General features: G+C 42.2%; 55 protein-coding genes, 1 other RNA gene and 2 pseudogenes (1 of these 58 running past the window's edge). 34 read left to right on the forward strand and 24 right to left on the reverse strand.

What is annotated here, in order from left to right; translation table 11 throughout:
* The 3 genes and pseudogenes from ACINWC323_RS20135 to ACINWC323_RS16015 all read left to right on the forward strand — a co-directional run.
* Positions 1 to 319, forward strand: a pseudogene (locus tag ACINWC323_RS20135) (hypothetical protein); the annotation flags it as partial.
* Between the two features lie 49 nt (positions 320 to 368).
* Positions 369 to 1,220, forward strand: a complete 852-nt coding sequence (locus tag ACINWC323_RS16020) for a hypothetical protein (RefSeq protein WP_009508577.1) — start codon at positions 369 to 371, stop codon at positions 1,218 to 1,220.
* Positions 1,221 to 1,239: 19 nt separating this feature from the next.
* The gene (locus ACINWC323_RS16015) at positions 1,240 to 2,052 is read left to right on the forward strand and encodes a DUF7738 domain-containing protein (protein WP_009508573.1); all 813 of its coding nucleotides are present in this window, start codon (positions 1,240 to 1,242) and stop codon (positions 2,050 to 2,052) included.
* Positions 2,053 to 2,281: 229 nt separating this feature from the next.
* On the opposite strand, the gene thiM is transcribed toward ACINWC323_RS16015, so the two are convergent.
* Together thiM and ACINWC323_RS16005 are read right to left on the reverse strand one after the other, a co-directional pair.
* Complete coding sequence (gene thiM / locus ACINWC323_RS16010) at positions 2,282 to 3,097, reverse strand: hydroxyethylthiazole kinase (RefSeq protein ID WP_009508620.1); 816 nt, start codon at positions 3,095 to 3,097, stop codon at positions 2,282 to 2,284.
* 33 nt (positions 3,098 to 3,130) lie between these two features.
* The gene (locus ACINWC323_RS16005) at positions 3,131 to 4,291 is read right to left on the reverse strand and encodes a hypothetical protein (protein ID WP_009508597.1); all 1,161 of its coding nucleotides are present in this window, start codon (positions 4,289 to 4,291) and stop codon (positions 3,131 to 3,133) included.
* Positions 4,292 to 4,662: 371 nt separating this feature from the next.
* Between ACINWC323_RS16005 and ACINWC323_RS16000 the strand changes: the two genes are divergently transcribed.
* The gene (locus tag ACINWC323_RS16000) at positions 4,663 to 5,136 is read left to right on the forward strand and encodes a DUF2147 domain-containing protein (protein WP_009508579.1); all 474 of its coding nucleotides are present in this window, start codon (positions 4,663 to 4,665) and stop codon (positions 5,134 to 5,136) included.
* 211 nt (positions 5,137 to 5,347) lie between these two features.
* Positions 5,348 to 5,821, forward strand: a complete 474-nt coding sequence (locus ACINWC323_RS15995; protein WP_005284914.1) for a DUF2147 domain-containing protein — start codon at positions 5,348 to 5,350, stop codon at positions 5,819 to 5,821.
* Positions 5,822 to 5,878: 57 nt separating this feature from the next.
* Here ACINWC323_RS15995 and ACINWC323_RS15990 read toward each other — a convergent pair whose 3' ends face one another.
* Positions 5,879 to 6,136 carry a hypothetical protein gene (locus tag ACINWC323_RS15990; protein ID WP_005229728.1) on the reverse strand — a complete coding sequence of 86 codons (258 nt, stop codon included), beginning with the start codon at positions 6,134 to 6,136 and terminating at the stop codon, positions 5,879 to 5,881.
* A 342-nt stretch (positions 6,137 to 6,478) separates the two neighbouring features.
* On the opposite strand from ACINWC323_RS15990, the gene pepN reads away from it, so the two are divergent.
* The 6 genes from pepN (at position 6,479) to ACINWC323_RS15960 (ending at position 14,117) form a co-directional block, all read left to right on the forward strand.
* Positions 6,479 to 9,085 (forward strand): aminopeptidase N, encoded by a 2,607-nt coding sequence (pepN, locus tag ACINWC323_RS15985; protein ID WP_009508561.1) that lies wholly within the window; start codon positions 6,479 to 6,481, stop codon positions 9,083 to 9,085.
* A 112-nt stretch (positions 9,086 to 9,197) separates the two neighbouring features.
* Positions 9,198 to 9,884 carry a dienelactone hydrolase family protein gene (locus tag ACINWC323_RS15980; RefSeq protein ID WP_032881062.1) on the forward strand — a complete coding sequence of 229 codons (687 nt, stop codon included), beginning with the start codon at positions 9,198 to 9,200 and terminating at the stop codon, positions 9,882 to 9,884.
* Between the two features lie 64 nt (positions 9,885 to 9,948).
* Positions 9,949 to 10,386, forward strand: coding sequence for an RDD family protein (locus ACINWC323_RS15975; protein WP_005284927.1), 438 nt, complete (start codon positions 9,949 to 9,951; stop codon positions 10,384 to 10,386).
* A gap of 310 nt (positions 10,387 to 10,696) precedes the next feature.
* The gene (locus ACINWC323_RS15970; RefSeq protein WP_009508611.1) at positions 10,697 to 11,392 is read left to right on the forward strand and encodes a PA4824 family protein; all 696 of its coding nucleotides are present in this window, start codon (positions 10,697 to 10,699) and stop codon (positions 11,390 to 11,392) included.
* A gap of 56 nt (positions 11,393 to 11,448) precedes the next feature.
* A complete protein-coding gene (locus ACINWC323_RS15965) occupies positions 11,449 to 12,168 on the forward strand; it encodes an MgtC/SapB family protein (RefSeq protein WP_009508613.1) in 720 nt (239 codons plus the stop codon).
* 116 nt (positions 12,169 to 12,284) lie between these two features.
* Positions 12,285 to 14,117, forward strand: a complete 1,833-nt coding sequence (locus ACINWC323_RS15960) for a monovalent cation:proton antiporter-2 (CPA2) family protein (RefSeq protein WP_009508603.1) — start codon at positions 12,285 to 12,287, stop codon at positions 14,115 to 14,117.
* A gap of 155 nt (positions 14,118 to 14,272) precedes the next feature.
* Here ACINWC323_RS15960 and leuE read toward each other — a convergent pair whose 3' ends face one another.
* From leuE to aceR, 3 genes are all read right to left on the reverse strand, one after another.
* A complete protein-coding gene (gene leuE, locus ACINWC323_RS15955) occupies positions 14,273 to 14,923 on the reverse strand; it encodes a leucine efflux protein LeuE (RefSeq protein ID WP_032881052.1) in 651 nt (216 codons plus the stop codon).
* A gap of 74 nt (positions 14,924 to 14,997) precedes the next feature.
* Positions 14,998 to 15,987: a transaldolase gene (gene tal / locus ACINWC323_RS15950; protein WP_009508581.1), complete on the reverse strand. Its 990-nt coding sequence runs from the start codon at positions 15,985 to 15,987 to the stop codon at positions 14,998 to 15,000.
* Between the two features lie 103 nt (positions 15,988 to 16,090).
* Complete coding sequence (gene aceR, locus ACINWC323_RS15945) at positions 16,091 to 16,990, reverse strand: HTH-type transcriptional regulator AceR (RefSeq protein WP_032881054.1); 900 nt, start codon at positions 16,988 to 16,990, stop codon at positions 16,091 to 16,093.
* Positions 16,991 to 17,078: 88 nt separating this feature from the next.
* Here aceR and aceI point away from each other — a divergent pair, with 88 nt between their 5' ends.
* The 5 genes and pseudogenes from aceI (at position 17,079) to ACINWC323_RS15925 (ending at position 23,940) form a co-directional block, all read left to right on the forward strand.
* A complete protein-coding gene (gene aceI, locus ACINWC323_RS15940) occupies positions 17,079 to 17,507 on the forward strand; it encodes a chlorhexidine efflux PACE transporter AceI (protein WP_005229744.1) in 429 nt (142 codons plus the stop codon).
* Positions 17,508 to 17,720: 213 nt separating this feature from the next.
* Positions 17,721 to 18,223, forward strand: a pseudogene (locus ACINWC323_RS0118775) (hypothetical protein).
* Between the two features lie 138 nt (positions 18,224 to 18,361).
* Entirely contained in the window at positions 18,362 to 21,820 is a 3,459-nt protein-coding gene (mfd, locus tag ACINWC323_RS15935) for a transcription-repair coupling factor (protein WP_009508585.1), read from the forward strand.
* A gap of 198 nt (positions 21,821 to 22,018) precedes the next feature.
* Positions 22,019 to 22,453: an HIT domain-containing protein gene (locus ACINWC323_RS15930; protein WP_004771663.1), complete on the forward strand. Its 435-nt coding sequence runs from the start codon at positions 22,019 to 22,021 to the stop codon at positions 22,451 to 22,453.
* A gap of 50 nt (positions 22,454 to 22,503) precedes the next feature.
* Entirely contained in the window at positions 22,504 to 23,940 is a 1,437-nt protein-coding gene (locus tag ACINWC323_RS15925) for an adenylate/guanylate cyclase domain-containing protein (protein WP_005229749.1), read from the forward strand.
* Positions 23,941 to 23,951: 11 nt separating this feature from the next.
* Here ACINWC323_RS15925 and ACINWC323_RS15920 read toward each other — a convergent pair whose 3' ends face one another.
* On the reverse strand, positions 23,952 to 24,407 hold the full coding sequence (locus ACINWC323_RS15920) for an Rrf2 family transcriptional regulator (protein WP_009508552.1): 456 nt from the start codon (positions 24,405 to 24,407) through the stop codon (positions 23,952 to 23,954).
* 113 nt (positions 24,408 to 24,520) lie between these two features.
* On the opposite strand from ACINWC323_RS15920, the gene ACINWC323_RS15915 reads away from it, so the two are divergent.
* Positions 24,521 to 25,402: an NAD(P)/FAD-dependent oxidoreductase gene (locus tag ACINWC323_RS15915; RefSeq protein ID WP_009508558.1), complete on the forward strand. Its 882-nt coding sequence runs from the start codon at positions 24,521 to 24,523 to the stop codon at positions 25,400 to 25,402.
* A 59-nt stretch (positions 25,403 to 25,461) separates the two neighbouring features.
* On the opposite strand, the gene fdx is transcribed toward ACINWC323_RS15915, so the two are convergent.
* The 8 genes from fdx to ACINWC323_RS15875 form a co-directional block, all read right to left on the reverse strand.
* On the reverse strand, positions 25,462 to 25,800 hold the full coding sequence (gene fdx, locus ACINWC323_RS15910) for an ISC system 2Fe-2S type ferredoxin (RefSeq protein WP_005229757.1): 339 nt from the start codon (positions 25,798 to 25,800) through the stop codon (positions 25,462 to 25,464).
* Positions 25,801 to 25,817: 17 nt separating this feature from the next.
* Complete coding sequence (gene hscA, locus ACINWC323_RS15905) at positions 25,818 to 27,677, reverse strand: Fe-S protein assembly chaperone HscA (RefSeq protein WP_005229759.1); 1,860 nt, start codon at positions 27,675 to 27,677, stop codon at positions 25,818 to 25,820.
* Between the two features lie 38 nt (positions 27,678 to 27,715).
* On the reverse strand, positions 27,716 to 28,234 hold the full coding sequence (gene hscB / locus ACINWC323_RS15900; RefSeq protein ID WP_009508543.1) for a Fe-S protein assembly co-chaperone HscB: 519 nt from the start codon (positions 28,232 to 28,234) through the stop codon (positions 27,716 to 27,718).
* A gap of 86 nt (positions 28,235 to 28,320) precedes the next feature.
* Positions 28,321 to 28,641, reverse strand: coding sequence for an iron-sulfur cluster assembly protein IscA (gene iscA, locus ACINWC323_RS15895; RefSeq protein WP_004661460.1), 321 nt, complete (start codon positions 28,639 to 28,641; stop codon positions 28,321 to 28,323).
* A 29-nt stretch (positions 28,642 to 28,670) separates the two neighbouring features.
* The gene (gene iscU / locus ACINWC323_RS15890; protein WP_004639432.1) at positions 28,671 to 29,057 is read right to left on the reverse strand and encodes a Fe-S cluster assembly scaffold IscU; all 387 of its coding nucleotides are present in this window, start codon (positions 29,055 to 29,057) and stop codon (positions 28,671 to 28,673) included.
* A 91-nt stretch (positions 29,058 to 29,148) separates the two neighbouring features.
* On the reverse strand, positions 29,149 to 30,366 hold the full coding sequence (locus tag ACINWC323_RS15885) for an IscS subfamily cysteine desulfurase (RefSeq protein WP_004771672.1): 1,218 nt from the start codon (positions 30,364 to 30,366) through the stop codon (positions 29,149 to 29,151).
* Between the two features lies 1 nt (position 30,367).
* Positions 30,368 to 30,841, reverse strand: a complete 474-nt coding sequence (locus ACINWC323_RS15880; RefSeq protein WP_004771673.1) for an Rrf2 family transcriptional regulator — start codon at positions 30,839 to 30,841, stop codon at positions 30,368 to 30,370.
* A 107-nt stretch (positions 30,842 to 30,948) separates the two neighbouring features.
* A complete protein-coding gene (locus tag ACINWC323_RS15875) occupies positions 30,949 to 31,587 on the reverse strand; it encodes a hypothetical protein (protein WP_009508596.1) in 639 nt (212 codons plus the stop codon).
* A 209-nt stretch (positions 31,588 to 31,796) separates the two neighbouring features.
* Here ACINWC323_RS15875 and ACINWC323_RS15870 point away from each other — a divergent pair, with 209 nt between their 5' ends.
* The 3 genes from ACINWC323_RS15870 to ACINWC323_RS15860 all read left to right on the forward strand — a co-directional run bounded on the left by ACINWC323_RS15870 (position 31,797) and on the right by ACINWC323_RS15860 (position 34,704).
* The gene (locus ACINWC323_RS15870; protein ID WP_009508591.1) at positions 31,797 to 32,252 is read left to right on the forward strand and encodes a phasin family protein; all 456 of its coding nucleotides are present in this window, start codon (positions 31,797 to 31,799) and stop codon (positions 32,250 to 32,252) included.
* A gap of 168 nt (positions 32,253 to 32,420) precedes the next feature.
* Entirely contained in the window at positions 32,421 to 32,693 is a 273-nt protein-coding gene (hbs, locus tag ACINWC323_RS15865) for a non-specific DNA-binding protein Hbs (protein WP_004639426.1), read from the forward strand.
* A gap of 139 nt (positions 32,694 to 32,832) precedes the next feature.
* On the forward strand, positions 32,833 to 34,704 hold the full coding sequence (locus ACINWC323_RS15860; protein ID WP_009508609.1) for a SurA N-terminal domain-containing protein: 1,872 nt from the start codon (positions 32,833 to 32,835) through the stop codon (positions 34,702 to 34,704).
* 65 nt (positions 34,705 to 34,769) lie between these two features.
* Here ACINWC323_RS15860 and ACINWC323_RS15855 read toward each other — a convergent pair whose 3' ends face one another.
* The gene (locus tag ACINWC323_RS15855) at positions 34,770 to 35,624 is read right to left on the reverse strand and encodes a YbgF trimerization domain-containing protein (RefSeq protein WP_009508557.1); all 855 of its coding nucleotides are present in this window, start codon (positions 35,622 to 35,624) and stop codon (positions 34,770 to 34,772) included.
* A 324-nt stretch (positions 35,625 to 35,948) separates the two neighbouring features.
* On the opposite strand from ACINWC323_RS15855, the gene ffs reads away from it, so the two are divergent.
* Positions 35,949 to 36,045: signal recognition particle sRNA small type (gene ffs, locus ACINWC323_RS19610), an RNA gene on the forward strand.
* Positions 36,046 to 36,055: 10 nt separating this feature from the next.
* On the opposite strand, the gene ACINWC323_RS15850 is transcribed toward ffs, so the two are convergent.
* The 4 genes from ACINWC323_RS15850 to ACINWC323_RS15835 all read right to left on the reverse strand — a co-directional run bounded on the left by ACINWC323_RS15850 (position 36,056) and on the right by ACINWC323_RS15835 (position 38,907).
* On the reverse strand, positions 36,056 to 36,538 hold the full coding sequence (locus tag ACINWC323_RS15850) for a regulatory protein RecX (RefSeq protein WP_009508610.1): 483 nt from the start codon (positions 36,536 to 36,538) through the stop codon (positions 36,056 to 36,058).
* Between the two features lie 46 nt (positions 36,539 to 36,584).
* Positions 36,585 to 37,631 carry a recombinase RecA gene (recA, locus tag ACINWC323_RS15845; RefSeq protein ID WP_005229770.1) on the reverse strand — a complete coding sequence of 349 codons (1,047 nt, stop codon included), beginning with the start codon at positions 37,629 to 37,631 and terminating at the stop codon, positions 36,585 to 36,587.
* Between the two features lie 159 nt (positions 37,632 to 37,790).
* Entirely contained in the window at positions 37,791 to 38,219 is a 429-nt protein-coding gene (locus tag ACINWC323_RS15840) for an RNA-binding S4 domain-containing protein (RefSeq protein WP_032881056.1), read from the reverse strand.
* Entirely contained in the window at positions 38,203 to 38,907 is a 705-nt protein-coding gene (locus ACINWC323_RS15835; RefSeq protein WP_009508570.1) for an HAD-IA family hydrolase, read from the reverse strand. The genes ACINWC323_RS15840 and ACINWC323_RS15835 overlap by 17 nt, the downstream gene beginning before the upstream one ends.
* Positions 38,908 to 38,918: 11 nt before the next feature.
* Here ACINWC323_RS15835 and ACINWC323_RS15830 point away from each other — a divergent pair, with 11 nt between their 5' ends.
* Positions 38,919 to 39,776 carry a 3'(2'),5'-bisphosphate nucleotidase CysQ family protein gene (locus ACINWC323_RS15830; RefSeq protein ID WP_009508621.1) on the forward strand — a complete coding sequence of 286 codons (858 nt, stop codon included), beginning with the start codon at positions 38,919 to 38,921 and terminating at the stop codon, positions 39,774 to 39,776.
* A gap of 51 nt (positions 39,777 to 39,827) precedes the next feature.
* On the forward strand, positions 39,828 to 40,559 hold the full coding sequence (locus tag ACINWC323_RS15825) for a histidine phosphatase family protein (RefSeq protein ID WP_009508606.1): 732 nt from the start codon (positions 39,828 to 39,830) through the stop codon (positions 40,557 to 40,559).
* 138 nt (positions 40,560 to 40,697) lie between these two features.
* On the opposite strand, the gene ACINWC323_RS15820 is transcribed toward ACINWC323_RS15825, so the two are convergent.
* Positions 40,698 to 41,114 carry a hypothetical protein gene (locus ACINWC323_RS15820; protein ID WP_009508554.1) on the reverse strand — a complete coding sequence of 139 codons (417 nt, stop codon included), beginning with the start codon at positions 41,112 to 41,114 and terminating at the stop codon, positions 40,698 to 40,700.
* A 307-nt stretch (positions 41,115 to 41,421) separates the two neighbouring features.
* Between ACINWC323_RS15820 and ACINWC323_RS15815 the strand changes: the two genes are divergently transcribed.
* Both ACINWC323_RS15815 and ACINWC323_RS15810 read left to right on the forward strand, forming a co-directional pair.
* Positions 41,422 to 44,223, forward strand: coding sequence for a M66 family metalloprotease (locus tag ACINWC323_RS15815; protein ID WP_009508550.1), 2,802 nt, complete (start codon positions 41,422 to 41,424; stop codon positions 44,221 to 44,223).
* 184 nt (positions 44,224 to 44,407) lie between these two features.
* Complete coding sequence (locus ACINWC323_RS15810; protein WP_009508630.1) at positions 44,408 to 45,676, forward strand: hypothetical protein; 1,269 nt, start codon at positions 44,408 to 44,410, stop codon at positions 45,674 to 45,676.
* 47 nt (positions 45,677 to 45,723) lie between these two features.
* On the opposite strand, the gene rpsT is transcribed toward ACINWC323_RS15810, so the two are convergent.
* On the reverse strand, positions 45,724 to 45,990 hold the full coding sequence (gene rpsT, locus ACINWC323_RS15805) for a 30S ribosomal protein S20 (RefSeq protein WP_004771687.1): 267 nt from the start codon (positions 45,988 to 45,990) through the stop codon (positions 45,724 to 45,726).
* A 213-nt stretch (positions 45,991 to 46,203) separates the two neighbouring features.
* Between rpsT and ACINWC323_RS15800 the strand changes: the two genes are divergently transcribed.
* The 5 genes from ACINWC323_RS15800 (at position 46,204) to ACINWC323_RS15780 (ending at position 51,296) form a co-directional block, all read left to right on the forward strand.
* Positions 46,204 to 46,869, forward strand: coding sequence for an NAD-dependent epimerase/dehydratase family protein (locus ACINWC323_RS15800; RefSeq protein WP_009508594.1), 666 nt, complete (start codon positions 46,204 to 46,206; stop codon positions 46,867 to 46,869).
* A 12-nt stretch (positions 46,870 to 46,881) separates the two neighbouring features.
* Positions 46,882 to 47,394 (forward strand): ribonuclease E activity regulator RraA, encoded by a 513-nt coding sequence (gene rraA, locus ACINWC323_RS15795; protein ID WP_009508575.1) that lies wholly within the window; start codon positions 46,882 to 46,884, stop codon positions 47,392 to 47,394.
* A 12-nt stretch (positions 47,395 to 47,406) separates the two neighbouring features.
* Positions 47,407 to 48,195 carry a glutathione S-transferase N-terminal domain-containing protein gene (locus ACINWC323_RS15790; RefSeq protein ID WP_009508590.1) on the forward strand — a complete coding sequence of 263 codons (789 nt, stop codon included), beginning with the start codon at positions 47,407 to 47,409 and terminating at the stop codon, positions 48,193 to 48,195.
* Between the two features lie 116 nt (positions 48,196 to 48,311).
* Positions 48,312 to 48,665 (forward strand): hypothetical protein, encoded by a 354-nt coding sequence (locus ACINWC323_RS15785; RefSeq protein ID WP_009508639.1) that lies wholly within the window; start codon positions 48,312 to 48,314, stop codon positions 48,663 to 48,665.
* 123 nt (positions 48,666 to 48,788) lie between these two features.
* Positions 48,789 to 51,296: a tetratricopeptide repeat protein gene (locus tag ACINWC323_RS15780; protein ID WP_009508601.1), complete on the forward strand. Its 2,508-nt coding sequence runs from the start codon at positions 48,789 to 48,791 to the stop codon at positions 51,294 to 51,296.
* An 84-nt stretch (positions 51,297 to 51,380) separates the two neighbouring features.
* On the opposite strand, the gene ACINWC323_RS15775 is transcribed toward ACINWC323_RS15780, so the two are convergent.
* Positions 51,381 to 52,916, reverse strand: coding sequence for an acetyl-CoA C-acetyltransferase (locus tag ACINWC323_RS15775; RefSeq protein ID WP_009508589.1), 1,536 nt, complete (start codon positions 52,914 to 52,916; stop codon positions 51,381 to 51,383).
* Between the two features lie 223 nt (positions 52,917 to 53,139).
* Between ACINWC323_RS15775 and ACINWC323_RS15770 the strand changes: the two genes are divergently transcribed.
* The 4 genes from ACINWC323_RS15770 (at position 53,140) to ACINWC323_RS15755 (ending at position 57,326) form a co-directional block, all read left to right on the forward strand.
* Positions 53,140 to 54,531, forward strand: a complete 1,392-nt coding sequence (locus ACINWC323_RS15770) for a 3-oxoacyl-ACP reductase (protein WP_005229792.1) — start codon at positions 53,140 to 53,142, stop codon at positions 54,529 to 54,531.
* 158 nt (positions 54,532 to 54,689) lie between these two features.
* Positions 54,690 to 55,544, forward strand: coding sequence for a MaoC family dehydratase (locus tag ACINWC323_RS15765; protein WP_009508607.1), 855 nt, complete (start codon positions 54,690 to 54,692; stop codon positions 55,542 to 55,544).
* A 79-nt stretch (positions 55,545 to 55,623) separates the two neighbouring features.
* On the forward strand, positions 55,624 to 56,877 hold the full coding sequence (locus tag ACINWC323_RS15760) for an EstA family serine hydrolase (protein WP_009508623.1): 1,254 nt from the start codon (positions 55,624 to 55,626) through the stop codon (positions 56,875 to 56,877).
* A 32-nt stretch (positions 56,878 to 56,909) separates the two neighbouring features.
* Entirely contained in the window at positions 56,910 to 57,326 is a 417-nt protein-coding gene (locus ACINWC323_RS15755; protein ID WP_009508626.1) for a hypothetical protein, read from the forward strand.
* A gap of 1 nt (position 57,327) precedes the next feature.
* On the opposite strand, the gene ACINWC323_RS15750 is transcribed toward ACINWC323_RS15755, so the two are convergent.
* Positions 57,328 to 57,671: the 3' portion of a TetR family transcriptional regulator gene (locus ACINWC323_RS15750; protein ID WP_009508627.1), read on the reverse strand. 238 nt of this gene lie beyond the right edge of the window; only the last 344 of its 582 coding nucleotides appear in the window; the start codon falls outside the window, past its right edge — the gene reads right to left on this strand; it ends in the stop codon at positions 57,328 to 57,330.

Consider the following 57,671-nt stretch of genomic DNA (forward strand, 5'->3'; position numbering starts at 1 on the left):
CTGGAAATTAGCTCCAGCGGTTCAGTGTTTTAAAACGAATCCTGACCTTTTTACGACACCAGATACAATTGAAAATTCAGAAGAAGTAGAAACGACATGGATACTGGTGGAAAAAGTAGTTGAGGAGGGTGACAGCAGTTTGGTATTTAATGAAGAAAGAATATCTCAAAAAGGTGGAGAAAAAGTAAAGAAAGCAGGTTACTGGTCTACTCCCGCACAACCGGATACAAGGCTCTATTTTACTCAAGGTGCAATATTGCCAGTGCTTCCTGAAGCAGATTGGGGTGAGGTGTATTGGTATTGGGATGGTGACGAATAACTAATATGCCCTTCGGGGCATTTAAAATTTTGAGATTTATATAATTAAAATGATTGATTTAAAGAAGCTAGAGTTATTCCCTCAAGAGATCTATGCAATTGAACAATTTATTTCATATAACTATTACTATAAAACGGTAAAGTTATGGGAGGAGTTGATTCAATATGTTGAAGAACTATTAGATAAATATAGTGCTCATTTAGCATCAGACCATCGTGCCCAATATCCATCTCATCAAGCCGATTATGTCTGGGGAACCATCGTACTACCAAATTTTAAAGGCGTCCTCCATCATTTAGTTGATGGCTTCGATGACTTAAAAGAGGGCTTTTTGCCTATATTAAGAAGAATGAGTGGCATTCGTAATGCTCTTATTGCTCAATGGAGAGATTATCCCTATGACTGGATGGATCATGTTGAAAAAGGCTCGGCTGCTATTTATAAAGCTAAACAGGATATTGTATCAATAAGAGCAAATAATACTTTTATTGCAAGTGATTACTATGACTCGCAATGGGACTATAAAGATCTATTAAAAAATGATTTATATAAAAGAGATGTGGGTATAGAGTATCCTCCAATATTACCTAAATATTATTTAAATCCTAATATAAGTGTAAAAACTGATGAACCAATTATGGTGACAGGTTTTTATCGATCTACTGAACCATATTCAGCATGTAAGTTTCTGATACATGAAACAAAAATATCTGCCAAGCATCCTGAAGACTGGAAATTAGCTCCAGCGGTTCAGTGTTTTAAAACGAATCCTGACCTTTTTATGACAACAGATACAATTGAAAATTCAGAAGAAGTAGAAACGACATGGGTACTGGTGGAAAAAGTAGTTGAGGATGGTGGCAGCAATTTGGCATTTAGTACAGAGAAACTTTCTCAATAAACTTCATTACTGGTATAAAATGACAGATTACGCTAAAAAAATTCTATTAGGCTTTTTACCTATTATTTTATGTATCAGTTGTAGCAATGGTCAGCCAACTGCCCAGACAGATTCTGATACTGAAGGATTTGTAAAAAAATTAAATCCACAATATCGGTTTAAGGTGCATGGTTGTGCAATTAATTATAATGGTACAGATCTCTATATGAACTCTGGTGTTGAGTCTTGGATCAAGGCATTAGGAAAAAATTATAGAAAGGTGGACAGCACGGATGGAGCTAACTTAACCAATTTATATATCTATGATGATATAGGTGTTCGCTTGGTTGAGAGAAAGAATGACAAGCAAATCGATAGTTTGCGTTTCCGTTTAGAACGACCAGAGCACGATATAAAGAAAGAAACAGATACAGAAATAGAAGAAGAGCTAAAGAAACCTGATACGGAGCAAGTGAGAAGTACCTTTAAAGATGCGATTGATGTAGACGGTATACTTGTTGGTGCTTATCCAATGCATGATGAAATTAGAAGTAAATTCCATTCAAAAACACTGGTGAGCTACAATCTTACGGCAGTGTGTAATGAAAATCAAAAAGGTGAAGAATTTGGAATTGAGCTAAGTATCAGCTTTAATGATCCAGAAGTAATTGATCATATGTTTTTTTATAATTACTTAGATTCGATGACTGAGGAACAAAAAAAGGAATTAGGACGTAGAACTGATGAAAATGGCAGGGAAATTTGTGGCGAATATTTTGATGTAAAAACTATGAAAATCGTTCCAAGTTACTGTACGCCAGAAGAATTGGAAGAGGAAAAGAATAAGAAATAGTTTTAAGAAAATGACATGTTCTTGGCAAAAATTTTTTGTGATTCAAATAGATTGTTTTTTATCTCTGGATAACCTGATATCTGAACTTATTTCACCCAAAGTGAAATATTGCCAGTGCTTCCTAAAGCAGAATGGGGTGAGGTGTATTGGCAGTTTAATGGAGAAGAATAATCTATGCCTATAAAAAGAACGCACTCTTCAGTGCGTTTTATCTCGTCCATATGTTGCGTCAAATAACCTCAATATCAACATATTGCTGAATTAAATTATCATCAAGCATATGAACATAGTCCAAAAATGCGATATTAAAACTACCGACAGTCTGCGCATGCTCAAAGGCCAGTTTCCCAGCGATAGCAAAATGAATATGTGCAGCCAGTGCTGCAATCGTAGCTGGAGCAACGGCATGATAGGCCGCGGTTAAAGCCCCTAAGGCACAGCCGGTGGCGGTAATTTTAGGCTGTAAATGACAACCACCATTGACCTGAATAACCGCATTGAGCTGCTTGGATATGATGAAATCAGACTCGCCAGAGATCGCCACACACTCGGTATGTTGCAATAAGCTTTTTGCCTGTACATATACATCCTGACTGTTTAAGGTACTGTCTACACCTTTAGACTGAATCTGGTTGCCTGCTAATGTACTGATTTCAGAAGCATTGCCACGAATAATATTGGGATGGAATTGCAGAAGCTGATCAACGGTTTCACTACGCCATTTCAAAACTGCGCCATAACCTACCGGATCAAGTACCCAAGGCACCGGATGTTGCTGTGCTGTTTTCGCCGAAATTAACATGGCTTGGGTTTGCTCAGTGGTGGGTGTACCGACGTTTAGACTGAGTGCTGCACTGATTCTGGTGAAATCTTCAGCTTCAAAAGGATTATCAATCATGGCAGGCGAAGCACCTGCAGCCAGCAAAATGTTGGCAACATAATTATTGGCAACGCTGTTGGTCATACATTGCACTAAAGGAGCCTGTTGTTGTAAGGCACGCCAGGCTTCAATGACTTGATCAATCAGTTGTTGTTTTAGTGACATGACATATCCTTTATAGCAGCTTTAAACAGGGCGTTAATGGGTGAAATAGTGATCTTGATGCTTACATTTACGGCAGATCAATGAGACATAATCCTGCGCATCATAATCTACGATCAGATCATTGGAACCACAATACATGCAACGCTTAACCGAATAAAAATTTAAACGGGGCTCGATTTTTCGCCAGGATTTCCAGACTGGCTGGATAAAAACACTTTCGTCATAACCCAGAAATTTAAACAATAATATTTCACTCATTTTACTGAATGGAATGGTGTAAGGGCGTGGCAAGGTGGTGGTTTCCCAACGTTCAGACAAAGCACGTTCACGATATTGTTCCAGCGTCTTTTTCAGCAAATTGGTATTGATAAACTTGTCATTTCTCGGCTGTAAGGCTTTTTGTTTGTGCAGATATTCCAGCGCTGTCTGGATCAGATAGAAAATCTGCCCGACTGCAAGTCCTTCCATCAAGCGATAACAGAATGCCTGAAAAGGGCGGTTCCCCGCAATTTGAATACCCCAGGTACGGCAAGAGAACTGCATGAATTGTACAATCTCTTGGTAGAGCACCAAGTACAGCACATCTTTGACTTCATCTGTGCTTTTAAAGGGAATACCCAAGCTCAGGTTTTCATAAAACCATTGCCGTAATTGTTGAGCAATGCTGAACAGACTTGGGTCCGCGTAGCCATCCAGCCGGATATTCAGATAAAAATGTTCGGTTTCGATATGGCTATCTTGCGATTTCAATATCCCGGATTTCAGCAGTTCCTGGACAAGCTGGTGCTGAAACAGATAATTGGGAGTAAGGTCATGATATTTAATGTTTTGCCAATGAATTAGTTCATCATGCTGTACGTCTTCACGTGCGTAACCATCGAGCACACTCAGCAAAAATAGTTTATGCAAGAAACTGAGCTGATTAAGACCATAGACCACTACATCTTTGACTTTATGTTTACGTTGTTCTTGTAAAATGGTTTGTTGGGTCTGTTTCTTACGGCTAGCAGTACATTGGGCACAATGACAATTGAGTTTACTATCGCTTTTAAACACCCGATGCTGGCAATGACTACATTCATGAAACTGAAATTCTTGTGCGTATTGTTCAGCTTCGATCCAGTTCATCGAGGCTTGGCACAAAGGGCAATGGCTACTTTCATCTAACTGTTTTTGTAGAATCTGTAAATCCATCGATTTTAAACCTATGACCATTTAAAAGGGAATTATACATACTCTGTAGACAGAGTGATGCAAAGTTTATAGACAGTTAAGCTCTGTTATTCACATCAGCATGACGTTGCTGGATAGTGTGGTAATGACTGAATTCAACCAGACGTATAAAGCCAAAGTTAAATGCTTTATACCTTTATGGCGTTCTAAACGATGGGGTGAAATTTTACACGCTGTGCCAATCTGGCATCACTAATTCAAGAATGTGTGAATTGATTAAAATTTTCTTTTATTTTAATGGATTAAATAATCATGCGTTGTGTTGACTGTGTATAAACGATGGCATAAAAATGAAGTTATAGACGGATCTATTTTGCATTACGGAGATTATTATGCAAAAAAATGCACTCATGAAAGGAATCATGGGGAGTTGCTTGGCAGTATTCGCCAGCATGAGCTTTGCCGCAACACCAGAAGGCTTCTGGAAAAGTATTGATGACCGCACGGGTGAGCAACTTTCAATCGTTGAAATCAAGAAAAAAGCAGATAATACCTATACCGGCACAATCGTATACCGTTATCCGGTGCCTGGCGGTACGGTCTTGACCCATTGTGTAAAATGTCCTGAACCATTCAAAAACAAACCTATTTTAGGGCTGCAAATTGCATGGGGATTAAAAGAAGATCCGAAAAATCCCAATCAATATATCGATGGACGGGTATTAGAACCGAAAAGCGGCAATGTTTATAAAGGCAAAGCCCAACTCAGTGCTGATGGTAAGCGTTTACGTATGCGTGGGTATATGGGGGTTTCTGCATTGGGACGGACACAAGTCTGGTTGCGTACCGAGAGTGCAAATCCATAACCGAGCCTGATTTTTAAGAAAGCCTAAACGACTGCTTTGGGCTTTTTTATTTGCCTAAAGAGTACTCATTCTCTTATGAAATTAATGCATAAAATCCGTTATTTCTTATACAAATGAACTCTGGCGTACAGTGTAACTTTATGAAAATTGTGATAATTTTCGTGCTTTAAACCTATCTCTTTGGATAGGTTGTTTTTTAGACGGGGTGAATATGCTAAATCGTATGCTCATGAAAGGAATCATGGGACTCACATTTGCTTGCGCGAGCGCAGCATCATTTTCAGCTTCAATTGAAGGTTATTGGAAAAGTATCGAAGAACGAACCGGTGAGCAACTTTCTATTGTCGAAATCCGTAAAGGCAATGACGGTCGTTATCATGGAAAGATTATTTATCGTTATCCAAATTCGCATGGAATTGCATTAACAAACTGTACCAAATGTGCGGCACCGAATACCAATAAACCGATTCTAGGATTGGAAATTTTGTCGGGTTTTAGAGAAGATCCAAATAAACCAGATTCTTATATAGATGGGCGTGTATTAGAGCCAACATCGGGTCGTGTCTATAAAGGTAAAGGTGTGGTCACGGGTGAAGGAAAGCGTTTACGTATGCGGGGTTATATGGGCGTTTCCGCACTGGGACGTACTGTGGTCTGGCTGCGTACCGATAGCGCCACGCCTTAAATGTAATAAAAAAACCTCGAATCGATTTCGAGGTTTTTTTATGGTTAAAGTGAATGGCTAAACAGGGCATGGTAAGTTTTCGTCCTCCTGTCCAATTTTTTTAGCGGCAATCAATGCCTGTACTTTTTTACTTGGCAGCTTTTCTTTGCCAAGCGCGTCATAGGTATTCACAATATTGGTGACTTCTAGTGTGCTCAGCTCGATTCCTTCTGCAGTTAAAAAAACGGAAATGACATGATGATCCACACCTGCTTTTGCGAGATCATGGATTGCCTTGATATTTTCTAAACGATAAAGATGTGCTTTTAATTCCATCATCATCACCCTCTGTTATTTTATTGACCTAGATTGGCATAATTGATTAAGCAATAACCATGCACAAAATGTAAAACCCAATCAAAAAATGTAAGTTAGGCAATATAACGCAACCGGTTCTGTAGTTTTTATTTAAGAATGGAAAACTGTGTTGTAATTCTGTCTAAACGTCTAGGTTCTATCCGTATTCAGTTTGAAAAGTGCGAGATCAAGCCCAATAAAACTGTTAAAACCAATGTATGCGTCTAAAGACAGGTTGTTCAAGTTGGCGTATGATCGATTGATCAAGAAGTCTTGCCAACAAGACCATCTAAACGACATGATGAAAGATAAGGAATACTGATGAATATTGCGGCACAGCCTCCTGTACAAACAGACCAAACCATTTATTTAAAAGATTATCAAAAGCCAGCTTTTTTAGTTGAATCGATCAACCTGGATATTCAGGTTTATGATGAGCATACCCTTGTAGACTCGACATTGGTGATGAAGCGCCAGACTGCAGGTGATTTAGTCCTGCTGGGGCGTGATCTGGAATTAAAATCGATCCAGTTAAATGGTCAGGTGCTCAATGCGGATCAGTATCGTCTGGACAGTGAACAATTGGTGATCACCGATGCACCAGATGAGGTCATTATTCAAACTCAGGTAGTGATTCACCCTGAGTCAAATACCCAGCTTGAAGGTTTATACAAGGCGGGTGACTTGTTCGTGACCCAGAATGAACCTGAAGGTTTCCGCAAAATTACCTTCTATCCCGATCGTCCAGATGTGTTAGCTGAATTCACCACCCGGGTAGAAGCCGATAAGAAATATCCAGTATTGCTCGCAAACGGGAATTTATTGGAAACAGGTGATGCCGGTAATGGCCGTCACTTTGCCATCTGGCAAGATCCAACCAAAAAACCCAGCTATTTATTTGCCTGTGTGATTGGTGATCTGGCAGTGCTGAAAGATCGTTACACCACGTCTGAAGGCCGTGATGTGGCATTGGAAATCTATGCGATTGAAAAAGATATTCCTAAATGTCACATTGCCATGGAAGCTTTAAAACATTCAATGCGTTGGGATGAAGAACATTATGGCCGCCCTTACGATCTTGATAACTACATGATTGTTGCGGTGAGTCAGTTCAACATGGGCGCAATGGAAAATAAAGGTTTAAATATCTTTAATACCTCATGCGTGCTGGCCGATGAAGAATACACCACCGATGCTGCGATTATGCGGGTACAGTCGGTAATTGCCCATGAATATTTCCATAACTGGACCGGTAACCGGATTACCTGTCGTGACTGGTTCCAATTGTGTTTAAAAGAAGGCTTAACTGTTTTCCGTGATCAGTCTTTCTCCGAAGATTTACAATCTGCTGCGGTACAACGGATTGATGATGTGGCGGTATTAAAATCGCATCAGTTCCCTGAAGATGCAGGTCCATTGTCACATCCGCCACGTCCGGATCATTTTGTCGAGATTAATAATTTTTACACCGCAACGGTGTATGAGAAAGGTGCGGAAATCAACCGCATGATGGCGACCTTACTGGGTAAGGAAAAATATCGTCAGGGTACCGATGAATACTTCCGCCGTCATGACGGACAAGCAGTTACGGTTGAAGACTGGGTTGCTGCATTGAGCGCAGGTTCAGGTGTCGATCTCTCTAATTTCCTGACCTGGTATAACCAGCCAGGTACGCCAAAGCTAGAGGCCAAAGGTGAGTATGATGCAGCTGCACAAACTTATCGCCTCAGCTTTAAACAAAGTCTAAAAGCGCATCCTAAATATCCGGACTTGAAGGCAGTGCCAATTCCTGTGGCTCTGGCATTATTTAACGCCCATAGCGGTGAGCAATATACCTTGCACAGCGCTGATCTGTTTGTAAATGATGTCAAAGATGGCGTGTATTTATTTGACCGGAATGAAGCTACTATTGAATTTACAGGCGTGACTGAACAACCTGTCGTATCGTTATTGCGTAATTTCTCTGCACCTGTGAATCTGGTCTTTGATTATTCCGATAATGATCTGGCTTTCCTGATCCAGCATGAAACCAATGGCTTTAACCAGTGGCAAGCCACCCAAACCCTGCTGGAACGGATTTTATTAGAAGATCATAAAGCCGATATATATATACAGGCCATTCAAAACACCTTGCCTGAGCTGGTCAATAAAGATCCTCTATTGGCATCACGTTTATTTGATGTGCCAAGCGAAAATTATTTAGGTAGCCGTATCGATCAGGACTATGAACCTGAGCTGGTGCTGGAAAAGCGCGAAGCCGTGTTGAATCGTTTAGCACGTGAGTTAGGCTCATTCTGGAAAGACACGTATCTGGCTCTAGATCCTGAATTGCAAAAAGAGTTTTCTCTGGCAATGGGGGTGCGTGCACTGAAAAATATCATGTTAAATATGCTGGCGCGTCAGGGTGATGATGCGGTATTTGAGCTGGCTTATGCGCAATACCAGAACACGGGCAACATGTCTGAGCGTTTAGGCGCATTACGTGTTTTGGTCTGGAACGATGCACCGCAGGCGCAAGCTGCATTAGCGGATTTCTATAACCGTTTTAAAGATGAAGCCTTGTCTCTGGATCAATGGTTTACCATTCAGGCCTCTAATCCAAATGCGACAGCTGAAACCATTGAATATCTCACCAAGCATGTGGACTATGATCTCGGTACACCCAACCGTATCCGTTCGGTCAGCGGCGGTCTGGCAGCCAATCCAGTGAATACCTGGAGCTTTGGTGTTGATCATTTCATCAGCTTGGCAGCTTATCTGGATGAGAAAAATCCAATCTTGGGTTCACGTTTACTACAGGTGCTTTCTCGCTGGTACACCTTGGCCGAACCACAACGCACTCAAGTCCAGCAAGCGCTTCAGGCCTTGCAACCGAAAGTAAAATCTAAAAATGTAGCTGAGACATTAAATAGCTTGTTAAGTATTTAATTCAAGTTTCAATTCCATTGCAAAAAGGATGTCGTCAGGCATCCTTTTTTATTTGACAATAATAATTGTCATAAATAGTATGAAAACGATTCGCATGCAATGGATGACTGCAATGGAAATAAAAAAAATTACATTACCGACACGTCAAATTGAAGTAGAAGTGTATGCACCTGCACAGACTGCTGAAAAAGCACCTGCAATTTTATTGCTACACGAGTTATTTGGCATACTCGATGTCTATCGGGAAGATGCCCAAGACTTAGCCGATCGCGGTTATCTGGTCTATGTGCCAAATCTGTTTAGTGGCGGCGCAGTGAAATACTGTATTCGCGCCATGGTAAGCAATGCAGGTCGCAGTAATGCAGCTGATAGCGAGGTCAATCAGGAAATCCATGTTTTGCTGGATGCGCTTAAGGCAGACCCAAGATCTAATGGTCGTTTAGGAATGTTGGGACAGTGCCTGACCGGGGGATACGTGATTCAGATGGCAAAACGTGACGATATGCTGGCGCCTGTGGTTTATCACCATTCTTTAGGGATTGAAGGGGCTGGCATTCCGAAAAAAGAATCTCTGGATGAGGTGCGTATTATACAGGGACATTGGTCAAGCATCGATCCTTTTTGTCCGGCCAGCAAACGCAATAAACTGATCCAGCAACTGGGAGATCGGGTAGAAGCCTATACTTATAACATGCCACATGGTTTCCGGAGTGTCAGTCGTGGTCTACCTGAAGCCAAACTGGTATGGCAGCGAACCGTTGACTTTTTTGATCGGGAATTAAAACAAAACATAATATAAATCATTGGAACAACAGGTTATTATTGCTCAATATTAACTTTTACAAATAAAAAGTGAGGGGAAAATGTCTGAGAAATACGAGTATGCCGGCTTCTGGATTCGTGTTGGTGCAGCAATTATCGATTCAATTATCGTACTGGTGGCTTTGATTCCATTAACCATGATTTTTGGTGGTGGTGAAACCACGGTCGCTTCTGATGGATTTTCATCGTTCCAGTTTATGTCTACTTCAGACTGGATCTGGCAAATCATCAGCGCCATATTTTATATTTTCTGCTGGATCAAGTTTGCTGGTACACCGGGTAAGCGTTTACTACGTTTGAAAGTGCTGGATGAAAAAACTGGAGAAAATATTAGCGTTGGGCAAGGGGTAATTCGTTATATTGGTTATATTCCTGCAACGCTGGTGTTTTTTATTGGCTTGATCTGGGTAGCTTTTGATGCCAAGAAACAAGGCTGGCACGACAAAATGGCAAAAACTGTGGTGGTAAGAGAGCTTTAATTTAGCCTGAAATTTTATCATGTAATAAAAAATTCATGGGATAGGGCTTGTGAATCAGTTCGCATGTCCTATAATGCCTTTGAATTTATTCACGGAGATCCTAAATGGGTAGTTGTTCGAGGTTCGGGTTGATCAAACGATTAAACCAAAGCGAATACTGAGCAAGAGCGCCTGTTAGGTCGGCTGTCTTGCAATGAGATAGCTTTGAAATAAATTTTTTAACCCTTCTGTATAATTTTGCTGTATTCACAAAATTTATTCTATTGACTGCAACCTGTTTAGTTTCTCACCTAAAATGGGGGAGAAGCCTATGTTCTTTCATGCGTCCATTCAATGGCTTGCTGTTATTCATGTATTTGTTTTATCTGGTTTATTGCTGACACAAAAAACGAAGGCGGGCCCGCTGATCAATACCGATGATGTCTCAATTACAACGGCACAGCATTGTCAATTGGAAAGTACCTATACGCGTAATAAAGATGGCAGTTGGGGTTATCAAGTTGTGCCTGCCTGTAATCTTAATGAAAATTTAGAAATATCCTTAGGTTATCATTCCAGCAAGGATATTGATCAGGTTCATGGTTTTTCAGCTCAGGCCAAAACCATATTAAAACCGATGGAAAATGATTGGGCTGTTGGCTCTAGTTTGTTGCTGTCACGAGATGATGTTTCACATCATGGTGGCCAGCTGGACTGGTTTTTCAATGTACCTGTAAGTTTTGAATTTTTAGATCAACGTTTAGCTCTAGATACCAATATTGGTTATCAACATGCCGATGAGCATCTGGTTCGTTGGGGTGTGGCTTCAACCTATAATGTGACGGATCGGCTGGGGTTAATCCTTGAAACCTATAATCAGGACCGTCAGGCACCATTCTTTCAGACCGCAGTGCAGTACAGTATTATTCCCAATGTATTAAGTCTGGAAGCATCCTTTGGTGATCGCTTGCGTGCAGAGAAACAGCACTGGTTCGGTTTGGGGCTGAGTTTTACGCCGTCATCATAATTGCAGCTTTTCATAATATCCTTCATTCAAAATCATGAATAATAAAGAGGTGGAATATGCAATTAAAATTTCTGCAACATACCGATTTTTCTAATATTCTGGATACTTTAATCAGTCTTACTGTCGCATTTATTTTAGGTGCGCTGATTGGTTTTGAACGTCAATACCGGCAGCGTACTGCAGGTTTACGGACCAATGTACTGGTAGCAGTCGGTGCTGCCATTTTTGTGGATATTGCGATTAATCTGACGGGCGCCGATGGGGCGGTTCGGGTGATTGCCTATGTGGTTTCAGGGATTGGCTTCTTGGGTGCAGGTGTGATTATGCGTCAGGAAGGCAATATTCATGGTCTCAATACTGCGGCAACATTATGGTGTTCAGCAGCAGTCGGGGCGTCTGCGGGTGCAGATTTGGTGATTGAAGCGATATTGGCGACCTTATTTATTCTAGCGGCAAATACCTTGCTAAGACCGATTGTGCATGCGATTGACCGCCGTCCGCTGGATGATGATACTGAGGTCATGCATGTGATATATATTATTTGTGATCGTAGTCACAGCAAAGCGGTCATGGATGAGCTGAATCTGACCTTGATGCATCATCATTATCCTGCCAAAGATATTGAGGTCACACCCTTTGGTGAAAAAGAGGTCGAGATTGAAGTGACACTGATTGCCACCTCGATTGAAGCAGGAGAAGCGCAACATATCATTAACCACCTGAATGCCATGCCGCAGGTTCGGCAGGCCTTTTGGGACAAAAATACCATCAATTAAGTTCAGGAAAATCTTCCCCTAAAGCATCGAATTGGGATGCATTGTCCTATAAATGATATATATGGCCTGTATTGTTTCCTTTAAAATGAAACGCACATGATAACAATGAGAACAGTATGAGTTCAGAAGCACATTCTATCAGTTTAATTGCACCAGTGGTTTTGCTGGCTGCCGCTGTTGTTGCCGTCCCGATATTTAAGCGGATCGGGTTAGGTTCGGTACTGGGATATTTGATTGCCGGATTAATTATTGGGCCATTCGGGTTCGCATTTTTCCATGATTCCGCCTCGATTCTGCATATTGCGGAACTGGGGATTGTGATGTACCTGTTTGTGATCGGGCTGGAAATGCAGCCCTCTCATCTGTGGAGCTTAAGGCGGGAAATTTTTGGTCTGGGCACTTTACAGATCGTGGCGTGTGGGCTGGCTTTAACCGGAGTAGGACTGCTGTTTGGCTTTAGCTGGCAGGTGGCTTTCATCGGGGCAGCGGGTTTTGTGCTGACTTCAACTGCCATTGTGATGCAACTGTTGGGAGATCGGGGTGATATTACCCAGCCCCATGGGCAAAAGATTGTCGCTATTTTATTATTTGAAGACTTGCTGATTGTTCCTTTACTGGCCATTGTCGCCTTTATGGCACCAAATCATGTGGTGGAAAGTACCTCTACACGTCTTGAAAGTATCGGTATCGGTTTAATTGCAATTGCTGGACTGATAGCTGCGGGTTACTGGTTATTAAATCCTTTATTCAGGTTGCTTGCTGCTGCAAAAGCCCGTGAAGTGATGACAGCCGCTGCGCTTCTGGTGGTTTTAGGCGCAGCCTTATTGATGCAGGTCAGCGGACTGTCTATGGCGATGGGTGCTTTCCTTGCAGGGGTATTATTATCGGAATCTACTTTTAGACATCAGATTGAAGCCGATATTGAGCCTTTCCGTGGATTATTGCTGGGCCTGTTTTTCCTCGGCGTCGGTATGTCGCTTGATTTATCTGTGGTTGCACAAAACTGGCAACTGATTCTGAGTGGCGTCATCGCCATGATGTTTGCCAAAGCGCTGATGATTTATATCGTGGCGCGTGTAAGCAAAAGCCCGCATACCGAAGCTTTAGACCGCGCGTTGCTGATGGCACAAGGCGGTGAGTTTGCTTTTGTACTGTTTGCCGCTGCAGTTAGTGCTCAAGTGATTGATAACACGGTCAAGTCCAATCTGACTGCGATTGTGGTGCTTTCTATGGTGTTGACCCCGATTGTGGGGATTCTGTTTAAACGTTTCACTGAAAGCAAAGACCCGATTAATCTGGATAATGTCACGGTTGCCGAAGGCTTGAGTGGCAGTATTTTAATGATTGGCTTTGGTCGTTTTGGTCAGGTCACCAGTCAATTATTGCTGGCACGTGGTGTTGATGTGACCATTATTGATAATGATATAGACATGATACAAAACGCAGAGAAATTCGGTTTTAAAATTTATTATGGTGATGGTTGCCGTCTAGATATCTTGCATGCCTCTGGTGCTGCGACAGCACAAGCCATTGTTGTCTGCGTGGATAGTAAGGAAACCACCAACCGTATTGTCGAACTGGTCACACATGAATTTCCATTGGCAAAGTTACTGGTTCGTTCTTATGACCGTGAACATTCACTTTATCTGGTCAAACAAAAAGTGGATTATATGATTCGCGAAACCTTCGAGTCTGCAATCAAGTTTGGTGGCGTGATCTTGCAAGAGTTAGGGGTAGAGCAAGATGAAGTACAACGGATTACCGATGAAATTCGTGACCGTGACGAAGAGCGTTTTGAAACAGAAATTGCCGCTGATGATGTATATGCAGGTGTTGGATTGCAATATACCCATACGCATCCACGGCCGACGGCTCCGTTGATTCGTCCTAAACAGGCGGCCCGAATTTTAAATGACCAAGAAGCACAAAAGGATTTAGACGAAAAGTAGTCCTCAATATGAGCTAGGTTGAGCCCTCATCCTGATGAGGGCTTTTTATATTAGAGATAAATTAAATGAAATATCTCGAATAATGATCAGTGCTATGGGACTTCGATTTGAATATGTTTTGTCTTGGAAGCCGAATAGAGATCAGACTGAACCGATTAAGACAGAGTTGATGTTGCCAGTCTTAAACCAAAACCAAAGAACAGAATCCCGACCAGAAAAATACCTGCGGCTGCAATTTTATAATTATGTTTAAAGAAATTTGCCAGTTTAATACCTGAAAAAATTAATGCGGTCAGATAACTGAAACTGACCAGTTGCAGAATGATCGCCAGAATTAAAAAGCTTAAAGCTGGATAGGCATAACTTGGCTCAACAAACTGAACAAAGAAGGACAGGAAAAACAAGATTGCTTTCGGGTTAAGCAGGCTAATGCTTAACGCAGTACGGTAGGGATGAATCTGGTCTAAATTGGGTAAAGCCGCCAGCTCAGCATGATGCGGCGACTTGTTCCATGTCTGGTAAGCACCTTGTAGCAATTTAAAACCCAAATAGGCCAGATAAGCGGCTCCAGTGATTTTTAAAATCACAAACAGGATCGGGAAGGCTTTTAATAAGGAAGCTGCGCCCAGAACGGTACAGAGAATTAAAATAAAGTCGCCTGTAAAGACACCACAGGCTGCTGCATAGCCAGTACGGATGCCATAACGCGAGGCGACCGACATCACGTATAATGAGTTGGGACCCGGTAATAACACAATTAAGATTGTCCCAATTATATAAGTGGTTAAATCTGTTATACCGAACACGATGAAAACTCATTAAAAAACCGATTTTCGCTAATATAGCAAAAATCGGTTTTTATGGGTGAAAATTCGACTAATTATGGCTTGATTTCAGCATCAATTCCAAAAGATTGACGCAGCAATAAACTTAGTTGATCACGGGCCTTGATAAAGCCATCGATACCGCCTTGCAGTAACTGGAAGGCCATCAAATCCTGCTCAAGTTCAGCCTTAAAGCTTTCTTTGGTTTGCGCTGGACGCTCAATTTTTTTAGCTTGCTGGGCTGACTCAAGGCTCAATTGGGCTTCAACCTTTTGCTGATCCTGTTCAAGTTGAGCCAACAGGTTTGGTGCAATCGTCAGTAAATCGCAACCTGCCAGACCCAATACCTGAGCGGTACTGCGGAAGCTTGCACCCATGACTTGGGTCTGAATGCCTTGCTGTTTGTAATAATTATAGATTTTCTTGACTGAAAGTACGCCAGGATCTTTGGTAATTGGATATTGCTCAACACCTTCCGCTTTTTTATACCAGTCAAGAATACGGCCCACGAAAGGTGAGATCAGGGTAACTTTTGCATCTGCACAGGCTTGTGCCTGATGTAAACCAAACAGTAGGGTGAGGTTACACGGAATACCTTCTGCTTCGAGTACTTTAGCCGCCTGAATACCTTCCCAGGTTGACGCAATCTTGATCAGAATACGCGATTGCTCGATACCATAACCTTGATACAGCTTAGACAATTCGCGTGCTTTGGCAATGGTGGCGTCGGTATCATAAGACAAAGAAGCATCTACTTCAGTTGAAACCCGGCCTTCAATCAGTTTTAAAATTTCCACACCGAATTTTACGGTCAAGATATCAATGGTACGCTCGATTAACTCGTCGCTTTGATAACCTTCCTGTTTTGCTTGGGTATAGGCATCTTCAATCAGTGCACGGCTCTCGGGTAACTCCGCGGCAGCCGTGATCAGTGAAGGGTTGGTTGTTGCGTCGAGTGGACGAAATTTCTCAATTGCTTCCAAGTCACTACTATCGGCAACAACAGTGGTTAAATCTTTTAATTGGTATAAGGCATTCTGAGTCATTGATATAGCGTTCTTACTTAAACATATTATTGGTAATTTCTTTTATAACATAATCCAGAGCAAAGCAAAGCATCGCTTTTGTTGGCAGAGTTATTCCTTAAGGTTATGTTTTATTACCGGTGTGTTGACGTTGTTTCCGGATATGGTCAATCAGGAATCTTGCTGCTGCACCGAGTTCACTTTCCCGACTCCAGACCAGATCGACATAGTATTCAAATTTAGGCGTGAAATCATACAGATCCAGAATTTTTAATTTTTTACGCAATTCAGGATTTTCATTAAACATCTCTAAAGGCAAAACCCCCCAACCCAGATTACGCACAATCATCATACATGCCGAATGATGATTGTCGGTACGCCAATAATCTTTGGAATAAAGTAATTCAGGTCGAATGGTGTTATCACGACTGGCGACGACAATTTGCCGGGTCTGCACCATTTGCTCAAAGGAAACCTTGTCCAGTGCTGCCAAGGGATTAATTTTTGCAATGACGGGAACAAGTGCTTCTCTTTTTAGCTCAACAAACTGTTCGCGACTGTCCAGTTGCTCCCGTTCAAACATCAGGGCGAGCTGAGCGCTTTGATCAAGCAACATTTGCAGAGCATCCTCTTGCGGCGCTGAAACTACATTCAATGACAGGCTCGGAAAGTGTTGTTCAAGCAGGGTGATGTAGTCTGTCCAGTTGGTATGTAGCAGTTCCGACACCACCACTATATTTAAGGTCGATTCCAGCCCTATACTTAGCGCATGGGCATGTTGTTTCCATTGATTCATTTCGATCAGCAATTGCTGGGTTTTTTCATACAGTACCCATGCTTCTGCGGTCGGTGTCGGTTCACGGCCAATCCGTTCAAATAGTTTCAGATCGAGATCGATTTCCAGGTTGGCAATCGACATACTGACTGCTGAAGGCACTTTACCTAATTTACGGGCAGCGGCAGAAAAGGAACCTGTCTCGATGACGGTCTGAAACATGAGAAGTTGTTCTTGATTAATATTCATTTGTCAAAAAAACTGAAAGAATCTGATTGGATTAATCAATATTATAAAAATAAAATAGCCACTATCCAAACAAGAGAGTGTTACAAAAATGTTGATTTCCAAAAGAAGACTCGTTCATGCGATCAGCTATGAAGTGATTTTATTGGTCATCATCGCGATTGCGTTAAGTTTTATTTTCAGTATGCCACTCGAAGTAACAGGTATTCTAGGTACGATCATGGCGGTAATTTCAGTATTCTGGAATATGATTTTTAACCATTACTTCGAAAAAGTAGAGCAGAAATATCAATGGGAAAGAACAATCCCTGTCCGTATTCTGCATGCGATCGGATTTGAAGGCGGCTTGATGCTTGCAACCATTCCAATCATTGCCTATTTGATGAAAATGACCATCATTGAAGCCATCATTTTGGACTTTGGTTTAACCATGTGTATTCTGGTATATACCTTCATCTTCCAGTGGTGCTATGACATGATTGAAGGACGTTTCTTTCCAAATGCCAAACTGGCATCATAATTTATAATAAAGTTTAAAAATAAAGCACTTTTCATTATTTGATGAAAGGTGCTTTTTTTATTGTCTGTAATTTATCTAATGAGATGATAAAAAATAGCCTAAGCAGGTTAAATGTTTTTAAAAGCGATCAAAATTACGGTTTCACATGAATATAAAAATCTCTAAACCGAAGAGATGATCTGATCTTGTTTTACATGGAAAAGTAGGGACTTTATGACTTTTAAAGCGCTTTTTGTTGAAATTTATTATGGTGATCATTCAAAAGAAATCATCTTAAAAAAATCAATGAATACATAGAAAACAATGAAATTATGGAGATCGAATTTTTTGAACTACTTGATAGCGCAATTAATCAGGCGTCTTTACTACTTCAATTGATACAAACAACAGATACCAGTTTTTCAGCTGACTCCGTTGAAGCTGAGATTCTAACGGCTCGTTATTTCCTAAAGGTTTTAGAGCATTACCAAAATGGTCAGATAAGGCCTTTTGATTTATGTCGAATTTTTAATAATATCGAAATCGGTTTTATGGGAGCAGCAAGAAATCTTCCTGTAAACATCGCATATTATCCAACATGGATGGGTAACTTATATAATGCATGCGACTGGTGTGATGAAACATAGACACTTGAAGATAATCCTCATCTTCTTATTGAAGTAGAAATGCAAATTCAGAATATTAAAGATTGGTTATCAAATCCGACTTTTAGGTAACACCGCTACTTTCTTGAAAATCGATATGATCTTTTATAAAGATAATTTTGCATTCAGGATCAGCCAAAAAATTCCTATTCACAAAAAACATCATGCTAAAATAAAGGACTTATCTTTTTAGATTGCATGATTTTCTCTATGTTCCAACAAGAAATCTCTCAATTAAACCTACAACAATTTAAAGCGGGCGAGAAACGCTGGATCGGTTCCTTGCTGGGATCATCGGCTGCATTATTATTCAAAGAAATCGCAACCCAAAGCTCCAATCTCTATGTGATTGTGGCTCGAAATAATCAGCATCTGGCCCAGTTGGAAAGTGAACTCGAGTTTTATGGGATCAAGCCGACCATATTCCCTGATTGGGAAATTTTGCCGTATGACCGTTTATCTCCGCATCAGGATATTGTATCTGAGCGTCTGGCGATTTTATCGCATATGCCGCAAAAGGGCATTCTACTGATTTCTGCCAGTACTTTGGCACAGCGTGTAGCGCCATATTCATGGGTGGTCGGTGAACATTTTGATATTAAGGTTGGGCAAAAGCTCGATTTAGAAGTACAAAAAAAGCAGTTGGTGCAAGCGGGTTATCGTCTGGTGGACACGGTATATGATCACGGCGAGTTTGCTGTTCGCGGTAGTATCATGGATATTTTTGCTTCTGGACAAGATCAGCCGATTCGGATTGACTTGTTTGATGATGAAATTGAAAGCTTAAAATTCTTTGATCCAGAAACACAACGTACTATAGAATCATTAAAAAACTTCACGGTGTTACCTGCGAAAGAATTTCCTTTAAAAGAAGGGCGTCCTATTTTCAGAGACCGTTATGCGGAAAGTTTCCCAACGGCAAATCCAAAGAAAAATCCAATTTATCAGGATGTACTTGAAGGTATTTCGACCCCTGGATTAGAGTTTTACCTACCATTATTCTTTGATAAAAAGGTGATGGAAGCGCAAAGTATGTTCACGGCATACTTACCAAAGCATTGCGTTGTCATTACAAATAATGAAATTGAAGACGAATTAATCAATTTCTGGAAAGAAGTGATGCGTCGCTATGAAGACCGTCGCCATAACATTGACCAACCGATTTTGCCGCCTGAAGAACTGTTCTTGATGCCGAATCATGTATTGCAGGCACTCAATCAGTTCCCAAGAATTATAGCCTCAACAGATGCATTTGAAGCAAAAGCAGGTGTATTAAATCTGGCTGCTGAGCAACCGCCAAAATTGCCGGTTGATCCGAAAAAGCCACAACCTTTCGACGCAGTTAAACAGTATATCGATCAGGCTAAACATCCTGTGCTATTGGTGGCAGAAAGTGCGGGTCGACGTGAAACCTTAAAAGATGCGCTACGTTCTGTGTTGGGCGAAATTCAGAATGTAGAGAGTTTTGCCCAGTTTCAGAAAGATAAATTAACCGTCGCCATTACCAGTGCCCCTTTAGATCGTGGTTTGTTGCTTACAGATCAGCTATCGGTCATTTCAGAAAATCAACTGTATGAACATCGGGTGGTGCAGCGCCGTCGTAAGCGTCAGCAGGAAGTTTCAGAAGAATTTTTAATTCGTAGTTTAACCGAGCTAAGCATTGGTGCGCCTGTCGTGCATATTGATCATGGGGTCGGGCGTTATGCGGGCTTGGTGACGCTGGAAATTGATGAGCAGGACCATGAATTTTTACAGCTGGATTATGCCGATGGCGCAAAAGTCTACGTTCCTGTCACCAATTTACATCTGATCAGCCGTTATAGTGGCGGGGACCCAGATCTGGCCCCGTTGCATAAGCTGGGTACAGATACCTGGAGCAAAGCGAAACGTAAGGCTTTGGAACAGATTCATGATGTGGCGGCTGAACTACTGCACATTCAGGCGCGTCGTCAGTCCAAACCCGGTTTTGCCTTTGAGCTGGACCATACTGGCTATATGCAATTTGCCAGCGGCTTTGCCTATGAAGAAACGCTCGATCAGGCCAATGCCATTGAAGCGACTATTCATGATATGCAGCTGGCCAAACCGATGGATCGTCTGGTCTGTGGTGATGTTGGTTTTGGTAAGACCGAAGTGGCGATGCGTGCAGCATTTGTGGCGGTACAGAACAATAAACAGGTGGCGGTACTGGTGCCAACCACCTTGCTGGCACAACAGCATTATGAATCCTTTAAAGACCGTTTTGCCGATACGGCAGTGCGTATCGAAGTGCTTTCTCGATTTGGAAGTAACAAAGCCCATTTAAAAATCATTGAAGATTTGGCCGACGGTAAGGTTGATATCGTGGTCGGCACACATAAAATCCTGCAAGAAAACGTACAGTTTAAAAATCTTGGCCTGATGATTGTGGACGAAGAGCATCGTTTTGGTGTACGTGACAAAGAACGGATCAAAGCACTACGTGCCGATGTGGATATGCTAACGCTGACAGCGACACCGATTCCACGTACCTTGAATATGGCTTTCTCTGGCATGCGTGATCTCTCGATTATTGCCACGCCGCCCGCACGTCGTTTAGCGGTGAAAACCTTTGTTCAGGAACATACCGATGATTCGGTGAAAGAGGCAATTCTGCGTGAATTGTTACGCGGTGGGCAGGTGTACTTCCTGCACAATGAAGTGGATACCATCGAACGGACTGCGGAAAATATTCGTCATCTGGTGCCTGAAGCACGTGTTGCGGTGGCGCATGGGCAAATGCGTGAACGTGAACTTGAGCAGGTAATGCAGCAGTTCTACCACAAGGAATATAACGTATTGGTGTGCTCGACCATTATCGAGACCGGTATTGATGTGCCGAATGCCAATACCATTATTATCGAACGTGCGGATAAACTCGGCCTCGCACAATTACACCAGTTACGTGGTCGTGTCGGGCGTTCACATCATCAGGCCTATGCCTATTTGCTGGTGCCATCCATCAAGCATCTGAAAGGGGATGCAGAGAAACGACTGGATGCCATTCAACGTGCTTCAACGCTGGGTGCGGGCTTTATGCTGGCAACCGAAGATCTGGAAATTCGTGGCGCGGGTGAGTTGCTCGGTGAGCAGCAAAGCGGTTCGATGCAAGCCATCGGGTATAGCCTGTATATGGAAATGCTTGAGAAAGCGACCAAAGCCATTCAGAAGGGTAAAACACCAAACTTTGATGCACCCTTGTCGTTAACGGCTGAAATTAATTTACATATGCCGGCGTTAATTCCGGATGACTATCTTGGGGACGTACATCAGCGCCTGTTATTCTATAAGCGCATTAGTAATACCGATAGTCAGGAGAAGCTCGACAATATTCGTATGGAGCTGATTGATCGTTTTGGGATTCCACCACAACCGGTGAAACAGCTATTTAGCGTTCATCAGTTGCGTTTAAAGGCAGAGCAACTGGGCATTACCAAAATTGATATCAACAGCAATGGCGGGTATATCGAATTTTCTCCAGATACGCCTGTACAGGCGATCAGTATCATTCAACTCATGCAAAAGCAGCCGACGTATTACCGGATGGAAGGCGGGCAACGCTTGAAAGTCATGGTGCAACTAGCGGAATATGACAAGCGAATCCAGTTCATTATTGACCTGCTCAACAAGCTGGTGAGCGAGTTGAATTAGTATCTTGAAAAATGATCGTTGAGTGTTAAATGAGCAAGTTTAGTTGTTCGCAAGATCGCGACATGTTTTTGGTCAGATGTTGCTGCAATAAATGAGGAAAATCATTGTTATTTGTAATCAAACGGGTGACTAAGAATATTCACATCAAAACTGATGTGATAGTATTGATCATCATTATTCTGCATCATTTATAAAGATATGTTTAGTTTGCATCCACAACTTGCTCAAGATACATTTTTTGTAGGCGACTTTCCGCTTTCAACATGTCGTTTAATGAATGATATGCAATTTCCTTGGCTGATCCTTGTACCGCGTGTACCAGGTGTTACAGAATTATATGAACTCAGCCAGGCAGACCAAGAACAATTTCTACGTGAATCAAGTTGGTTATCAAGCCAGCTTTCACGTGTGTTCCGTGCAGACAAGATGAATGTTGCGGCATTAGGGAACGTTGTTCCTCAGCTTCATTTTCATCATGTGGTGCGTTATCAAAACGATGTGGCATGGCCGAAACCTGTCTGGGGCACACCAGCAGTACCTTATAGTAACGATGTACTCGCGCACATGCGTCAAACACTGATGCTTGCGTTACGTGGTCAGGGTGATATGCCGTTTGACTGGCGTATGGACTGATCCAGAAAATAGAATAAAAACAGTATTCTATAATAAGAAAGGAGGACAGAGTGCCACTAGATAGGTTAATTGATAAAGAACCTAGACAGTTCGCTTATTTCCATCGTTTGATGGGATACTCGATTCTGTCACTGATTCTGGTAATTTATACATTTACCTCTACCAGTGCTAGCTACCAACTCTATCTCCTTCCATTATTATTGGCCTATTTTCTGTTTTGCCCGCGTTTGGAAAAATGGCTGCAATATAAATTTGATAAAAAAATAGAAAAAAACGTTCTATTTGCCAATGAAGCCATCCTTATTGCGCTGGTTCTTGCTGCATTACATCTAAGTCTGGTTCCCACATTTACCATCTTGTTTGCATTGCTCTATGTAGGGCTGAACAATAAGATTTCCTTGCCCGTCTCATGTCTGATCGGTTTGATTGGGGTAATGACTTTTTATTTTAGTACCTATGTCATTTTTGGGACTGAAGAGTATTTTGAACCGACCAATCCTGAATTGACCGTTGTGAGCCTGCTCGGCTTGATGATGTTTATCGTGATTGGTAACTATTACCAGCACCGTCGCCTGAATATTCTCGGGCAGCAACGCCAGCATTACCATAATCAGATGACTCGTTATATTGCTTTTGCCAATCAGCTCAGTCGCTATGCACCCTTGCAATTGTGGCAGTCGATCATGCGTGGCGAGGCAGAAGCGAAAATTGAATATAAACGTAAAAAGCTCACGATCTTTTTCTCTGATATTCAAGGTTTTACTGAACTTTCAGAAACCCTGATCCCGGACGATTTAGCCTTCTTGCTGAACGATTATCTGAGTCATATGACCGAGATTGCCAAGCAGTATGAAGCGACAGTCGATAAGTTTATGGGCGATGCGATTCTTATTTTCTTTGGTGATCCAAACTCGCAAGGCGTTGAGCAAGATGCAAAATCTTGTGTGGAAATGGCGATTGCGATGCGTCAACAAATGAAATTGTTGCGTGAGCGTTGGAAGAAAATGGGCTATCCAGCCTTGCACATCCGTATGGGGATCAGTACCGGTTATTGCCACGTTGGTAACTATGGTGCTTCACATCGTATGGCCTATACCATTGTCGGGCGTGATGTGAATTTGGCTGCACGTTTGCAGTCTGCTGCTGAGGTCGATGAAATTCTCATTGCCGATGACACCCATCAACTGATTAAAAACGAGTTTTTATGTGTGCCAAAAGTGCCGATCTATTTGAAAGGCATTCAAGGTCCAGTGAAAACCTGGCAGGTGATGGAAAAATTCACGGGCAAGAAATCTGATACGCAACAATGGTTTGATTTCGATTATAAAGGCTTCCATTTGGTGCTCAATCTGGAAGAAGTGCAAAACTATGAATATCCGGAACTGGTCGAGATTCTGGAAAACATGGTGCAGCGTATCAAAACCCAGCAAAAAATTACCAATGCGCAGGGCATTCCTAAACTCACTTTAGATGATGAAGTAAGATAAAAAATCAATACTCAATGTTGAGTATGACTATTTTGATGTTCATGCATCGCATATAAATGATCAAATTCTAAAGCCAGCGCTGCCAGCGTAGTGGATTTTAGCTGTCGGGTTAAAATATGCTGTGCATCCTGAATGGCCTGATCTAAAGCGGCATTTACCACACGCTCAACCAAGCATTCTGGATGTTCTCTTTCATTACCGATTGCAAAAATAGTGGGTTCACCCACAGCTTGATAAATATCCCACAAGGTAATTTTTTCTAAATCTCCGGTTAGCTGCCAACCACCACCAGCGCCTTTTTCTGAGTGGACAAATCCTGCTTTTTTTAAACCTGACATCGTCCGTCTGACCACCACAGGGTTGGTTGATAGCATTTGCGCAATTTCATCAGAGGTAAAAGTCTTCTGTTGTCTGGCCATGTGTAAAAGCACATGCAGCATTCGGGAAAGTTTACTGTCAGTACGCATCTAATCAATCCAAACAAAATAAGAGAATAGTTTTAAATGTAACATTAAAAGTTGCAAATTAAAATAAAAAGTATTAATGTAACTTTAAAAGTTACATATAGGCGATGAATCCTATGCAATATGATGTTGCGATTATTGGTGGAAGTTATGCGGGTTTGGCTGCGGCAATGCCATTGGCGAGAGCACGCAAAAAAGTGGTTATTATTGATGCTGGACAACGTAGAAATCGCTTTGCCAAGTATTCACATGGTTTTCTGACTCAGGATGGGACGCAGGCAAGTGAAATTGCGCAAATTGCGAAGCAGCAAGTTTTGGCTTATAAGACTGTGGATTGGCAGAATAGCAATGTAAAGCGCGTAGAAAAAATTGAAGAGGGTTTTGCGGTATGTATTAATGCAATACATTCAATTACGGCTCAGCGTCTAATTATTGCTGCTGGTATTACAGATCAATTGCCTGATATTGCAGGTTTGGCGGAACGCTGGGGCAAGTCAGTCTTCCATTGTCCTTATTGTCATGGTTATGAATTGAATCAAGGCAAAATTGGTATTATTGCCAGCTCAGAACATGCTGCTCATTTAGCGATGATGCTCCCGGACTGGGGCGAAACCACACTGTTCATAAATGGCTATCCGCTGGCGAGTGAATTACTTGAGCAATTAAAGGCGCGCGGAGTTGTCATCGAGCAGCGACTGATTCAGAAAATTATAGGGCAGAGCGATGTCTTGCTTGTAGATGACGCTGTTATTCAGCTAGAGGGTATTTTTGCAACGACCAAGTGTAGTATTGCTCAGGACTGGATTTTTAAGCTGGGCTGTGAAATTGAACAGAGTGCCATAGGTGAGGCGATTAAAACCAGTGCCATGAAGGAAACTTCGGTTGCAGGAATTTTTGCTTGTGGTGACGTGGCGCGCTTGGGTGGTTCGGTATCACTTGCTGTTGGTGATGGTACTCTGGCAGGTGTCGCTGCGCATCGTTCTTTAATTTTTGTTTAATCATAAAAAAAGCTAGAGATTTACTCTAGCTTTTCTTTTGCTTGAATCATGACTTGATCTTAATGATTTTCTGAAGCATGGTTGATGGTGTATTTAGGAATCTCGATTTCTAAATCTTCATCCACAATTTCAACCTGACACGACAGACGTGAGTCAGGCTCTAAGCCCCAGGCACGATCCAGCAAATCTGCTTCAACATCATTCATTTCTTCAAGACTGTCAAAGCCTTTACGCACCACCACGTGACAGGTGGTGCATGCTGCAGACATATCACAAGCATGTTCAATTTTAATGCCATTTTTTAATAAACTCTGGCATAAATTGGCGTTTTGTTCGACTTCAAATTCTGCACCTTCAGGGCAAATTTGTGCATGAGGAAGAACTTTAATACGTGGCATATTGATCACCTATACCTTTAGTTTGAGTTTGACCAATCTTCAAGTTTCGTACCTTTTAAGGCATGGTCAATATGTCGGTTCATGCGAAGCGCAGCAAAGGCATCGCTGTGAATTTTAAGTTGCTGAACAGCATGTTCAATCGCTGCAAGCTCATCGGTTTTAAGACGAGCTTTTAACGCTTCAGCGGCAAGAATCAAGTCGCGCGCCTGTTGTTGGGAAAGTAGATCGGTATCTGCTTTCAAGGCTTGCTCTAAGGCTTCTAGCTCACGTTGTGCTTCAACTTTGGTTTCTTGCAAGTGGCGAAGCTGTTTATCTTCTTCCGCATGCTGGAAACCTTCTACCAGTAAACGTTCGGTATCTGAAGCGGATAAGCCATACGACGGTTTGATATCGATTTTCGCTTGAACGCCAGATGTAGTTTCTTTCGCAGAGACAGTGAGTAAGCCATCGGCATCGACCTGGAATGTCACTTCAATACGTGCTTGACCCGCAGTCATTGGTGGAATGCCATGTAAGACAAAACGACCTAAGGAACGGCAATGCTCAACCAGATCACGTTCACCTTGAACCACATGGATCAACATGGCAGTTTGGCCATCTTGATAAGTGGTAAATTCTTGACGGCGTGCAACCGGAATGGCGGTATTACGTGAAACCAGGCGTTCAACTAAGCCCCCCATGGTCTCTAAACCAAGAGAGAGTGGCGTCACATCAAGCAATAATGAACCATCTTGGCTATTGCCGATGAGCTGGTTGGCGGTAATTGATGCGCCAATTGCAACCACTTCATCCGGGTTAATGGTACATAGCGGTTCACGTTCAAATAGCTCACGTACCGCTTTTTGTACAGCATAAGAACGTGTTGAACCGCCCACAAGAACCACATGCTCAATGTCATCGAGTTCAAGTTTGGCATCACGTAATACGCGTTTGCAGACACTCATGGTTTTGTCGAGTGCGACTTGAATAATCGATTCAAAAGTAGGGCGGTCGAGTGTTAAGCGATCATCCAGTAATTTTAATTCGGCAGATTCATGATCTGTTAAATGTTCTTTGGCTTGACGTGCAGCAATAACGAATACCGCATATTCTTCATCGCTTAATGTTTCGATATTGAGCTGTTTTTTAGCCCATTTTACGATTAAACGATCAAGGTCATCTCCACCCAGTGCAGTATGTCCACCTGTAGCAAGGACTTCAAATACACCTTGGGAGAAACGCAAGATTGAAACGTCAAACGTACCACCGCCAAGATCGTAAATCACATAGTTACGGTCTGTACTGAGATTGGTCTCTTGATCAAGACCATATGCCACCGCAGCGGCTGTTGGCTCATTCAATAAGCGTAAAACATTGAGTCCGGCAAGCTGGGCTGCATCACGTGTTGCCTGACGTTGTGCTTCATCGAAATAAGCAGGAACGGTAATCACTGCACCATTGACAGGATTATTCAGGCTGGCTTCAGCGCGATCTTTTAATTGTTTTAATATCTCGGCAGAAATTTCGACCGGGGTTTTACGTCCGGCAGCCGTTTCAAATGCTGGCATTTCATTTTCTGCGCCAACAAGGGTATAGGGATGCTGGAATTTAATATCAGCTTGTGAACGACCCATAAAGCGTTTCACTGAAACAACTGTATTTTTGGGGTCGGTCATCATAAACGGTTTGGCTTCATAACCAAACGTTGTCAAATCTTTCGCGTAATGAACAATAGAGGGAAGTAGAACCCGATCTTTGTCATCATGTAGAACTTTCGGTTTTCCCGATAGCACTGTCGCCACTAAAGAGTGGGTTGTCCCTAAGTCGATCCCGATCGCAATACGATGTTCGTGTGGTGCGGTAGATTGACCTGGTTCAGCAATTTGCAAAAGCGCCATGCGTACGGTATCCCTTGAAAATAATCGGTAACAGCGGATTAAAAATCATCGTCTAAATCGAAGCTATCTTCTTCGTCCAGCATACGATCTTCAGCTTTATCAATATCATTCATGACACGTTGGAAAAAGCGTAGCTTACGAACAGTATCACGTGCCTCAGCCCAGTCTTCATCCGCATAATCGATTTTGAATTCGCGGACTAAACTATCAATCCATTGCTGAATTTCAACTTTTAGCGTACGAAGCTGCTCGGTTGAGGTCGCTTCATCCAGTTGCTCGCGCATTTCGAGTGCAGATTGCAAAAACTCAAAATCGTTGATGGATTGATCAAGATGATGATCCTGTTTTTTCAGGGCGAGCAGATAGGCAGCACGACTATCAACCAGTGACAATATTTTATAAGCCTGATTGATTTCGCTTGACTTGATCAGCGCCTGATCTTTGTCGCTGGCTTTATCCGGGTGATATTGCTGTTGCAAACTTAAAAACTGTTTTTTTAAAGCTGCTAAATCTATATCGAGTGCTTCTGGTAATTGGAACAACTCAAAATGATTCATGGGAGATGAATTCCGCTATTGATAAATACGTTAAAACAGTGCGGAACACACTGTTTTGACGAAAAGAAAGAGAGTAGTGGTTGGGGTTAAACAGTGAATGATTCACCGCAACCACATTCACCTTTTTGGTTTGGGTTGTTAAACTCAAAGCCTTCATTAAGACCATTTTTAACATAGTCCATCTCTAAACCATTGAGATAAACTAGGCTTTTTGGGTCTACAAAGACTTTAACGCCGAGTTGTTCAAATACTTGGTCGTGTGTGTCGATGTCATCGACAAACTCAAGTACATAAGCCAATCCAGAACAACCCGAAGTTTTCACACCAATACGAATGCCTTCACCCTTACCTCGGTTTTGCAGGTAATTGCTGATGTGAGTCGCAGCATTTTCAGTTAAATGGATCATGAAAACTCCAATGTTATTTCGGTCATCAATTAAGCTTTCGCTTTCTTACCGCGATAGTCTTCAATCGCAGCTTTGATTGCATCTTCAGCCAAGACAGAGCAGTGTACTTTTACTGGTGGAAGTGCAAGCTCAGTTGCGATATCAATGTTTTTGATCGCTTGAGCTTCATCAAGGGTTTTACCTTTTAACCATTCGGTTACCAGTGAACTTGATGCGATTGCAGAACCACAGCCATAAGTCTTGAAGCGAGCTTCTTCAATTACGCCATTGTCATCGACTTGAATTTGTAAACGCATTACGTCGCCACACGCAGGTGCACCGACCATGCCTGTACCTACATTTTCAGCATTCTTGTCTAAAACACCAACATTACGAGGGTTTTCGTAATGATCAATTACCTTTTCGCTATAAGCCATGTCGCTTCTCCAAACCTCGGGGTCAGCCTAATATTAATATGAGGGTTAAAACATACTTTTCAATGAGATGCTCTATTGAGCACCTGATGAATTAGTGTTCAGCCCATTCAACTGTTGAAAGGTCGATACCTTCTTTGTACATATCCCAAAGCGGAGAAAGTTCACGTAATTTCTCAACAGCAGCTTTGGTAATGGTTAACACGTAGTCAATATCTGCTTCAGTGGTGTATTTACCGAAACTGAAACGGATTGAGCTATGTGCCAACTCGTCAGATAAACCTAAAGCACGTAATACATATGACGGCTCTAAAGTTGCAGAGGTACATGCAGAACCACTTGAAACAGCTGCATCTTTTAGTGCCATCATCAGTGACTCACCTTCAACGAAGTTGAAGCTGACATTTAGATAGTTAGCAACGTTTTGTGTTGGGTGACCATTCAAGAACACTTGTTCAAGGTCTTGTAAGCCATTCCAAAGCTTGTCGCGTAACTTGCGAATACGCTCTTGTTCTGCTTGCATGGTTTTGCCAGCAATTTCAAAAGCTTCGCCCATACCAACAATCTGATGCGTCGCTAAAGTACCAGAACGCATACCACGTTCATGACCACCACCGTGCATTTGTGCTTTTAAGCGAACACGTGGGCTACGGCGAACGTAAAGGGCACCGATACCTTTCGGGCCATAGACTTTATGACCAGAGAAGCTCATCAAATCAATTTTCATGGTTGAAAGATCAATTTCAACTTTACCAGCGGCTTGAGCTGCATCGACGTGGAAGAATGTTTTGTTGGCACGTGTTAATTCACCAATTGCAGCCACATCGGTCACAGTACCGATTTCGTTGTTTACCATCATCAGTGAAACAAGAATCGTATCTGGACGTAAAGCCGCCTGAACCATTTCTGGGGTAATTAACCCTGTACGCGGTTCTGGTTCTAAATAAGTAATTTCGAAACCTTGCTCTTCAAGCTCACGGCAAGGATCCAACACTGCTTTATGTTCGATTTTACTTGTAATGATGTGTTTGCCTTTTGAACCGTAGAACTGAGCAATCCCTTTTAATGCCAGGTTGTCAGATTCGGTTGCGCCAGAAGTCCAAACGATTTCGCGTGGATCTGCTTTAATGAGATTGGCAACTTGCTCACGCGCATATTCAGCTTTTTCTTCGGCTTGCCAACCATAGGCATGTGAACGTGACGCAGGGTTACCAAAAGTACCCTCGAACGTTAAACATTCCATCATGCGTTCTGCAACTTCTGGCAGTACTGGCGTGGTTGCTGCGTAATCAAGATAAATTGGACGTTTCATGTCAAATACCTGTAACCGATAGAAGGGCTGAATCTAAACTTGGTGAATTCTGGCGTAATGCAACGGTTTGAACGTTGTCACGCGCAATCAAATCAGCAAGGGTGATTTTTGCAAGATAATCGGCAATATGGTGGGAGAGTTCTTGCCATAAGTCATGAGTCAAACACATTGCACCATTCTGGCAGTTACCCTTATGGTCACAACGCGTTGCATCAACAGTTTCATTTACAGCTTCGATGATTTCTAGCACAGTAATTTCACTTGCATTGCGCGCCAGGTGATAACCACCATTTGCACCGCGTACACTTGAAACTAACCCGTGACGCTTGAGTTTCGCGAATAACTGTTCTAAATAAGCGACTGAGATGGATTGGCGTGCTGCTATTTCCGCAAGCGTGATCGTTTGTTCAGTTGGCTGCAAAGCTAAATCAAGTAGAGCAGTCACTGCGTAACGACCGCGAGTTGTAAGACGCATGATTCGGTACACATGGTTAGACTAGATGTTTAAATTTTATGAATTCCGACTAAAATAGTCAAGTTTTAAATTGCCATTCTGAGCGTGAAAAGTGAAATATATTGGAATTATTGTATCCACGTATTATAAACAAAAAAGGCGATGAAAATAAAGCTTAAAACAGCAAAGCTAATATTGATCAGGCGTTGACGTTTTTGCAGACGTTGAATGCGGTTTTGGTACTGCTTGACTTCAACCAGCAAGGTGTTGATTTCCGAACGCTGCTGATCGATTTTATCCAGTAGCGGAGCAATGCGTTGTTGGGAAGCAACGGCTTCAGCCTCATCACTAAACCATTGTTTCCAATTTGCCAGGATACTTGACAGGGTAAGATGCGGGAGGACATCCAGAAATTCTTCAGCATGCGTGGCATCACCGAGAATACGCATATTGGCAATGCTACGCTGATTGTTAAACACAAAAATCTTGATCAGGTCGATCAATGTGCTATTAATCTCCAGATCAATATTGCGATCTAGTGCCTTCATATCAAACAGCAGACCTTTTTCGGTAAACTGGATATAAAAGTCGAAGAACGGAATGTAGCTATTAATCCGGATTGTGATTTTTTGATCGATTAACTTTTTGGCGTGCAGACGCAATCCTGCATCATGAGTCAGGATAAAAGAGAAAAAAGTCTCTAAAACAATGATGACAATATTGAGCAACAAATGCGGATGTTTATGTCTTTGTTGCGTATCATTCATAGGTCTGGTTTTCCTGGTTAATCAATCAATAAAAACAGAATGTCCGTAAACCTGAGTATCCTTACTCAATTGTTAAAAATAATTTACAGGACTTTCTTGCTTTGTAGAACAGTTTTTTAAAACGATCAAGTCCTAACTTTGATATTATAAAAACATTTTTATGGTTAAATACGACATACTGTTTGTAAAGTGCTTAGGAGTAAGGGTCAATGGATAACTCAAATATAGAAAATCCTAATGAAGAAGCTGAGGTAAAAACTAAGCCAAAATCAAAGAGTTCTAAAAAATCTGCGTTAGATTTCAAAAAATATACACAACAGATTTGGCTTGCTGGTCTCGGTGCTTTTTCGCGTGCGGAAGAAGAAGGCAACAAGTTGTTTGACTCGCTGGTCAAGGTGGGGGAAGAATTAGAATCAAAAACCGTCGATTTCGCCGATAACACGGTTGGCAGAGTCACCGAAAAGGCCAAAGAGTCGGTAACGGATACCAAAGACAAGGTTGAAAAGATTTTAGATACCAGTGTGAATCATTCACTCAACCGGATTGGACTGGTGACACCTAAGGATTTGCAGCATATCGAACAGTTGCTTGTACAGCTGCATATCAAGGTCGATGCCTTAATCGAAGAAAATAATCAATTGAAGGCCAAATTGAATAAAAAGTAAAAAAAATGCAGGTAACTCGTCTGTTTATGTCGTATTTCAGTATTTATTTTAATTAAAAGGCCTTTCTAGTATTGCGTTATCCCCCAAAGCATTGCTATAAAGGCGTCATGGCCTTTTAAACTATAGCCTTGGATCTTAACAAACGATATTAAGAGGATATTTTTTATCATGAATAAATCAGAATTAATTGATGCGATTGCTGAAAAAGGGGGCGTGTCAAAATCGGATGCTGGTAAGGCACTCGATGCGACAATTGCATCAATCACTGAAGCACTTAAAAAGGGTGATACGGTTACTTTAGTTGGGTTCGGTACTTTCAGCGTTAAAGAACGTGCTGCTCGTACTGGTCGTAATCCTAAAACGGGTGAAGAGTTACAAATCAAAGCAAGTAAAGTACCTAGCTTCAAAGCTGGTAAGGGTTTAAAAGATTCAGTTGCGTAATCTTTTTAAATCAATAAACGCACCATTTTGGGTGCGTTTTTTATTTATTGAATGAAAAAGTTAATTTGATCCTTATTCTGCATTCATTCACTTTTGTTTTTCAGTTAAAATTGCCCCGAAATAAAATATTGGAATTCTTATGGAATCGTTTCGTACTCTCATTAAGGGTTGGCTTGGCAAAGTCCTGTTAGTTTTGTTTTTGACTCCTTTAGCACTTGTCGGTATAGAAGGGTATTTTAGTGGTAGCAATAAAGCAGACGTTGCAAAATCAGTAAACGGTCAAGATATTTCTAATAAAGAATTAGAAAGTGCAACCAAAAACTATAAAGACCAGTATTTATCATTGGTGAAAGGTGATGAATCACTTTTGAACTTGCCTGTGATTCAAGAGAAAGCACTCGATGCCTTGGTGGCCCGTTCATTGTTACAACAGCAAGCTGAAAAGCTGGGAATGACACTTAGTGATGTGCAACTTGAGCAAATGTTGGCACAACAACCGAGTTTTCAGGAAAATGGCAAATTTTCTCAAACCTTATATGAAAACTACTTACGTTCTGTAGGGATGACCAATCAGGCCTTGATCAGCAGCTTACGCCAGGATCATGCGCTGAAAATGATTTCAACCTCGTTGATGGATTATGCTTTGGTCAGTAAATCCGATGTACAGCAATTAGCGAATTTACAGACTGAACAGCGTACTTTGCATTTGGCGAGTATTAAGCTGGATGACTATAAAAAAGGTGTAACGGCTTCAAATCAGGAGATCGCTGATTACTACAACAAGCATAAGAATGAATTTAAGCAAGTGGCCAGTGTTGATGTCGATTATGTGGTATTAACCCCGGCATTGTTGCCTAAGGCAAATCTTGCGGTGACTGAAGCTGATTTACAGCAAGCCTATAATGCTTTTGTCGATGAGAAGAAAAAAGCGGTTAAACCTCAGGTTAAACATATTCTGATTACCACGGATGCGCGTGACGATGCGGCAGCGCAGAAGCTTGCCAATGACGTTTATGCAAAAATTCAGTCGGATATGAGCTTTGCAGATGCCGCTGCACAGTTCTCGGATGATCCAACGTCCAAGACGCAGGGCGGTTTGGTTGAGGCTTATGCACCAGGGGCATTCTCGGCTGATTTTGATAATGCAGTGAATGCATTAAAAAGCGGTGAAATTTCAAAACCTGTTAAAACTCAATATGGTTATCACATCATTGAAGCTGAAACGCCAATGTTGAAATTGCCATCATTTGAAGCTGAAAAAGCACGTTTAACGGCTGAAGTCGAGAAAACTAAACTGGCGAATCAGTTCAGTGATAGCGTGAACAGCTTAAATGAAATGGTCGTTGGTAATGATTCTCTAGAGGCTGTGGCTGAGGAAGTGAAGGGCGCGCGTATTGAATCTGCAAATGGCGTGACTTTAGCCACTCAGAATCCTTATTTGAGTGATCTAGGTGTTAAAGCAAAATTATTCAATGATGATGTGAAGAATGGTGACCGTAACGCGTCTTCAAATATTCAACTGGCCAATGGCGATACCATCTGGATCAAAGTCCGGAACTATCATGCTGCTGGTGTTAAACCTTTAGAGCAGGCGACTGCTGAAGTCAAAGCAAAAGTGATCGAAGCGAAAGCCTATAAAGCAGCTCAAGCAAAAATTGCCAGCATCCTGAATGATTTTAAAACCCAGCTAGCGGCGCAAGTGGTTGCCAAGTCTCAGGTGAACTTTGAAAATGCGGGTACTTTTGCGCGTTCTCAAGGTTTAAAACGTCCGATTGAGCGTGCTGCCTTCAGTATTCCGGCGCCAGCGAAAGAAGGTTTATGGTCTGCTACGACTGCGAAATTACCAAATGAATTGGTGATCGTGGCAGTTTCAAATGTCAACAGTAGTGTTGCCAGTACTTTGCCAGCAGAACAGGTACAAGAGTTGAATAAACTGTACCAGCAGTTCCGTGGACAACAAATCCTGGAAGATTACACTGAATATTTAAAATCAAAAGCCAAGATTAAATAATGATTTGATCGAGGTCATAAAAAAGCCAGTGGATATCCACTGGCTTTTTTGTTAAAGCAAAAAGCTTATTTTTTCTGGATAAATTTTGCTTCCTCTGATTGAGGATATTGGCTGAGCAGCTTGCTTTTATATTGATTGGCTAAAGCTGTGTTTTTATCAACTTCTTTGGCGATACTATAGAGTTGATACACTGCACGAGATGCTTTAGCTGAGTTTGGATAGCGTGTCGCAACAATATTATAGTTTTGTTTTGCCGCTTTATAATCCACAGGCTCAACAGCCAGATAAAATTCAGCTAGCCAAAAATAGGCATTCCCCACATAAATGCCGTTGGGATGGTTTTTAATAAAGTTTTGCATCGGCTGAATCGCCTTTTTTGCGCCACCTTGTTTATAGGCATCCAGGGCTACGGTATAGGCCGCTTTTTCTAATTCAATCTGGCTGCTGGCACTCTCTGTTGTTGCTGTATTGGTCTGCGGTTGTGCAGCCGGAGCTTGCGTGGTGGCCGGAGTCGTCTGTTGCGGTATCGGTGCTGCTGGTACGATCGCAGGCGCACTGGTGTCTGCATTGGTTGAGGCAGTTGCAGCCGATGGATCTTGTGCCTCAGGATTGTCCTCAGGCGGATCAATTTTTTGTGACAGCAGTTCCAGGCGCTGATCCAGATCGGTATAACGGTTAGTTAACTCTTTTTTTAATTGCTCGATGGCATTGTCATGTTCTTCAAGCTGACCACGTAACTTGCGGATCTCTTCTTCAAGCTTTTGGTTCTTCTGCATGATTTCCCAGTTCAGACTCGGCGTACCGGCAACCACATTACTGGCTTGTTGCTGGCTTAAAGCACGCGATTCAATAGGGACGTTGGCATATAAATGTGCACTACTGAGCAGGGCAATAAAAAGTACGGAATGCTTTTTTAGCATAAAAATTCATCCATAAGTTGAAATATAAAGCTGTGGCCGAACAAGTCTTCACTGTTTACTTGCAACACACCAGATATAGATTTTTGATTTAGCCATTAAAACAGCAACTCATTTAAATGCAATAAGCATTTACAATCTTCAAGCACTTTTGAAGAAAATTAATCGGTTGTTGTTGAATGTTTGCACATCTTCAGAGTAAATCGATCAAAAATACAGACGGGTTGATGATGAATTAGGCAGTTGAGCTAAAAACTCACTGAAAAACAGAGACAAGTCTTGCAACTCAGGAAAAAATCTCTATACTTTGTCAGGCAATGGTAGCCCTGCTGGTAGCTTCGCAATTGTACTCTATGAACCCCGCCAGGACCGGAAGGTAGCAACGGTAGTAGAACTATGATGTGCCGAAGTCATGCTGGTAGGGCTGCCACCAGTTATTCTTCTTCGCTCGTTCGAGCAATCGCTTTCATAACCACACTCATATCAAAGCCACGGTATTGTAAAAACCGGATTTGTCTTGCCTTGATTTTCGGGTCAGTCGCGACTTCCTCTCCAAATTTCTTTAGTTTCAGTTGATAGGCCTGATCAAGCCAGTCCACTTCTTGCAATTCCTCTGTAATCAGTTCTGCATCCAGCTGTTTGGCTTTAAGCGCCTGCTTGATGCGTTGTAGGCCTTTCCCTTTTCTTAATTGGCTTGCCAAAGTCAGCTCGGCCACACGCTGGTCACTTTGATAATTATTCTGCGCGAGTTCCTCTACCAGTTTCTCGACTTCTTCAGGATTGATCGCATATTGATTGAGCTTGGCAATCAGTTCTGCCTGTGAATAGTCGCGACGTGTGAGCAGGGCAAAGGCATACGAGCGTAATCTTGTTCCCGTTAGAGTTTTGGGTTTTTCTGTTTTTTCACTATTAAACAAAATCGATTTCCTCATGAAACAAAAACGCCCCGAAGGGCGTTTTAGCTTAACTTTCTAAAAAGTCTGGTTCTTCTTCATCTTCAGTTTGTGCAGCTTCAACATTGGTTTTAGTCAGAAGTTGTTCACGAATCTGTTTTTCAATCTCTTGCGCCATGGCTGGATTCTCTTCAAAATGACGAATCACATTGTTTTTACCTTGGCCAATTTTGTTGCCTTGATATGAATACCATGCACCCGCTTTTTGTACGATATCTTGCTGAACTGCAAGATCAACCACTTCACCTAGCTGATTGGTACCTTTGCCGTACATAATCTGGAACACGGCTTCTTTAAAAGGAGGTGCCATTTTATTTTTGACAACTTTAACGCGAGTTTCGTTACCAGTAATCTCATCGCCTTCTTTCACTGCACCAATACGACGGATATCTAGACGCACAGATGCATAGAATTTAAGGGCGTTACCGCCAGTGGTGGTTTCCGGGCTACCAAACATTACACCAATCTTCATACGGATCTGGTTAATGAAGATCACCATACAGTTAGAACGCTTTGCATTACCTGTGATTTTACGTAATGCCTGACTCATCAAACGTGCCTGTAAACCCATGTGTGAATCACCCATTTCGCCTTCAATTTCGGCTTTAGGGGTTAATGCAGCAACAGAGTCGACAACGATCAGGTCAATTGCACCTGAGCGTACCAGCATATCTGCGATTTCTAACGCTTGTTCACCGTGATCGGGTTGAGAGACCAGCAGGTTATCAATATCGACACCAAGCTTACGTGCGTATTCTGGATCTAATGCATGTTCCGCATCGATAAATGCACATGTACCGCCATTTTTCTGACATTGCGCAATGGCTTGCAACGTCATGGTCGTTTTACCTGATGATTCAGGACCGTAAATCTCGATGATACGGCCTTTAGGTAATCCGCCAATCCCTAATGCGATATCCAGTGTTAAAGAACCTGTAGAAACAGCTTCAACTGCCTGTACAGTGTTATCACCTAGGCGCATTACTGTATTTTTACCAAATTGTTTTTCAATCTGGCTTAACGCAGCTTGTAACGCCTTGCTTTTATTATCATCCATCTCAAAACCTCAAAACTTTATTTCTTAACGACTAACCCAAGTGGATGTATTGAATCTCAACTTGTTGGGACTTGAGTATAGTGGCAGATTCTCGTTGTTTATTCTACATCTGATCTCTGTCTATGCGACACAAGATGACGCACCCAAAATTAGAAAATTTTATTCATCATGATAAGACCATGACTGTACATTTTCCTGCTTAAAACGATTGATATCACGACGATCTTTTTTGCTTGGTCGATGATCTGGTCGGGCTAGATTATGCATTTTTCGTTGTGATGCATGCAACTCCCGACGGGCAATACTTTCCGTTGTTTCTTCATAAAGCAGTTGTGCGGCCGGCGCGCCACCACGTACCGCTGAAAGAGCTTTGACTACCACGGTCTTTTTCTCAAAACCCTGCTGGATGGTCAGTTCCATACCAATACGCACGTCTCTGGAGACTTTAACGCGATCATTATTGTGGTGGACTTTACCACCTTCTATCGCAGCTTTGGCAATTGAACGTGTTTTAAAAAAACGTGCAGCCCAAAGCCATTTATCAATACGCATGGCGTCCATGCTTTCTGGTTCATGCTGTCTTGGCATCTGTTACCTGTAGGTTGGGTTCAAGATAATCAAAAAGTTCAGTTAAGTGATCAAGTGCCGGATAGGGTAATTGGGTTACAGATCTGGCAGCTTTGCTGCTTGAGGGCTGTAAAATACTAAACAGCTGGCGAATACCGAAATCTTTTGCACTTTTGAGCACGGCAACGGTATCGTCAATAAAGACGGCCTGAGCCGGATCAAAGGGATGCAATTGCTGTAGTTTTTGCCAAAAAGCGGTTTCTTCTTTGGCGTGCCCAAGTTCTTCACTACTGATCATTACTTCAAAATAGGGGCGAAGTTCGACATTTTCAAGTTTCAATTGCAGGCCTGCACGATCGGCATTGGTCAGTAACCAGCAACGATAACCTTTGGCTTTGAGTTGTTGTAACAATTGATGGCAGCCAGCACGTGGTCCAATTTTCTGGCGATGCTGGTATTGAAGTTGCAGAACATCGACTCCGACTTTAGCCGTCCAGAACGCCGAAGAGTACCAAGATAGTGTATGCTTATGTTGTTGGTAAAAATGAAATAGTGTTTGCTGACTTTGTTCCAGGCTGCATTGATGCACTTGGGCATGTCGCTCGGGCAAACAGTGATTCCAGATAAAGTCGTCAAATGCTAAATCGAGTAAAGTGCCATCCATGTCGAACATGGCAATCGGCTGCTGCTGTAAATCTGAATATGACATAAGGTTGGTCTATGTTTATTAAAACGCTTGCCCCACAAGATCAGTTAATTTCACAACTTGTTCCGATCATGGCGCAGGCTAGTCAACTATTGCTGGAAGAATACCAAAGTTATTGTGCCGGGTGCGAGTTTAATATTCAGGAAAAGAGTGATGATTCTCCGGTAACGCAGGCGGATCTGAAAGTAAATCATTTTTTAATGAAGCATTTAGCGACCATCACCCCGCAACTGCCGGTATTGTCGGAAGAGAGTGATTATTCGGCGCGCGCAGCATGGCAACGCTGCTGGATGCTGGACCCTTTAGATGGCACCAAGGAATTTATCCATGAGCGTGATGAATTCACCATTAATCTGAGTCTGATTGAGGATGACCGGACTACATTTGCGATCATTGCCGTGCCATGTGAGCAGGTGATGTATATCGGCTATACCTCACAATTGCCTTATAAATATAGTTTTATTCGACATGAATGGTTTCAGTACCAGATTGAAGAACATGATTGTTCCGCACCCCTGCAAATTGGTCTGAGCCATAACAGCAAAAATCCGAAGTATAAAAACTTTATGCAACCGATCTTGCAACATCGTGCTATTGAGCGCCGCGAAGCGGGCAGCGCCTATAAGTTTTGTATGATGCTGGAAGGTGAAATTGATATTTATCCTCGCTTTCATCCCACCTCGGAATGGGATACTAGTTCAGGACAGGCTTTACTGGAAAGCATTGGGGGTGGTCTGATGACGCTGGATCAAAAGCCTTTTTTATATAATCAGCGTGAAACGGTTTTAAATGGCGGTTTTATCGCATTTCGAGATCAGCATTGCAAAAAAATTGCTTATGAGGCTCTGGCACTTTCTGGCATTTTGGATTGAGAGTCATTCCACTCATGCTATAGTGGATTAAATTCAAAGTTGTGTGTGAATATGGCCCTGCATTTATTGCCGAAAAGTATGTTCGAAGCAATTGATTTATTACCTGATGCTTCAACCCCTGTCACCTTGTTTACCCGACACTCCTTGCGTGAGTTGGTGGATGGGCAGGGCTTGGCGGGTTATGATCTGCAATTAACAGAACCCGGGCGTGATCTGGCTTATGCTTGGGGAGAGTATTTAAGCCAACATAGCGATCGGGCCATTCAGCATTGTATTTCAAGTCCAATTCAACGTTGTGTCGATACCGCGGCCTTAATGATCGAAGGTGCGGACCAGACCCGTAAAGCAGTGAATACTCATCGTATTGAAATTGTGGAACAGCGTTTACTGGTTGAGCCAGGAAGCTTCGTACTAGACATCAAGCAGGCTGCGCCCTATTTCCGTAAGCAGGGCGCTTTGGGCTTTATCAACAGTTTTGTGAATAATGCACTGCCAGGGATGAAACATCCGATCACTGGCGTATTTGATGTCTTGGAACTGCTGTACCATACTCATCCCACCCAGCAAAATAGCCTCAGTCTAGCAGTAAGTCATGACACGATTCTTGCGGCTATCATTGCTGTCATTTCCGGCAAAAACCAGATTGATCAAACAGATTGGCCTGCGATGATGGAAGGTTTGTTTGTATGGTTTGAAGGTGATGATTTTGCCGAAAGCCAGTTAAAATGGATTTGGCGCGGCGAGAAAAATGTTTTGAATATAAAGCAGTTTTTAAATAGATAGAGGTACAGAAAATTTGGCACTATAATGTATAAAATGAGGCAGGCGGGATTGCTCTAAATATGCCAACAATATCAGTGTTTACTAAAGCCCAAATATTTTTATTTGGGCTTTGTTCTAAAGGCGATTGAAGAAAGGAAATTAGCGGCATTTACCGGTTTTTTGTCCTTCAATACTGCTTAAATTGGTTTGTAGTTTAGTGGATGCAGAGCACTGCAGATCCCCAGAAATAACCGATTTTTCCAACTGAATCATGGTTGCAGCCTGCACTGCCCGTACATCACCACTCACGCTTGAATTGATTAAGCGAACGGCTTTGGCTTGATTGGCTTGTATGCTGCCCTGAACGGATGAGCTGTTTAGAATCAGGCTGGCATCTTTTTGAATATTTACATCGCCTTCAATCGAAGCATTATTCACTGTACAGGTGGTGCCAGCTGGAATAGTAAGATCACTGAGCGTATCGTTATCGATGGTGCTATTACATGTTGCTGCAAAGGAAAAGCTGCTGCATAAAGCAAAGGCAGTGGGAATAATAACTTTCCAGATTTTATTCATGATGCTCTCCAGCATGTGATATTTAATTATTTATATACACTTCAATTTAAATTAATTTTAATTTCATAAAGTAGGGCCTTTAAGTTGTAGAAATGTAGTTAGGTATTGGTCTGGTTGTGATCTTGTACCCGCGTTTATTATTCTAAAATTACAATAAATCAAGCATGCTATTTCAATATTAAAAATTAACTTCACATTCGATCATTTAAATTGTTAATATTATAAATACATGATTTATATTAATTTTAATTAATTAACAGAATTTATCATTAACGATAATCTGACAAATTTTTCTTGGGGAAATGTGATGCAATTACAACTTAAACATTTAACGGTCTGTTTGCTGTCCATGATGCTGGTGGCTTGCGGTGGTGGTTCAGATGGCAGCGGTACAACACATCATACTGAGCCACCGAACAATGATCATACCACGGCTGGAAATGCTGGTCTGGTTCCCGACGATGGAAGCAGTGAGTTGCCAGGCGATGGGACACCTGAGACACCGAATCAAGGTGGCGCTACGACAACAGAAACACCATCGATGCCTCCTGCTATGGAAAAGTATCCTGAACCCAACAAGGATGTGATCGATGCAGCGGTATTGGGCTTTTATGATTACGATAAACTCGGACTGCCAAGAATATTACGCAATGATTTAAATGGCGGATTTGCGGCAATGTTGCAATTTGCACAAAGCCATGTGGTCAATCCTAACCAGAATGAAAAAGATTCGATGCCACGCTTAACCGCGGAAAAAGATGCGTTGTTACTGGTGACGCCATTGGCAGAAATGGGTGATCTGCAGGCATTAAATGTCGAAATTTATCGGGATAATCAACTGCTACGAACGGTTAAATTGAAAGAACCCTCAAGAATTGCAGCTTCGGATCAATCCAATACCGATGGGCGTCCGCCTGTCAGTTATTCGACGCGGGCATGGACAGTCGCGTTGAAGTGGCATGAAATCCGCACAGGTCTGCATCTTCGGGTGATTGATCCAGTGAATAATCGTAGTGGTGATTTAACAGCAGACAAGATTGATCTGGCCGCACCTGGTGAATTGGTGCTACAGAATATCCGTTTAGGCTTATTAACCGATCCGCCGAAATCAACAGGACATTATATGTTGCTTGAGCCTGCCAAAGCGGGCACTGATTACTTCCAGACCATTCCGGCGGCGCGTATGATCGTTGCAAAATATGATGATTTAAAACTCGATAGGGTCATGGTTGCAAGCGGTGTTATTTATGACACAGTCAGTGCCACAACAGGGGATGTATATAGCGGTGATATGCGTGAAAATACCGCCAAGTCGACTTTCGGTGTCGGCATTAATCTCGCCAACTGGGGTATCACCAGTGCGTCAATGGCGAGTCAGGAACAACCTCAGTTGACTCAAAGTGTGGTAGCGCATTATGCACGCGGGAAATATAGCAATGGTGAGGCAACGCATGGCCTAAGTGGCGGTAATGGCATGTTGACCTTGATCGATTCTGTGGGCAATGAATTTAGCCACGAGATCGGCCATCATTATGGGCTTGGACATTATCCTGGCGCAGAAGGGAATAATATGTTCTGGGCTGCGCATCATGCGGACAGTGGCTGGGGGTATATCGCCTTTAGAAACAAAATGCGTGGCAATCTTAACTGGACCAATACCATTCTAGGCGATGGTACCAATGGCGTACCGAACTTCCTGAATAAATATGCCTATGGTTGGGATGCGATGTCGGGCGGTGCAACTGCCAGTAGTATTTCCAAATATACCCATTACACCGGTTATAGCACCTACCTAAAAATTCAGCCGGCTTTTGATCGTTATGTATGGGATGAGAGTTCGCCGACCGGTTATAAAAAGTGGAATGCCAGTACCCGTATGATGGAGGTTGCACAGCCTAAAACGCCAAATTCAAGTAATGTCTGGTATAACCGTGCCGATGATGGTAACTATCTAAAACCAAGAATGTTTGGTGTGCCTGTGTATACGATTTTAGGGGGGTACGATCCAGAGGCGCAAGTTGGTTTAATTTATCCGGCAGCAAAAGGAAATTGGGGGAATGTATTTGATCTACCGCAAGTAAATCCAGCTGCTGTAACCGCAAATTGCTGGCTCAATGTACAGTTTGCAAGTGCAACACAAAATATTGCTTTGGCACCGCAGCGCATGAATGGTAATGCCAATAAGTTCCATATTAATCTGGCACAAAGTGAGGCACCGCAGCAGGTCAAGCTTTATTGTAAAAAGGCCAATCAGGCAGCAGTTTTATTGTCGAGTATGTCGATTCCTGTCAATACGCCTGCTTTAACACCAGCAGTTGATATTGGTAAGGAGGCAGAATATTCAGCTCTAAGGTCAATTGAGTTACCGCAGCTGGAACAGGCTTTGCTCGAAAATAAGAATAAGGCTGTTATAAATCTTTCACCTGAATCTAAATTGCTGTTTGATTCATATCGAAGCTTTAAGGATCAGTTATCCTCAGATGCACAAACTGAAATGGTGCGTTATACCCAGCAGCAGATTAAGCTTTATCGTTTAAATCGCTGGATCAATGTCTATCGCTCGGATTTAAGCAATTTGAATCCTGATGCGGTAAATGCCTTTCAGGCCTTTATTGAAAAACTGGAACTGAAAGATGATCTGAGTTTTGCATCAGGAAGTAGCTTGTTAAACAGAAGCAACTGTTTAAAAGCCGAGAAGTTGGCAAATGGACAGCTCAATGCCTTTATTAGTGGAGCGACGGGTTGTGTTGGGGATGATTCGGAAAAATGGGTTTATGATGCCTTGGGCAAAATCCATAACAAGCAATATATTGATCAATGCCTCACCACTACGGCTGGAAATGTGATCAATCTGATGCCATGTGGTACTGCAAATAGTCAGGTTTGGGAGATGGATACTGTTGCACAGGCAATAAAGCAGTCAAATCAGTGTTTTGATCTGGAAGGTGGGTATCTAAGCAATAATCGTGCACGCTTAATCCGTTATCGCTGTACCAATGGGGCCAATCAGAAATGGAGTATTCCGGTAATGAATCATAGTCTGCTACTTGCAGGACTATCTGCCAGGAATTTACCAATCGCAGCTAAGGCTTTATCAGTAATACCTTAATTACTATAGTATCTAAGTTGATTTTATAAATAAAAAATATGAAGCTCTTTGGGGCTTCATATTTTTTCATCAATAAAATGTCCTAAAAAGTTAAAAATAATAAAAACGGTACTTTTAAAATCAGTCTTTTTTCGTCATGATAGGTAAATAAAAAGAGAAAACCGACACATAATTGGATAAAAAGATGTTATCAAACACAATTTATTTATGGGAGCCTGAGATTTTTACAGGCAAAGTGCCCGCAGAAGATGATTCTCAACAGGTTGCTTTTGAGCTGCATCAGCAATATTGCAACACTTCCAGTCAGGGTAAAACATTACAGGCCTGGTTGGAGTTGTTTTCAGATAAAATTTGTGATCCGCAATATCAAGCCTATTTCTCTGAGCCTACTCAACAATGGGTGCAAGGGCTCAAGAGCAAATTTGCTCAAGGATTATGTGCCAGTGTGCAAGTTGAAGTGCTGGCCAATGAGGCTCAAAATGATGCGATGTATCGGGTTTTTTATGAAACGGTTCAAGAGACCGGGGTCGGGTTTTATGAGCCGAATTATAATGTGTGGGCAATTGGTGAATTGCAGTCTCCTGAAAATGCCGTCTCAAATATGCTGCAACCGTATTTATTGGAGCCATTAGAGTTAAAACAAATTCAGCCTGTACAAGAGGCGAAATCGCTGTTGCAAACAGGTGATTTTGAGATGCCACATAATATGGCTGCCGCAGAGCAACTGATTGGTCAATGGTTTAAACAGCAGGACGATACCCGGCATCTCAAGCTTGATGTGTTTAATGTAGCGCATGATTTTATTTCTAACTGGGGCAATATTGGTCGACCGGAGCTGGCGCTGGATACGGGTTACCGGTGTTTTTTATTGACCCAGAAACAGCTGGGTGTGTTTTATCAATTGAAGATGGTGCTGAGAAAACTGACCATCAGCCCCATGCTGTCTTTTGCAATGGATTTTACCGATCATTTTATTCCTCAGCACTTGCAGGAGCAGTTATCTGAACGGTTGATTTTTAGGCTGCGTTCGATGGATGTGCATCGGCGTGCTAATGGGGAATATAATCCAGAACCTTGTTTTGCATTAACGGGACGTTGGGAAAGCAAGGCTAATATTCAGGATTTCTTTAAACAGCTGGATGCTTATATTGCTTTTATCTTTACACATCTGGGGCACGGCAAACTGGAAGCGCTGCAAGCGTGGGCCTATGGCGATATGCCGGCAGACTTTATGGTGGATCTGGATTTTCGTTTTGAATTGATGATGATTGCACTGAGTCAGGATCATGATTATCTAAATGAGCGCTATCAGTTTTATAAACGGTCTTTTACTCAGCACAATGCGCGTGCGCGTGATCTGGGGTTGCTGGAGGAAAGTTATAAGTTCTGTCAGAAACTGATGCTGCTTGTGAAAGAGGCGGGAACAGGTTTACAGCCATATTTGATAAACTGAAGACAATAAAAAAGCCCGAAAATTCGGGCTTTTTTATATGCATCAAATTAGTTAGCTAATGCTTTAACTTGAGCGTTCAAGCGGCTCTTATGACGAGCAGCTTTGTTTTTGTGGATGATGCCTTTATCAGCCATACGGTCGATTACAGGAACAGCTTTTTTGTAAGCTTCTGTAGCAACAGTATAATCACCAGCAGCGATCGCATTTACAGTACGTTTGATGTAAGTACGAACCATAGAACGCAAGCTTGCGTTGTGTTTACGTGCTTTAACGTTTTGACGAGCACGTTTTTTAGCTTGAGCAGAGTTTGCCACTCGTGCACTCCTTGAAAATAAGTTGGTCTGGGCGGGCTGAAGTTAAAACCAAAATAACATTGGCAACATTCACCAGCCCGTAAACAAGTGCCATATTTTGAGGAAACTAAGCCCCGAAGTCAAGTCTTGTGATACTTTTAAGTACATTTAACAGGTGATAATCGTCCAATAAAACGTTACATTAAGCCTAGTCATGGCTTGGAAGAATTAAAAATGAGAACAGGTGATAAAAAAGCAATTGTAATTGGTGCGACAGGACTGGTCGGTCAGGCACTGGTGGATGAACTGCAACAAGCTGAAGATTTTGACACGATTACCGTAGTCGTCAGGAAAAATTCAGAAACATTAAACGCTTATAGCAAGGTCACTCAGCTGATTCTGGACGACTTCCTGTTGTTGAATGATGAAGATGTCAATGCCTATACCCACGCCTTTAGTTGCTTGGGAAGCACCATTAAACAGGCGGGTTCCAAAGAGGCTTTTTATGCAATTGATTATGAAATCAATGCGCATTTTGCTGATTTGATTCAGGACAAAAATATTCATTTATTGCTGGTAAGTGCGTTGGGAGCGAACGCAAACTCGCCAATTTTCTATAATAAAGTCAAAGGTGAACTAGAAAATTACCTGAAAAGCCTGTCAATTTATAAGCTATCAATTTTCCAGCCCTCACTTTTAATCGGCAAACGTAGTGAGGTTCGCCTGCTTGAAGATCTGGCACAGACAGCATTTAAACTGGTCGAAAAAACCTGGACTCGGCCGTTTAAACTTAAACCTGTTACCGCAGAACAATTGGCGCATACTATGCGGGTTGCAGCACAAACCCAGACTGCCGCATTTAAACTGTACGATAACCTGAGTATACAACAAAGCAAATAACGGAGAATTTCAGTGAGGACAATTCCTTTTGTAACCTGTGATTTGGTAGATGATAACCCTGAAAAAGAGCTGCAAGTGGTCACACCTTCTTTAGATGGTAAATTCTTTAAAAGCTATGGCGCGCGTAAAACCTTTGGTGGTCAAGTGGTGGCTGTAAAGTGTTTTGAAGATAACTCACGTGTGAAAGAACTCTTGGCCACCGATGGTAGCGGTAAAGTTCTGGTGGTTGATGGTGGGGCGTCGATGCGCTGTGCCCTGATGGGCGACATGATTGCCGAGTCAGCGGTGAAAAATCACTGGAATGGCGTCGTGATTTATGGCTGTGTACGGGATGTAGATGCACTTGCAGAACTGGATTTGGGCGTACATGCGTTGGCTGCAATCCCGCAAAAAAGTAATCGTAAAGGCATAGGCGAAGTCGATGTTAGCTTGTATTTTGGTGGTGTGACAATCAACTCGGGCGATTATATCTACGCAGATAATAATGGCATTGTGATTGCAAAAGAAAAATTAGTCGACTGCTAAAAGGAGAGTGCGATGCTGAATAGGGTGAATCACCAGCTCAAGGTTTTACAATCGGTTGTTGCCAGTGTAATTGAAGGCGGACGAGGGGCAATGGGAACACCATTCCCTAATCAGCCGGCAAAGGCAATAAAACTGTATGAGTTTGAAGGTTCACCATTTTGCCGCCGTGTCCGTGAAGTGATCACCTTACTGAATCTGGATGTAGAAATTTATCCATGTCCTAAAGGCGGGCAAAAATATCGACAGATCGTCAAAGCCAAAGGTGGGAAAAAACAGTTTCCCTTTTTGATTGATGAAAATACCGGTGACCAGTTATATGAGTCACAAGTCATTATTCACCATCTGTTTAAGCACTATGGCAAAACGGGGAAAACACCGAAAAAGTATAGCCATTATCCAAAACTTCCGTATGTGTCTACGTTGGCCACAGTCGCTAACGCAGCGCGTGGCGTCTGGATTGATCCGCAGATTGTTGATCGTCCAGCGCCAGCGCAGTTATTGGAACTGTGGAGCTTTGAGGCGAGCCCATATACTCGTTTGGTGCGTGAAGTCCTGACCGAGTTAGAACTGCCCTATATTTTGCATAATGTACCGAAAGAACGTTGGCAGGATATGGGGCCAGCCGTGTTGCGTCTAAAGCCCGGTAAGTATATTCCGTTGCCGAATGGCAAACGTGAAAAGGTGGTTGAGGTCATGGGACGTGATATTCAGGTGCCTTATCTGGTTGATCCAAATACAGGTGTGAAAATGTTTGAATCTGCCAAAATTATGAAATATTTAAAGAAGCAGTACAGCGCATAACGGTTCAGAAAGCATCTGTTACAAGGTGCTTTTTTATATCAACTGATGTGATGGTTGCTTCAAGCCTGGATTTAACGGTTTAATAGATCTGAAAATAGTCATATGATCTACCCAAAATGTTAAGTCAATTTACCAATCTCTTCAAAAGTTCTAAACAAACACCTGAGCAGCTATTTCTAAAAGAACACGCTTTGTCTTTTGATGCTGAACAGGGGCCAATTTTAAATGGTGTGGTACTGAATGATTTGGGTTTTCGTCTGGAATATTTCTCGAACCGAAAATTAGAACGATTTGATGATTTAGAAAAGCTGTTCCGGATTGCACCGCAAATTAATGAAAAAATTGATCTGGAATTACACTCGCAACGTTTTGTTGAGCAGTTGGGAAATAATGAAGACAATCTCAAAGAACTCAAGCAAGCGATTAAAGTTTTAAATGATTATTATGTGAAGTTTAAACGGGCGAGATAGAGCAGTATAAGTGCAACACTATCTATCAAATAACCAACACATATAAGGTGTGGCTACAAAAGTGTAGTCTTACCCTATATTCGGGTATGAACTTTCATAAAGATAATAACTAGAGACAAATGCATGGCACATCGTATTTATTTATATAATGTTAATAAAGATAAACAGCATAGCGATTTGGGCTATCTAGGTGAGTGGAAATATGAAATTCCACAGTTGTTACTTCCGCTGTTTTTTGCACAACCTTCCCGTAAGGAGCATTTGCTGTACTTTGATCGCCAAGGTGGTGTTGAGTACTTACAACGTTTTTACGATTTATTAAATGAACAATATCAATTCAGTGAACAGGCGGGCTGTGTAGAGGCCCAGCAGACCATGTTCGAGCTGTTACAGCACTTGCCTTATGAACAGCTAGAAATGGATGCCACTGATGTCTTTAATATGAATGATGACAGTCATCGTTTACAGGCACAGCAATGGCTTGAAGACATCCTGGAGAAAAAAGCCTTGTATGATCAGGCTCTGGAGCAGCGGGATCTAACTATTCTGGATGTGGTATTGGCCAGAACGGGCTATGAAAACTTTCTGGATATCTTACAGACAGATTGGGTGCAATGGGGATTGGGCTATTGGGAAGAATCACTTTATCGCGATGCATCGGAAAGCTTTGAGGAAAATGGCCTATGGGGACTCAGAAACCGTCAGGGAGAAGTTGTTCTTGCGCCGCAGATGAACGAGATCTGGGCATTTAATGATGAGGGAATCGCCGTATTTGAGCACAATGCACAATATGGTTATCTCAATCATTATGGGAAGATTCTGCTCGAAGCACAGTTTGCAGATGCCTATGACAGTTTTCAGCTGGATGGTAAAAATTATGCAGTGGTGCATCCACAGGAAAAGCCGGAATTAGAAGGCCTAATCTGTGTGGAAGATGGTCAATGGGTGATTCCCGCCTGCTACGAAGCAGTAGAGCAGCTACGTTACTCTGATGTTTTTAATGTATTTAAAGCAGGCCAGTATCGTCTGGTTAATCTCCAGCATCAGGCTATTGTCGCTGAATCATCGGACCATCCTTTCGATCTGGATTATTTAAATGAACAGGTTAAGCTGTATTACTGTGCACAAACAGGCTCGGCAAAGAGACGTTATTTCCTGAGTAACGGCAGCTATCTGGGAGAGTATATTGAAGATGTACTGCAACCGCTCAGTAATGGCTATTTATGGGTCAAGCCGAATAAGTTCCAGCGCAAGATTTGTGTATTAAAACCAAATGGCGAGTTACTGATTGATGATATTGATCAGCTAAAGGAATGGTCGGGTTATGGTTATCGTAGTTTTGCTTATTGCAAAAATAAGCAATGGTCTGTCTATCACACCGAAACCCATCGCTTTTTGTTAGCGCAAGGTATGGATAAGCTGATTGAGGGGGAATATCTGCATGAACTCGAGGATATTTATCCTTTTGAACATGTAGGGCAATATGGTCTGTTTGATGCCAAGCAACAGCAATGGCTGATCCCGCTTGCCAATCAGTTTGAGCGTATCCAGCATGTCAGTTACGGCGTGTTCCAGTGCATCACGACCGCGGGAAGCTATTACTACGATGCAAAACAAAACATGCTGGGAACAACAAGTTTTGATTATATTGCGCCGGCAATTGAGCGTTATGATCCGGAACAAGGACTATTAACTTTATTCAAAGCGCTGAATGTATTTTTTATCAACCCGCAGCGTCAAATGGTACAAGCTAAGCCTGATCAGATTGCCCAGTTTTATCTGCGGCGCTTTAATTTCCAAGGCAAGGATTTAAGATTTTTCGAGCAGTTCTATTCACGCTGGAAAGCTGCTCAAGGCGATAGCTATTTTGGTCAGCTGAAGGTCAATACCTTGTTAAAAATGGCGCAATCTTTTGAAGAACATCATGATATTGCCCAAGCCATACAATATTATCAAGCTGCTGCGGATCAGGGGGATAGTGAGAGTATGGTGGCCTTGGGCCTGATTTATAATAACGGTGAAGGTGTGCAGCAAGATTATGTGCGCGCGCTGGACTATTACTGGCAAGCAGTGCAACTGGACAATTCGTGGGGTTGGAACAATCTGGGGTGTATGTATCTTAACGGGCACGGGATTGAGCAGGATGTCCAGCTGGCGATTGAATGTTTTAACAAGAGTGCACAATTGGGGAATGGCCAGGCCTGCAAAAATCTGGCAGGGTTTTATTATGACGGGATTGACGTTGAACAGGATCTGGAGCTTGCCAAAACATATTATCAACGTGCCGAGCAGCAGTTTTATTTCAGTGGAGAACAGCTTGCTGATATCTACTATCAACAGGCGGCATATGCTCAAGTTGCCAAGCTGATTAAGCGTGATAAAGACGAGGCATATACGGCGATCTATTATGCACTGATGTATGAAGCAGGGCATCAGTTTAAGCAGAATATTAAAAAGGCCATTCAATATTTTGAAAAGGCATTGCAGTATGCTGATTATGCTTATGCATTGAAGCAGTTACTGCATTATTATGCTGAATCCGAACAGTTTAAAAATCCTGAAAAATATCAGCATTGGCAGGAATATATCGTAAGTAATGCTATACAACTTGATGAATCTGCATCTGATTAAGCAGGGCGTAAGCGCAGTAAAGCACTAAGCAATAAAAAAGCTGAATCAAGTGATTCAGCTTTTTTTGCTTCGGTCGGTGAGCAATTATTTTTCAATAATCGCGGTTACACCTTGACCACCCGCAGCACAGATCGAAACAAGGATACGACCTGTACCTTTTTGGTTTAAGATTTTCGCAGCAGTCGCAATGATACGACCACCTGTAGCGGCGAATGGGTGACCCGCAGCTAAAGAAGAACCTTTAACGTTGAGCTTGCTACGATCAATTGAACCTAAAGGTGCATCTAGACCTAAACGCTCTTTACAGAATTTTTCATCTTCCCAAGCTTTCAAGGTAGAAAGCACTTGTGATGCAAATGCTTCGTGGATTTCATAGTAGTCGAAATCTTGAAGTTTAAGGCCAGCACGCTCAAGCATACGTGGAACTGCATAAGCAGGGGCCATTAATAAGCCTTCTTTCTTGCCCACGAAATCAACCGCAGCAGTTTCAGAGAAAGTCAGGTAAGCAAGGACTTCGTGACCATTGGCTTTCGCCCATTCTTCAGACGCTAAAAGAACGCATGACGCACCATCAGTTAATGGTGTAGAGTTACCTGCTGTCATGGTTGCAGCTTCGCCTTTACCAAACACTGGTTTTAATTTTGCCAGTTTTTCGGCAGTTGAGTCAGCACGTAAGTTATTGTCACGGCTTAAACCCAGGAATGGCGTAATTAAGTCATCGAAGAAACCTTCTTCGTATGCTTTTGCCATTTTTTGGTGAGAAGAGGCAGCTAGCGCATCTTGTTCTTCACGTGGAATACCCCACTCAAGCGCAGTGATTGCTTGGTGGTCACCCATTGATAAACCGGTACGTGGTTCACCATTTTTAGGTGCATCCATCAGGTCTTTTACATTGATTTTCGCTAAAGCTTTTAAACGGTCTTTACCTGTTTTGGCAATGTTAAGCTCAAGCAGGGCCTTACGTAAGCCGTCACCGAAAGCGATTGGCGCGTCAGAAGTGGTATCAACACCACCTGCGATACCCACTTCGATTTGACCTAAAGCAATTTTGTTTGCGACCAGGAAAGCGGCCTGTAAACCTGTACCACATGCTTGTTGAATGTCATAAGCAGGGGTTTCTGGTGCAAGTTGCGTATTTAATACACATTCACGTGTCATGTTGAAATCACGGCTGTGCTTTAATACTGCGCCCGCAACCACTTCACCTAGGCGTTGACCTTGCAGGTTGAAGCGCTCAACCAAACCGTTTAACGCAGCTGTAAACATGTCGATGTTAGAAGCTGTGAAATAAGCGCCGTTAGAGCGAGCGAAAGGGATACGGTTACCGCCGATAATGGCAACACGGCGCACAGTGTTTTGGCTCATGGTTTTATCCTGTTGAACAGAAGGTTTGGTTGTTTTAGCAGTCGCTGCTTTCGTCGTTGTAGAAGAAGCAGCGCTTTTTGCAGCACCTGCACTACGTGTTGTAGAACGGGCACGCGTTGTTTTTGGTGTCGTGGTTGCTGCTTTTGGAGTTGTGCTCGCAGTTTTACGTTTCGTAGAAGCTGCTGTTGATGTATTTGACACAGTCTCCTGAGCAGAATTGTCGACTGCTGGATTTTCTTGAGTTGTTTTGCTCATAAGGCTTTTCCAAGCATAATTGCGATATTCTTGCTACAAACATACCATATTTCCCATATAGCTGTATTGACTAGAATGACGCTTGCGACCACATTCAGGTCAAGACATCCAGACATGAACTCAAGTATGATTTGTAATGAGTCAATCAGACATTGATTTCATGCCATATCCCAACATGATTCATGTGTTTGTAACAAATTCATTTGTATGAGAGATAATAACCATGACTGATCAATACCAAGCATTTACACAATCACCTTTAGGTAAATTTGTTGTAAAAAATTTAGGTTTGCCATCACCAGTGACGCTAGATCGTTTTGAAAGTGCCCAACCTGTTGTGAATGGGGCAGTATTGCTTGGCGCAGCACCATCAAGTACGGTTTCTGCTGCGATTGCTCAAGTTCTTAGCAATATTCATGCAGATAGCTATGTCGGTAATAATGTTGAGTTACAGCAGACTGCTGCAAAAGTCGGTTTAAATCTGCGTCCATTAAATGCCGATGATAAAGAATCTAAATTCAAAGCGGTTGTATTTGATGCCTCTGGCATTCAGGATTCTGAGCAGTTAAAAGAGTTGTATAACTTCTTCAATCCAATCGCTCGTCAAATCTCAAGTTCAGGTCGTGTGATTGTGATCGGTACCACACCTGAAACTGCAAAAACAGTCAAACAGGCGATTGCACAACGTGCGCTTGAAGGTTTCATCAAATCTGTTGGTAAAGAATTCAAAAAAGGCATTACTGCTCAAGTGGTTTATGTTGACCAAGGTGCAGAAGCGAATCTTGAATCAACTTTACGTTTCTTGATTTCACCACGTTCTGCTTATGTATCAGGTCAAGTGATCCGTGTATCTAAAGCTGATGTGGCGGATCTGGACTGGGCGAAACCACTTGCAGGTAAAACTGCATTGGTTACCGGTGCGAGCCGTGGTATCGGTGAAGCGATTGCACATGTCTTGGCACGTGATGGTGCACATGTCATTTGTTTAGACGTTCCGCAACAACAAGCGGATCTTGAGCGTGTTGCAGGTTCAATTGGCGGTTCAGTACTCGCAATCGACATTACAGCTGCGGATGCGGGTGAAAAAATCAAGACTGCTGCTGCAAAACAAGGCGGTTTAGACGTGATCGTTCACAATGCAGGGATTACCCGTGACAAAACATTGGCAAATATGAAGCCTGAGCTTTGGGATCTTGTCATTAACATTAACTTGTCTGCCATTGAGCGTGTTAACGATTACTTACTATCTCATGACGGTTTAAATGCCAATGGCCGTATCGTTTGTGTATCATCAATCAGTGGTATCGCGGGTAACCTCGGTCAAACCAACTATGCAGTATCTAAAGCAGGGGTGATCGGTCTGGTTAAATTTACTGCGCCGACATTGAAAAATGGTATTACTATCAATGCAGTTGCACCAGGCTTCATTGAAACGCAAATGACTGCTGCGATTCCATTCGCGATTCGTGAAGCTGGTCGCCGTATGAACTCAATGAACCAAGGTGGTTTACCTGTAGATGTAGCTGAAGCAATTGCGTGGTATGCGTCTACTGGTTCAACAGGTGTGACTGGTAACGTGGTACGCGTCTGCGGTCAAAGCTTGTTAGGTGCTTAACAACTTCAAGCTATAAAATCTCCCTTGCGGAGCGAATACTCCTCACCCTCTTTAAAAAGAGGGGAATTCCTAAAAATTAAAACCTGTATAATTTGTGGAAGCTCCCTCCTTTATGAAAGGAGGGTTGGGGAGGATTCCTAAAATATAAAAGGTTTATTATGAATACACGTCATTTTAGTCAGTTGCCAAAACCTTATTTAGCTTATCCAAAAGTCATTCAAGGTCTCATTTTCAAAAAGCCAAAAGGTGAAAAAGTTCTGCCACAAGTGGAGTATGTGGTAGATACACTTAAAATTGATAGCAAACATTTAGAAAGCTATAACGAGATTTGTGGTTTTAAAAATGATGGTGTCGTACCTGCAATTTATCTGGCGGTTTTGTCGCAAAGTCTGCAAATGCACATGATGACCAGCGAAGCATTTCCATTCCCAATCTTGGGTTTGGTGCATATCCGTAACCAGATCAAGCAAATACGTAATATTGGCGTGAATGAGCAAATCACGTTGTCGTGCAAGTTTGGTGAATTAAAACCGCACGACAAAGGTTTGCAATTTGATTTTATCACCACTGCGAAAGTAGACGGTGAAGTGGTGATGGAGAGTTTAACCACTTATTTATCACGTCAGAAAACTGAGAAAAAAGCAGGTGAGAAGGCTAAAGATACGCAAGAACCCGCTTATCAACCACAGGCAGAATGGAATATTTCAGAAAATACGGGTCGCCGTTATGCGGTGATTTCTGGCGACTTTAACCTGATTCATATCCATGCCGTAACTGCAAAAGCATTTGGTTTTAAACAGGCGATTGCACATGGTATGTGGAGCAAGGCTAAAGCTTTGGCGAGCATTGAGCTTCCAGCAGCTTATGAGGCAGATGTCTGGTTTAAATTGCCAATGTATTTACCTTCAACGGTTGAGTTCCTCACCGCAGCTGAATCAACGCAAACAGATTTCCTGATCCGTAATCTGAAATCTAAAAAGCCACATGTGGCAGGTACAGTGAAGGCACTTTAATCCATTCTTAAATTGCAATGCTCCCTGTTGTGCGCAATAGGGAGACCATAAAAACATAAATATCATAAGGAATTGAGCTTTGATTAAAGAATTATTATTTGCTGATACACATCATTATCACGGTAGCGTTGATGAACGCTTTATTGATCTGGCTCACCAGTTTAGCCGTTTACAGGATGCACGTAGCCAGCAAGGTGGCGCGGCATTGGTGGTGTATTTTCAGGGGCAGAAAGTTGTTGATATTTTCACGGGGAAAAAATCTCAACATGAAGACTGGCAAGCCGATACCTTGGCCATGTGCTATTCAACCGGTAAGGGGATTCTTGCAACGCTGGCTCATATTTTAGTGAGTGAAGGTGTGCTGGATTATGAGCAGCCGATTGCACATTATTGGCCTGAGTTCGCTCAAAATGGCAAGGCCAATATTAGCTTGCGTCATGTGTTATCCCATCAAAGCGGTTTGTTTGATATTCGCAATATGATTGATACTGCCACAGAAATGCTGGATTGGTCGCATATGCTAGATGTGGTGGCTGCAGCAACACCGCGTTTTATGGCAGGGCAAAGCTATGCTTATCAACCTTTGACCTATGGCTGGATTCTCGGTGGTGTCATTGAAAAAGCAGCCAAACAGCCGTTAAGCTGGCTGATGCAACGATATCTGGTACAACCGCTTGAACTGGATGGTGCTTATTTTGGAACGCCTGCTTCAGAATTAGATCGTGTTGCACGTTTATTGGAAAAACCCAAAACGGCATCTCAAGCTAAACCGCAGAACAAGAAAAACAGTCAACCCCGTAAAGCCTCTTTATCGGAACGCTTATTGGAGCTTTCAGGACAAAACCCGCAAGATTTTCAGGATGCCATGATTCCTAAAGGGATGCGCCATTTTAGCTTTTATAGTGATGAGGGCTTACAAGCGGTCATTCCGGCAGCCAACGGTGTATTTACTGCAGATAGTCTGGCTAAAGTGTATGCCATGCTGGCCAATCAGGGGCAATGGCAAGGTCAGCAACTGATTCGACCAGAAGTGTTCAAGCAACTCAGTACGGTACAAAGCAAAACACGTGATCAGGTCATGCCGATTCCAATGCACTGGCGTTTGGGCTACCACCGTATTCTCACCCTGGGTAAACGTGCGCCCCACGGCTTTGGACATGTGGGCTTTAATGGCTCGGGAGCTTGGTGTGATGTTGATCGTGAACTGAGTTTTGCTTATACCCACAATTTTAATGTGACTTCAGCAACTGGTGATTATCGTTTGTGGGGCCTGAGTCAGGAAACATTACGTTGTGCCGATGCAATTTTAAATGGGCGCAAAGGCTGGTTTTAACCATCCTTTTACCAACTTGAGCTTGAATAAAAATGACAATATTAAGAACACATATTGAATTTTGTAGCGATGCATTTCCTCAGACCCAAAATGAAATTGATCAATGGGAAGGGCAGATTTGGGCAGAGAGTCTAGCAAAATATTTAGTTGAACAGTTCAATCAGCAAGGTATTACAAGTGATTACTGTTTAGAAGATTGGGGCTGTTTTATTGAGTTAGACAATGAACAGTATCCACATATAGGGATTGGATGTAATCGTTATGAGGACGAGTACAAAAATAGTTTTTTAATTTTCCTGCATCCCGCTACACCTACTATTCGTAAATGGTTATTTAAAAAAATTGATATTTCAAATCAACTCAATTGTATGGCAGATACAATTGAGAAAATTTTAGCTCAACATTCTGAAATTTATAACATCAGATGGTGGGATGAACAGGAGAAATAAATTAAAGAAACAATTCTGCCTGAATCATGGCCTCAGTATGACGTTTAAAATCAGCTTCATTTAAACCATTCAGCCCGAGTTTGTAAATTCCTTCCAAACCACATACAAATGCAATTAACCGCCATGCAATGTCATGGCTATTGCTCTCAAATTGAAACTCTCCCTGTGCCTGACCTTCATTGATCATATTGACAATGGAAAGATGCCAATCTTGCATGGCGATATTGTAGGCCCGTTTAATTTCTTCATCTTGGTCAATCAGCACTTCAGCTTCATTCCAGAGTCTTAAATAAGGCTGAATCTGTTCAATATTTTCGCAACCCAGCAGGAGGGAAAGACGTTGTA

It is taken from the genome of Acinetobacter sp. WC-323, from assembly GCF_000314615.1.
GTDB classification, from domain to species: Bacteria; Pseudomonadota; Gammaproteobacteria; order Pseudomonadales; family Moraxellaceae; genus Acinetobacter; species Acinetobacter courvalinii.

Bases quoted from the DNA above. Each gene is read 5' to 3' on its own strand.
- ACINWC323_RS15960 (WP_009508603.1), top strand. From the start codon at position 12,285: ATGAGTTCAGAAGCACATTCTATCAGTTTAATTGCACCAGTGGTTTTG.
- ACINWC323_RS16020 (WP_009508577.1), top strand. From the start codon at position 369: ATGATTGATTTAAAGAAGCTAGAGTTATTCCCTCAAGAGATCTATGCA.
- ACINWC323_RS15970 (WP_009508611.1), top strand. From the start codon at position 10,697: ATGTTCTTTCATGCGTCCATTCAATGGCTTGCTGTTATTCATGTATTT.
- mfd (WP_009508585.1), top strand. From the start codon at position 18,362: ATGTTCCAACAAGAAATCTCTCAATTAAACCTACAACAATTTAAAGCG.
- ACINWC323_RS15835 (WP_009508570.1), bottom strand. From the start codon at position 38,907: ATGTCATATTCAGATTTACAGCAGCAGCCGATTGCCATGTTCGACATG.
- iscU (WP_004639432.1), bottom strand. From the start codon at position 29,057: ATGGCTTATAGCGAAAAGGTAATTGATCATTACGAAAACCCTCGTAAT.
- ACINWC323_RS15915 (WP_009508558.1), top strand. From the start codon at position 24,521: ATGCAATATGATGTTGCGATTATTGGTGGAAGTTATGCGGGTTTGGCT.
- fdx (WP_005229757.1), bottom strand. From the start codon at position 25,800: ATGCCACGTATTAAAGTTCTTCCTCATGCACAAATTTGCCCTGAAGGT.
- ACINWC323_RS15765 (WP_009508607.1), top strand. From the start codon at position 54,690: ATGAATACACGTCATTTTAGTCAGTTGCCAAAACCTTATTTAGCTTAT.
- ACINWC323_RS15825 (WP_009508606.1), top strand. From the start codon at position 39,828: ATGGCCCTGCATTTATTGCCGAAAAGTATGTTCGAAGCAATTGATTTA.
- ACINWC323_RS15980 (WP_032881062.1), top strand. From the start codon at position 9,198: ATGGAAATAAAAAAAATTACATTACCGACACGTCAAATTGAAGTAGAA.
- aceI (WP_005229744.1), top strand. From the start codon at position 17,079: ATGTTGATTTCCAAAAGAAGACTCGTTCATGCGATCAGCTATGAAGTG.
- ACINWC323_RS15785 (WP_009508639.1), top strand. From the start codon at position 48,312: ATGTTAAGTCAATTTACCAATCTCTTCAAAAGTTCTAAACAAACACCT.
- ACINWC323_RS15770 (WP_005229792.1), top strand. From the start codon at position 53,140: ATGACTGATCAATACCAAGCATTTACACAATCACCTTTAGGTAAATTT.
- ACINWC323_RS15990 (WP_005229728.1), bottom strand. From the start codon at position 6,136: ATGGAATTAAAAGCACATCTTTATCGTTTAGAAAATATCAAGGCAATC.
- tal (WP_009508581.1), bottom strand. From the start codon at position 15,987: ATGACTCAGAATGCCTTATACCAATTAAAAGATTTAACCACTGTTGTT.
- ACINWC323_RS16005 (WP_009508597.1), bottom strand. From the start codon at position 4,291: ATGGATTTACAGATTCTACAAAAACAGTTAGATGAAAGTAGCCATTGC.
- iscA (WP_004661460.1), bottom strand. From the start codon at position 28,641: ATGATCCATTTAACTGAAAATGCTGCGACTCACATCAGCAATTACCTG.
- ACINWC323_RS15820 (WP_009508554.1), bottom strand. From the start codon at position 41,114: ATGAATAAAATCTGGAAAGTTATTATTCCCACTGCCTTTGCTTTATGC.
- ACINWC323_RS15815 (WP_009508550.1), top strand. From the start codon at position 41,422: ATGCAATTACAACTTAAACATTTAACGGTCTGTTTGCTGTCCATGATG.
- ACINWC323_RS15860 (WP_009508609.1), top strand. From the start codon at position 32,833: ATGGAATCGTTTCGTACTCTCATTAAGGGTTGGCTTGGCAAAGTCCTG.
- ACINWC323_RS15930 (WP_004771663.1), top strand. From the start codon at position 22,019: ATGTTTAGTTTGCATCCACAACTTGCTCAAGATACATTTTTTGTAGGC.
- ACINWC323_RS16000 (WP_009508579.1), top strand. From the start codon at position 4,663: ATGCAAAAAAATGCACTCATGAAAGGAATCATGGGGAGTTGCTTGGCA.
- hscA (WP_005229759.1), bottom strand. From the start codon at position 27,677: ATGGCGCTTTTGCAAATTGCTGAACCAGGTCAATCTACCGCACCACAC.
- hbs (WP_004639426.1), top strand. From the start codon at position 32,421: ATGAATAAATCAGAATTAATTGATGCGATTGCTGAAAAAGGGGGCGTG.
- recA (WP_005229770.1), bottom strand. From the start codon at position 37,631: ATGGATGATAATAAAAGCAAGGCGTTACAAGCTGCGTTAAGCCAGATT.
- aceR (WP_032881054.1), bottom strand. From the start codon at position 16,990: ATGAATATTAATCAAGAACAACTTCTCATGTTTCAGACCGTCATCGAG.
- ACINWC323_RS16015 (WP_009508573.1), top strand. From the start codon at position 1,240: ATGACAGATTACGCTAAAAAAATTCTATTAGGCTTTTTACCTATTATT.
- hscB (WP_009508543.1), bottom strand. From the start codon at position 28,234: ATGAATCATTTTGAGTTGTTCCAATTACCAGAAGCACTCGATATAGAT.
- ACINWC323_RS15790 (WP_009508590.1), top strand. From the start codon at position 47,407: ATGCTGAATAGGGTGAATCACCAGCTCAAGGTTTTACAATCGGTTGTT.
- ACINWC323_RS15965 (WP_009508613.1), top strand. From the start codon at position 11,449: ATGCAATTAAAATTTCTGCAACATACCGATTTTTCTAATATTCTGGAT.
- ACINWC323_RS15775 (WP_009508589.1), bottom strand. From the start codon at position 52,916: ATGAGCAAAACAACTCAAGAAAATCCAGCAGTCGACAATTCTGCTCAG.
- ACINWC323_RS15780 (WP_009508601.1), top strand. From the start codon at position 48,789: ATGGCACATCGTATTTATTTATATAATGTTAATAAAGATAAACAGCAT.
- ACINWC323_RS15855 (WP_009508557.1), bottom strand. From the start codon at position 35,624: ATGCTAAAAAAGCATTCCGTACTTTTTATTGCCCTGCTCAGTAGTGCA.
- ACINWC323_RS15995 (WP_005284914.1), top strand. From the start codon at position 5,348: ATGCTAAATCGTATGCTCATGAAAGGAATCATGGGACTCACATTTGCT.
- ACINWC323_RS15975 (WP_005284927.1), top strand. From the start codon at position 9,949: ATGTCTGAGAAATACGAGTATGCCGGCTTCTGGATTCGTGTTGGTGCA.
- ACINWC323_RS15920 (WP_009508552.1), bottom strand. From the start codon at position 24,407: ATGCGTACTGACAGTAAACTTTCCCGAATGCTGCATGTGCTTTTACAC.
- ACINWC323_RS15870 (WP_009508591.1), top strand. From the start codon at position 31,797: ATGGATAACTCAAATATAGAAAATCCTAATGAAGAAGCTGAGGTAAAA.
- ACINWC323_RS15880 (WP_004771673.1), bottom strand. From the start codon at position 30,841: ATGCGTCTTACAACTCGCGGTCGTTACGCAGTGACTGCTCTACTTGAT.
- ACINWC323_RS15885 (WP_004771672.1), bottom strand. From the start codon at position 30,366: ATGAAACGTCCAATTTATCTTGATTACGCAGCAACCACGCCAGTACTG.
- ACINWC323_RS15840 (WP_032881056.1), bottom strand. From the start codon at position 38,219: ATGCCAAGACAGCATGAACCAGAAAGCATGGACGCCATGCGTATTGAT.
- ACINWC323_RS15830 (WP_009508621.1), top strand. From the start codon at position 38,919: ATGTTTATTAAAACGCTTGCCCCACAAGATCAGTTAATTTCACAACTT.
- ACINWC323_RS15810 (WP_009508630.1), top strand. From the start codon at position 44,408: ATGTTATCAAACACAATTTATTTATGGGAGCCTGAGATTTTTACAGGC.
- ACINWC323_RS15755 (WP_009508626.1), top strand. From the start codon at position 56,910: ATGACAATATTAAGAACACATATTGAATTTTGTAGCGATGCATTTCCT.
- pepN (WP_009508561.1), top strand. From the start codon at position 6,479: ATGAATATTGCGGCACAGCCTCCTGTACAAACAGACCAAACCATTTAT.
- ACINWC323_RS15800 (WP_009508594.1), top strand. From the start codon at position 46,204: ATGAGAACAGGTGATAAAAAAGCAATTGTAATTGGTGCGACAGGACTG.
- ACINWC323_RS15875 (WP_009508596.1), bottom strand. From the start codon at position 31,587: ATGAATGATACGCAACAAAGACATAAACATCCGCATTTGTTGCTCAAT.
- thiM (WP_009508620.1), bottom strand. From the start codon at position 3,097: ATGTCACTAAAACAACAACTGATTGATCAAGTCATTGAAGCCTGGCGT.